Consider the following 55,979-nt stretch of genomic DNA (forward strand, 5'->3'; position numbering starts at 1 on the left):
CGGTGAGCCGGGTGCGCGGGATGGTGCGCCAGCCGGGTCGCAGTCGGCCCTGGGGTCCGGTTCCTCGGCCGCCGCCAGGCCGGGTCTGGCTTCGCCGCAGGCGGCTACGTCCGGCGGCGCGCCCGGGGCTCCGGCCTCGTACCCCGCCCCGGGGGCCGGCTCGCAGAGCGCTCCGGCTTCGCCGCAGGCGGTTGCGTCGGGTGGCCCGGCGACAGCCGTCGGCGGTTCCGACGGCTCGCCCTCCCGGGAGGGTGGGGTCGCGTCGCACTCGGCCGTAGTGGGCGCCACCCCTCAGGCTTCGCCCGCCGGTGGGGGTTCTGGCTCGGGCGGCGCGCCCGGTGCTTCGGCCTCGCCGCGGGCGGCCGCCTCAGGCGGCACAATGCCGCCCGTCGCCGGTTCCGGCGGGTCGGTCGGCGGTGAGCATGGCCTCGCGGGTCCGGTCGCGCCCACTGGCGTCGCTTCGCCGGTGACGGCGCCGGTCGGTAGCGGTTCGGGCGTGGCCGGTGCGCCGGGGACTCCGGCATCTGCTGCCGGTTCCGGCAGCTCCGCTTCGTCGGGGACGCGGGACGGTGTGCCCGCCGCGTCCGGCCCGGCCACGGGGGCCGTCACGCCCCCGGCTTCGCCTGTCGGCGGCGGCTCGTCGCAGGCGACGCTCGCCGAGCGTGGCCCGGTCCCGGCCGGCGCGCCCGCCTCGCCCACCGGTACGGCCACCCCGCAGGGCGCGCCCACCGGTGGCGGCTCGGGCCCGGCCGGAGGGCCCAGTGCTCCGGGCTCGTCGCACCCGAACCCGGCTGCCGCCACCCCGCAGGCGACGCTCGCCGAGCGTGGCCCGGTCCCGGCCGGCGCGCCCGCCTCGCCCACCGGTACGGCCGCCCCGCAGGGGGCCGCCTCCGCCGGCGCCGGGCCGTCCGGCGCCGGGCCGTCCGGCGAGTCGCAGGCCGGCACGGCCCTCCAGGGCAACGTCGTCGACTTCGGGTGGATCGCGGGGGTGCCGGTCAAGACCGTCGCCGTGCCCGTGGCCGTTTCCGCCGCGGTCGGCCCGCGGGCGAGCGGGGCGCGGCGGCGGACGGTGATCGGGAACGAGAGCACCGGGTCCATTCCGGTGCACCTGCTCTTCCGGGACGAACCGGACGGTGACGGCGGCCCCGCCACCGTGCCCGTGCCCAAGACCAAGCCCGTGCCCAAGACCAAGCCCGCGGCCAAGCCCACGGCCACGTCCAAGCCGGCCATCCCCGCGCCGACCCGCCCCGCCCCCGCGCCCACCCGCCCCGCCCCCACCGCCGATCCGAAGCTGGTGGAGCGGCCCGGGCCGGTGCTGTCGGGCTGGGTCGGGGTGGTCGGCGGGGCGCTCGCGCTGCTGGGGTGCGTGGCGATGGTGTGGTGGACGGGCGCCGTGCCCGACGAGGTGACCCGGATGCTGCGGCTGCCCTCGCGGCCGTACCACGGCATCCATCTCGGCCAGTGGGCCCTGCTCGCCCTCGGCGTGCTCCTCACCCTCTTCTTCCTGGGCGGTCTCGGCCGCGGCCGGGTCGGCTACGCCCTCGTCCTCACCCTCTTCGGCGACTACCGCGGCACCGTCCGCCGCACCGGCCTGCTCTGGGTCAGCCCGCTCCTGCTGCGCCGCCGCGTGGACGTACGGCTGCGGCACTGGCGCAGCGAGCCGCTGCCGGCCGTCGACGCGAAGGGCACGGCGCTGGACGTCGTGGTCCTCGTGGTCTGGCGGATCCGCGACACGGTCCGCGCCGCGCTGGGCGTCGACCGGCACGAGGAGTACCTGCGGGAGCAGGTGGAGGCGGCGATGGCCCGGGTGCTCTCGCAGCTGCCGGCGGACGCCTTCCACGAGGACGCCCCGACCCTGCGCGACTCCGAGGCCGTCGGCGAGGCGCTGACCCGGGTGCTGTCGGCGGAGTGCGCACCGGTCGGCATCGACGTGTTCTCGGCGCAGCCGACGCGGATCGAGTACGCCCCGGAGGTCGCCGCGGCGATGCGGCGCCGCCGGATCGCGGCGCTCGACGCGAAGCACCGGGACAGCGTGCTGACCTCGGTCGTGGACGCGGTGGACGACGTGGTCCACCGGCTGACCTCTCGTGGTCTGGTGGAGCTGGACGACTACGAGCGGAAGGCGCTGGTGAAGGATCTGACGGTGGCGTTCTACACCGGCCGTACGGCTTCGGGGGAGGGGGCGTGAGCTCCGCCGGAAGCCCCTCCCGTTGGTATGGACATGGCCAACTTCCGTCCCTACCTTGGAACTTGGTCTAGACCGGAATACGTACCACCGCACGCGTGCAGCACAGCCCACAGAACACCCCCACGTTCTCCTGGAGCGACAGCATGCGCAAAAAGACAGGGGTGGCCGCCGTGGCGCTCGGCGTCGCCGCGGCCTCCCTCTTCGCCACCACCAGCGCGAGCGGCCACGGCTACACCGACTCGCCGATCAGCCGTCAGAAGCTCTGCGCCAACCGCACCGTGACCAACTGCGGCGACATCCAGTGGGAGCCGCAGTCGGTCGAGGGGCTCAAGGGCTTCCCGGCCGCCGGACCGGCCGACGGGCGGATATGCGCCGGCGGGAACTCCCGCTTCGCGCAGCTCGACGACCCCCGCGGCGGAGCCTGGCCCACCACCAGGCTCTCGGCCGGGCAGAGCCACACCTTCCGCTGGCAGTTCACGGCCCGCCACGCGACCACGGACTTCCGCTACTACATCACCAAGAACGGCTGGACCGGGACCAAGGCGCTGACCCGCGCCGACCTCGACACCCAGCCCTTCCTGGTCGTCCCCTACAACAACCAGCAGCCGCCCTCGACCCTCTCGCACTCCGGGACCGTCCCGGCGGGCAAGACCGGCCGCCATCTGATCCTGGCGGTGTGGACGGTCGCGGACACCGGGAACGCCTTCTACGCGTGCTCGGACGTCCAGCTCTGACGCCCACGACGACCGTCGCGATTCACAGCTGACGGGGCGTCAGCTACCATCCCGCCGCATGGGGACCGTCGCGGAACTCGTACGACGCCAGTGGGGCGACCACCGGACCGGGCTGAGGGACGAGCACACCACCCTCACCCACCACCAGGTCGCCTCCGGCGCCGCCGCGCGCGCCGCCCTGCTCACGGAGCTGATGCCCGACCGGCCGGGGAGCGAGCCGCACCTCGGCCTGTTGCTCGACAACACACCGGAGTACCCGCTCTGGCTCGGCGCGGCGGCCCTCGCCGGGGCCGCCGTCGCCGGGATCAACCCCACCCGGCGCGGCGCCGAACTCGCCCGCGACATCCGGCACACCGACTGCCGCGTCCTGGTCACCCAGCGGGCCCACCTGCCCCTCCTCGACGGGCTCCCGCTGCCGGGCCTGCGCGTCCTGGTCACCGACACCGACGCCTACCGGGAGCTGCTCGCCCCCTTCGCGACCGCCGCGCCCGACGACATCGCCGCCCGCCCCGTACGCCCCGACACGCGCCTGCTGCTCTCCTTCACCTCCGGCTCCACCGGCGCCCCCAAGGCCGCCGTCTGCACCCAGGGCCGGCTCGCCGCCGCCGGCGCCTCCCTCGTCTCCCACTTCGGGACACGGCCGGACGACACCCACTACATCTGCATGCCCATGTTCCACGGCAACGCCGTGATCGCCGACTGGGCGCCCGCCCTCGCCGCCGGCGCCGGGATCGCGCTGCGCGCCCGGTTCTCGGCCTCCCGCTTCCTGCCGGACGTCCGGAGGTACGGCGCCACCTACTTCACCTACGTGGGCCGCGCCGTCCAGTACCTCCTCGCCACCCCCGAGGGCCCGGACGACCGCGACCACCGGCTCCGGCTCGGGTTCGGCACCGAGGCGGGCGCCGTGGACGCGGCCCGCTTCGAGGCGCGCTTCGGGGTCCGGCTGGTCGAGGGATACGGCTCGTCCGAGGGCGGCGCCGCCGTCCAGCGGACCCCCGGCACCCCGGCCGGGGCCATCGGACGGGCCGCACCCGGCGACGACCTGGCCGTGGTCGACCCGGACACCGGCCGTGAACGCCCGCCGGCCCGCTTCTCGCCCACCGGCGCCCTCCTCAACGCCGACGAGGCCGTCGGCGAACTGGTCAACCGGGGCCCGAATCCCTTCGAGGGCTACTGGCGCAACCCCGAGGCCGACGCCGCACGGCGGCGGGGCGGCTGGTACTGGACCGGCGACCTCTTCTACCGGGACGCCGACGGCTTCCTCTACTTCGCGGGCCGCACCGACGACCGCCTGCGGGTCGACAGCGAGAACCTGGCCGCGGCGATGATCGAGAACATCCTGGCCCGCTGGGAGCACGCGGCGGGCGTCGCCGTCTACGCGGTGCCCGACCCGGTCGCCGGTGACCAGGTGATGGCCGCCCTCGCCCTGCGCCCCGGCGTAGACCGCTTCGACCCGACCGCCTTCGGCGCCTTCCTTGCCGCGCAGGGCGACCTCGGCACGAAGATGCCCCCGACCTATGTACGGGTCGTCCCCGAGCTCCCTCTCACCGCCACCAACAAGATCCACCGCGCGGCGCTGCGCCGCACCGCCCTCGCCTGCGCGGACCCGGTGTGGTGGCGCCCGACGCCCACGTCCCCGTACGAACCGCTGGACGCCCCGGCCCGCGAGACGCTCCGCCGGCGGTACGCGGCCCGGCACCGCCCCTTCCCCGGCGACCCCGACGGTCAGCAGCAGCCGGAGCGGTAGCCCTACGGGGTAGGGCCAGGCCCACCTCCCGTACGCCCACCACACCCCTCGCCCCGCCCCCGCACGCCCGCATACCGTGACCGCCATGCAGCACCCCGGCGTCCCCAGCCCCCTCGACCCCCAGCGCCCGCGCGCGCCCGAACCCCGTACCGTCTGGCAGGCGCTGGCCGTCCGGCCGGGCCGCTTCGCGTGGACCGCCTGGCCCTGGCGGGCCGTCGGCTACCTCGCGTCCGGCGCGGTGACCGGCGCGGTCACGCTGCTCGTGCTGCTCGTCCTCGCCGGCTTCTCGCTGGTCCTGGTCGGGCTGCCGCTGCTCCTCCTCGCCGGGGTGGCCCTCGGCGGACTCGAACGGCGGCGGCTGCGTCTCGTCGACCGCGAACCGGCCGTCGACCCGCACCGCGTGCCCGAGGCCCCCGGCCTCGCCGCGTGGCTCCGGCTGCGGGTGCGGGAACAGGCCACCTGGCGGGAGCTCGCGTACGCCGTGCTGCACGCCACCGTCCTGTGGCCGCTCGACCTGGCCGTGCTCGCCGTCGGCCTCGGCCTGCCCGCCGCCCTGCTCGGCGTGCCGCTCCAGCTCGCGGCCGACGGCCACGAGGCGAAGGTGGTCAAGACGTTCCTGGTCACCACCTATCCGCAGGCCCTGGCCGCCGCCCTCCTCGGCCTGGTCCTGCTGCCCCTGCTGCTCTATCCGCTCACCGCCCTCGCCGGGGCCCGCGCCGCCCTCGGCCGGGCCCTGCTCGCCCCGCGCGAGACCGAGCTGCGCGGCAGGATCGGGGAGGTCACCGCCTCCCGGGCCCGGCTCGCCGCCGCCTTCGAGGCCGAGCGGCGCCGGATCGAGCGCGACCTCCACGACGGGGCCCAGCAGCGGCTCGTCGCCCTCACCATGACCCTCGGCCTCGCCCGTTACGACGCCCCGCCCGGGCCGCTCGCCGACCAGCTCGCCCAGGCCCACGAGGAGGCCGGCCGGGTCCTCGCCGAGCTGCGCGAGCTCATCCACGGCATCCATCCGCAGGTCCTCGCCGACTACGGTCTCGGCGCCGCCCTCGCCGACGCCGCCGACCGCTCGGCCGTCCCGGTCGAGACCTCCGGCATCGACGAGGCCCTGCCCCGGCTGCCCGCCGCCGTCGAGAGCGCCGCCTACTTCGCCGCCCGCGAGGCCCTCGCCAACATCGGAAGGCACAGCGGGGCCGCCCGCGTCCGGATCACCGCCCGCCACACCGACGGCGCCCTCCACCTCGAGATCGAGGACGACGGGCGCGGCGGCGCCGACCCCGCGCACGGCAGCGGACTGACCGGACTCGCCGACCGGCTCGCCGTCCTCGATGGGACACTGACGATCACCAGCCCGCCCGGCGGGCCGACCCTGCTACGAGCGGAGATCCCGTGCAGCGCCCTCTCCGGATCGTCCTCGCCGAGGACAGCGTCCTCCTCCGCGAGGGACTGATCGGTCTCCTGGCCCGCTTCGGCCACGAGGTGGTCGCCGCCGTCGGAGACGCCGACGCCCTGGTCGCCGCCGTCACCGCGCACGAGCCGGACGTCGTCGTCACCGACGTACGGATGCCGCCCGGCTTCCAGGACGAGGGGCTGCGCGCGGCGGTCGCCCTGCGCGCCGAGCGCCCGGCGCTGCCGATCCTGGTGCTCAGCCAGTACGTGCAGCGCTCGTACGCCGCCGATCTCCTGGACGCGGGCGACGGCACCGGCGTCGGCTATCTCCTCAAGGACCGGATCGGTCAGGTCGAGGAGTTCCTCGACGCCCTGGCGAGGGTGGCGGACGGCGGCACGGTCGTCGACCCCGAGGTCGTACGGCAGCTGCTGCGCCGCCACCGCGACCCGCTGCGGGCCCTGACCCCGCGCGAGCGGGAGGTGCTCGGCCTGGTCGCGGAAGGGCACTCCAACGCGGCGGTCGCCCGGCGGCTGGTCGTCACGGAGGCGGCGGTCGGCAAGCACATCGGCAACATCCTGGCGAAGCTGAACCTGCCGCCGGCCGAGGACACCCACCGCCGGGTCCTCGCGGTCCTCGCCTACCTCCAGGCGTGAACACTCCGCGCGTGACCACTCCGGGCATGAACAAAGGAGCCCCTCGCTCTCGCGAGGGGCTCCTTCTGTCTGTGCGCCGCCAGGGACTCGAACCCCGGACCCGCTGATTAAGAGTCAGCTGCTCTAACCAACTGAGCTAGCGGCGCCTGCTGACAGAGAAAATACTACCTGGTCCCGAGGGGTGCTCGTGACCACCCGGGACCTGCTCCTCTTCCCCGCCTCAGATCGCCAGCGAGAGCACCACCGGAGCGGCTCGCCGGTTGAGCGTGTCGGCCGCCGAGCGGAGCCGGTGCGCGTGCTCGATCGGCAGGGAGAGCGCCAGGCAGCCCACGGCCGCGCCGGCCGTCAGCGGCACCGCCGCGCAGACCGTGCCCACCGCGTACTCCTGCAGGTCGAGCACCGGGACGGTCGGCGGCTGGCTGTCCAGCTTGGAGAACAGCACCTTCTCGTTCGTGATCGTCCGGGAGGTCAGCCGGGCGATCTTGTGGCGCGAGAGGTGGTCACGGCGCCCGTTCTGGTCGAGCTGGGTGAGCAGACACTTGCCGACCGCGCTGGCGTGCGCGGCGGAGCGGAAGTCCACCCACTCGTTGACCTTCGGGGTGCGCGGGCCGTCGGTGAACTGGGTGATCTTCACCTCGCCGTCGATGTACCGGCTGATGTAGACGGCGGCGCCGACCGAGTCGCGCAGCTCGGTCAGGGTCTCCTGGAGCTTGCGCTCCAGGGCCTCGCGGCGGGTGGTGCCGGAGCCCAGGAGGACCAGGGAGTCGCCGATGACATAGGCGCCGTCGGAGACCTGCTCCACGTATCCCTCGCGCCGGAGCATCAGGAGCATGGACGACAGATGGGCCACGGGCAGGCCGGTCTCCCGTGCGATCTGCACGTCCGTCACACCACCGCCGTGCCGTGAGACCGTCTCAAGCACGCGCAGGGCGTATTGCACCGAGTGGAACGGCGCGGTGGGCTCGGGCTTCAGCGCCACGGTTTCCCCCTACCAGGTTGTGACCGCAAGCTTCCGTACCACGATAGCCGCCAAGGCCCCGCTGCGGGGCGGCTGTTGGCGAGAATGATGCGGTGCCCCAGCGCCGCACGCTGGGCCGCGCCACTCTGGCATATGCCATGGTCACAGCCGTTCGACAGAGGCTGAGGTCAGGGCCGTGCGCGGGGCCGCCCGGGCGGGCGTGCGGAGTCGTTCCGGACGTGAAGATTTTTTCGGGGAATAAGCGGAGACTCCCTCCTGTTAGCGCTTTTCGTACGTACTTCCGTACCCACCGACGTCACTGCGCAGGAAGGCCCCCAGGTGAGCGACGCGATTCGAGGAGAGGCGCACGGTACCGCGCCCGTACCCCTGTCCGTACTGGACCTGGTGACCGTCGGCAGCGGGAGCACCGCGAGTCAGGCGCTCGCCACCAGCGTCGGGATCAGCCGGCTCGCCGAGCGCCGCGGCTATCACCGCCACTGGGTGGCCGAGCACCACTCCATGCCGGGGGTCGCCTCCTCCTCGCCCGCGGTGATCCTCGCCCACCTCGCCGCCCACACCCGCCGCATCCGGCTCGGCTCGGGGGGTGTGATGCTGCCCAACCACGCCCCCCTGGTGATCGCGGAGCAGTTCGGCACGCTTGAGGCCCTGGCTCCCGGCCGGATCGACCTCGGCCTCGGCCGCGCGCCGGGCACCGACGGGGCGACGGCCGCCGCGCTGCGCCGCACGGACACCCTGAACGAGGGCGCCGACGACTTCCCGGAGCAGCTCGCCGAGCTGACCCGTTTCCTGGACGACGACTTCCCCGACGGCCACCGCTACGCCCGGATCCACGCGGTGCCCGGCCCGGTGCAGGGGGCGGCGGGGCGGCCGCCGGTCTGGCTGCTCGGTTCCTCCGGCTTCAGCGCGCGCCTGGCCGGTCTGCTCGGTCTCCCCTTCGCCTTCGCGCACCACTTCTCCGCGCGCAACACCGTCCCGGCGCTCGACCTCTACCGGGACTCCTTCCGGCCCTCGGCGGTGCTCGACGCGCCGTACGCGCTGATCGGCGTCGGCGCGCTCGCCGCCGACGAGGCCGCGGAGGCCCACCGCCAGGTGCTGACCGGCGCCCTGTCGATGCTGCGCCTGCGCACCGGCCGTCCCGGCCTGATCCCGACCCCGAAGGAGGCGGAGACGTACGGATTCTCCCCGGCGGAGCGGGAGTTCGTCGACGGCTGGCTGGCGAACGTCGTGTACGGCACGGCGGACCAGGTGCGCGAGGGGCTCGACGCGCTCCAGAAGCGCACCGGCGCCGACGAGCTGATGATCACGGCCAATGTGCACGGCGGGGAGGCCCGGCTGCGCAGTTACGAGCTGATCGCCGACGCCTACGGACTGCCGGAGCTCTGAGAAAGCAGAGAAACCCGGGGCTCTGGTTCCTCGCCGGGGCGGCCCTCCGCCGGTCCCCCGCCGGGCCATAAGTGAACCTTAAACCGCTCGTCACATGTGGTGGCGGGCGGTTCCGTTTTGTGCCGCGGCCTCTCCGGGCGGCCCTGACAAGGGCTTTCTTGCGCCAATTGGTCTAGTCCTCAATCTGGTTCAGACCATTGACGTGCTGTTCATACGGCGGATATCACTGCTCCAACTTCCGTACCGCCACCCCTCCCGGAGGCCGCACGTGCACCCCCGCAAACCACTGATCGCCGCACTCCTCAGCTCGGCCCTGGCCGCCGGAGCGCTCGCCGCCACCGTCGGCCTCGGCTCCGCGCAGGCCGCCGACACCGCCACCACCGCCACGACCGCCGCCGGCGGCGTGCGGATCGCGTACTACGACCAGTGGAGCGTGTACGGCAACGCCTTCTATCCCAAGCACCTCGACACCCGGGGCATCGCGAGCAACCTCGATGTCATCAACTACTCGTTCGGGAACATCCACCCGACGAACCTCACCTGCTTCATGGCCAACAAGGCCGCGGGTGACGACAACAACCCGAACGCGGGTGACGGTGCCGGCGACTCCTACGCCGACTACCAGAAGTCCTTCAGCGCGGCCGACAGTGTGGACGGCGTGGCCGACAAGTGGGACCAGCCGATCGTGGGCGTCTTCAACCAGTTCAAGGAGCTGAAGGCGAAGTACCCCCACCTGAAGATCAACATCTCGCTCGGCGGCTGGACCTACTCCAAGTACTTCCACGACGCGGCGAAGACCGACGCGAGCCGCAAGAAGCTCGTCTCCTCCTGCATCGACCAGTACCTCAAGGGCAACCTGCCGGTCGAGGGCGGCTACGGCGGCCCCGGCACCGCGGCCGGCATCTTCGACGGCATCGACATCGACTGGGAGTACCCCGGCTCGTCCGGCGGCCACCTCGGCAACCACTACGGCCCCGAGGACAAGCAGAACTTCACCCTGCTCCTCGCCGAGTTCCGCAAGCAGCTCGACGCGTACGGCGCGGCGAACGGCGGCAAGAAGTACATGCTGACCGCGGCGCTCCCGGCCGGCCAGGACAAGATCAAGTACATAGAGACCGACAAGATCGGTCAGTACCTGGACTACGCCAACATCATGACGTACGACATGCACGGCGCCTGGGACGGCGACGGGCCGACGTACCACCAGTCCCCGCTGTACCCCTCGCCGAACGACCCGACCGACCCGATCGCGCCGGGCACCGAGAAGTACAGCATCGACAACGCCATCGACTCCTGGATCGACGGCAACCCGGCCTACGGCATCGCGGGCGGCTTCCCGGCGAACAAGCTGACGCTCGGCTACGAGTTCTACTACCGCGGCTGGAAGGGCGTGCCGGCCGGCACCACCAACGGCCTCGCCCAGCCCGCGACCGGCGGCTCGGGCGCCCGCCCGCTCAGCCAGCAGGCCGGCATCGCCCACTACAAGGAGCTCGGCGGCATCGTCGACAACGCGGCGACCACCTTCTGGGACGACCGCTCGAAGTCCTCGTACTTCTACAAGGACGGCGAGTTCTTCACCGGCCTGGACCAGAAGTCGATCCAGGCGCGGGTGGACTACGGCAAGCAGCGCGGCCTGGGCGGCGCGATGATGTACTCGCTGCTCGGCCTGGACGACAACATCACGCTGCTCAAGCAGATCAACAGCGCCCTCGGCGGCTCCACGGTTCCCCCGACCACCCCGCCGACCACGCCCCCCACCACCACGCCTCCGACGACGACGCCGCCCACCACCCCGCCGCCCACCGGCACCTGCGCCGCCCCGGCGTACGTGGCCGGCCAGGTCTACACCGGCGGCTCGCTCGTCTCCCACAAGGGCCGCACCTGGAAGGCCCAGTGGTGGACCCAGAACGAGGAGCCGGGCACGACCGGCGAGTGGGGCGTCTGGAAGGACCAGGGCGCCTGCTGAGGCCCTGACCCGCCGCCGAACCCTCGTACCACCTCGTACCACCTCGCACGACCCCTCATGAGCACTGCCCCCGCCCGGAATGTCCCTCCGGCCGGGGGCGGTTCCACGTTCCGGGGCCCGGGCCGCCGGACGCATCCCGCCTCCGGGATCAGACGGCCAGCGGCTCCGCGCCGATCAGCTCGGCGATACGGTCGGGGGACACCGCCCGGGAGTACAGCCAGCCCTGCCCGGTGTCGCAGCCGATGCGGCGCAGCCGGGTGGCCTGGCCCGCGGTCTCCACGCACTCGGCGGTGACCGTGAGCCCCAGCCGGTGGGCGAGCTGGACGAGCGCCTCGACGATCAGCTCGTCCGCCGGGTTGGCGTGCGCCTCGTCCTGGAAGCCGCGTACGAACGATCCGTCCAGCTTCAGCACGGAGACCGGAAGCCGGCTCAGATAGGCGAGGTTGGAATAGCCGGTACCGAAGTCGTCGATCGCGATCCGCACGCCCATGTCGCTCAGCGCCTGGAGCGCCTGGAGCGGGCGGCCCGCCGAGCCCATCACCGCGGACTCGGTCAGCTCCAGCTGGAGCAGATGCGGCGCGAGACCGGTCTCGGCGAGGATGCCGGCCACGTCGGCCACCAGGTCGGAGTCCCAGACCTGACGCACCGCCACATTGACGCTGACGAAGATCGGCCGGTCGCCCGGGTGGTCCTTCTGCCACTGCCGGGCCTGCCGGCAGGCGGTCCGCAGCACCCAGCGCCCGAGCTCGACGATGGAGCCGTCCTCCTCGGCGATTCCGACGAACCGATTCGGCGCCAGGGTGCCGAACTGCGGATGGTTCCAGCGCACCAGCGCCTCGACCCCGCGCACGGCCCCGTCGGCGAGGTCCACCAGCGGCTGGTACTCGAGCGCGAACTCCCCGCGCTCCACGGCGGGCCGCAGGGTGGAGGAGAGCGCCTGCCGGGTCATCCGGTGGGCGTTGCGCTCGGGATCGAAGAGCGTCCAGCGGGCCTTGCCGTCGGCCTTGGCCCAGTACAGCGTGGTGTCGGCGGCCTGCATCAGGCAGGTCGCGGAGGAGCCGCGGGCCCGTCGCTCGACGACGCCGATGGAGGCGGAGACGGAGAGCCGCTGTCCGGACAGGTCGAAGGGCTCCTGGAGCGCGGTGAGGACGGACTGGGCGAGATCGGCGAGCTGTTCGGTGCCGGTGGAGTCCTCGACCAGGATCGCGAACTCGTCGCCGCCGAGCCGGGCCACGAGGTGCCCGCCGTTGCGCGTGTAGCCGTAGCCGTCGGCGCACTCGGTGAGCCGGCCGGCGACGGCGGCGAGCAGCCGGTCGCCGATCCGGTGGCCGAGCGTGTCGTTGACCGCCTTGAAGCCGTCGAGGTCGAGGTAGCAGATGCCGATCCGCCCTGTTCTGCCATGCCCGTACGACTGGTACGACTCGTACGACCGCTCCCGGGGGTCCTCGTCCGCGGGGCCCTCGGCGGCGGCGGTCTCCAGGGCGGCGGTGAGGCGCTCGAAGAACAGGGTGCGGTTGGGCAGTCGGGTGACCGGGTCGTGCATCTGGAGGTGGCGCAGCCGGGCCTGGAGCTCGCGCCGGTCGCTGATGTCGGCGACCGACAGCAGGACGCGCGGGCGGTCGGGCACGGGGGCGACGGTCACCTCGGCCCACAGGGAGCGGCCGTCGGGGTGCTTGAGCCGGCGGGTGCAGCGGAAGCGGGAGCGGCGGCCGCGCAGCACCTCGCGGTAGGCGTGCCAGGTGCGTCCGTCGGACCCGAGGTCGACCAGGTCGGCGGCGGCCTGCTCGCGCAGGGCGGCGGGTTCGGTGCCGAGGAGGGTGCCGAGGGCCTCGTTGGCGGCGACGACGACGCCGTCCCGGTCGACCACGGCCATCGCGAGCCGCGCGGCCCGGAAGGCGGCCCGGTAGTCGCGGAGTTCGGCATCGGGACCGGGTGCGGATGAGTGACGCTCTGTGAGCACCGGCTCCGCCGACGGGTGCACCGGTACTTCGGGGGTTCCGCTCACCGCTCGCTCCCGTAGTGCGTTCGGGCCGTACAGATGTGGTCGGAATGGTCGGCCAGGGAAAGTGTGCCGATCATAGAGGCTGGCCCGGGGGCCGTTCCAGCTCCGAGGCCCGCCGCGCGGCCCCGGCGGACTGTGAGGCTCCCCACCCGCACGCCCGCCCGATCGTTTCTGCGCGGGTCTGACACGGGTCGTTGAGGACCTGACCGAATGTGACTTTCCGTGAGCTGCTGCGCGTCCGTGTCGCGTCGACCCGGCGCGTCCCGCTCACCCGACCGGGGCAGCCGAAAGGTGCGAAACGTCATAAACCACCACAAGGTGGGTGGGGAGTCACGCTTTCCGGAGCCGGAGGTCCACGTGAGGGGTCAGCAGCCACCCGGGGGAGTGCAACGCTCGCGCCTGCGCGCCGGTGCGGCTGCCTTCACCTCGCTCGCGGCGCTCGCCGCGACCGGGCTCGTCGCCGGGCCCGCCGTCGCCGAGCCCTCCGCGGGGCCGTGCGCCCTGCCCCGTACCGCCGCCCATCACTCGCTCGGCCTCGACACCTGGAACGGGTCCTATCCGCGGCCCACCCGCACCCTCGACGCCGTCATGGTCTTCCTGTCCTTCCCGGACTCCCAGCCGCTGACCACCCCCGCCGAGCTGGCCGCCGACCACTTCCCCGGCACGGCCGACTTCTTCGAGCGGGCCTCCTACGGCCGGTTCACCCTGCGCGCCCATCCGCAGACCGACTGGACCCGGATGCCGCAGGACTCCGTCGCGTACGCGATACGGCGGGACTGGAGCGCCGAGCACCGGGCGGCGTATCTGCGCGACGCGATCCGGGCGGCCGACGACTCCGTCGACTTCTCCCGCTACGACGTCGTCTATCTGGTCGCCGACCCCGACGCGCCCGGCGTGGACTCCGACGCCACCAAGGTGGTCAACCTGGAGCGCCCGCTGGAGGTCGACGGCACCGAGATCAAGCGGGTGGTCACGGTCTTCGAGCGCCATCCGCCGGACCGCAACGTGCTCGCCCACGAGACCGGCCACGTCTTCGACCTGCCCGACCTCTACCACCGGCCGACCGACGGCAAGGGCGACTGGGACACCCATGTGGGCGACTGGGACGTCATGGGCAGCCAGTTCGGGCTCGCCCCGGACCTCTTCGCCTGGCACAAGTGGAAGCTGGGCTGGCTCGACCGCTCCCAGGTGACGTGCGTGCGCGACCCCGGTACGCAGGTGATCAGCCTGGAGCCGGTCGCCGCGGCGCCCGTGGCCGGCGGCACCGTCGGCACCCGCCTGGCGGTGGTCCGCACCGGCGAGGACAGCGTCCTGGCGATCGAGGCCCGCGCCGCGACCGGCAACGACCGGGACACCTGCACCGAGGGCGTGCTCCTCTACCGGGTCCGCAACGAGGCGGCCTCCGGCGAGGGCCCGGTGGAGGTCGTGGACACCCATCCGCGGACCGACTCGTGCTGGGAGCGCTCGGTCTACCCGCCGCTCGCGGACGCGCCGCTGGAGGAGGGCGAGTCCTTCACCGTGCCGGACGCCGGCGTCCGGGTGGAGGTCGCCGAGCGGAGCAAGGCGGGCGTGTGGACCGTCCGCGTGACGGGTCCCCGGGCGGCACCGGTGCGGTGAGGGTGCGCCGGCCCCCGGCCCCGGTCCGGTCCCAGGACACGAAGAAGCCCCCCGCTTCCGCGAGGGGCTTCTTCCGTCTGTGCGCCGCCAGGGACTCGAACCCCGGACCCGCTGATTAAGAGTCAGCTGCTCTAACCAACTGAGCTAGCGGCGCCTGCTGACGTCGTAGACATTAGCACCCGGATCCGCCGAAGCAAAAATCGATACCCGCACGTCGGCGCCCGAAACCATCCGGGCCGCCCGGACGCAGGCCCACAGCAGCACCTCCGGGCCGGGCAGCCAGGGTGTGCGGGTGTCCGGGGCGACCAGCCAGCGGGGCCCCGAGGCGTCGGACGGGGTGAGCGGGGGCACGGTCACGGCGTCCCCGGTGCCGTGGCAGAGCGGCCGGGGCACGGCGTCCCCCCACTCTTCCCAGTCCAGCAGGGAAGGTAACCGCTGGGCCGTGCCGGGGGCGGCGAAGAGCAGCATCCGGCCCCGGTGCACGGCGACGGGCCCGGAGCCCGGGCCCTCGGCCCAGAGCCGGTCCAGCATCCGGCGCCCGAACGTCGGCTCCACGTTCACCACGTCGAAGACACGGCCGCAGGGCAGCACGGCCGGGGAGGTGGGCCGCTCCTCCCAGCGGGTGAGCGTGGCGCCCGGGCGGGAGGCGGCGGAGGCGAGCCAGGCGGCACCGTCCTCGGTGACGCGCGCGGCCTGGTGCCGTCGCTCCTCGTCCGGGTCCCGCAGGAAGCGGAAGATGTCGTACGGGGTCGTCTCGTCGCTCAGCCACGTGGTCATGGGACAAGATCTACCGGGTGTGACCGATCCGTTTCAGCGGGTTGCCAGAAACCCGGACAGACCGGGGTCGGGAGGAGTATCTTGCGCCCCGGCATATGCCAGGGCGCTGGGCTGCCCGGGTAGTCCGGGGGCTCACTCCTCGGGGTCGCGGCCGCCCGTACGGATCAGGTCCTGTCCGAACTCGATCATCTTCCGCGCGTAGTCCTCGGTCCACTCGGCCCGCTCGGCCACGTCCGCGGCCGTCAGCCGGTCGAAGCGGCGCGGATCCGCGAGCTGGGCCGCCGCGATCGCCTGGAACTCGACCGCCCGGTCCGTCGCCGCCCGGAACGCCATCGTCAGCTCGGTCGCCCGGGTCAGCAGCTCCCGCGGGTCCTCGATCGACTCGAGGTCGAAGAAGTGCTCCGGGTCGGCGGTCGCCTCGGCGGGCTCGAAGACCAGCGGCGCCGGCCTGACCCGCCGCTGCCCACTCCGCTCAGCCGGTTCCGCCATGGTCCTTCTCCTCCTCGCACACACGCGGCCCGGACACCCGGGCCACCTTCCATTCTCCCGCGCCTGGCAAGACCGCCCCAGGGCCACGGCTCGCGCCCCCCGTCACGGCGTCCAGCCCACCCGGTGTTCCGCCAGATGGGACAGGACCGCGTGGTTGGCCTCCCACCCGTCCGGGAACTTCACCGTGACGCCCAGCTGGACCGGCTCCGTCGAGGGGTGTTCGTCGAGGAGGTCGGCGACGCCGGCGCGGCAGACGACGACGCAGGCGTGACGGTGGCGGGAGGCCAGGACGCAGAGGCGGCCGGTCTCCAGGTGGAAGGCGGTGGCGTCGGGGCGGCCGGAGAGCGGGTGGAGGACGACGGTCACGTCGTACTCGCGGCCCTGGAGGCGGTTCGCCGTGTCCACGGTCACGCCGGAGACACCCAGCTCGACCAGGGCCGCCCGGATCGACGCCGCCTGGTCGCGGTGGGCCGTGCCGACCGCGATCCGGTCGGCGGTGAGCGGCGCCGGGTCGGGGGAGCGCTCGCTCACCGTCACACCGCCGCGGTCCAGGAGACGGCGCACGACCAGGGCGACGGCGTGGACCGCCTCGGGATCGGTGCGCGGGGTGTGCCGGGCGGGCAGTTCGAGCAGGCCCCAGCCGGACTCCGCCGCCTCGTCCAGGACCCGGTCAGGACCCGAGCCGTCCGAGTCGACGCCGAAGGACAGCCGCCGGTCACCGTGACCGGTGCCGCTGCGGAACGGGGTGTACGGGTAGAAGGCGTCGGACACCAGGGGCGCGGCCGACGCCGGGAGCCGCCAGGACACCGGAAGGCGGTGCTGGGGCAGCTCCGGGTTGTGGGCGAGCAGGGTGCTGACGGCGGAGGCGGACGGGTCGTACGACAGGCCCGCCCACTGCTCCGCGCCCACCACCGAGAACGGGTCGAGCTGCCCCGGGTCGCCCACGAACAGCGCCCGCTCGAACAGGCCCGCCACGGCGAGCAGCGCGTCCGAGCGCATCTGGTACGCCTCGTCCACGATCGCGTGCGCCCACGGCTCCACGTTCTTCACGTGCGCCCACTTCGCGGCCGTCGACACGACCACGGGAAGCCCGGTCAGCTCCGCCGCCTTCGCGGACTTCCGCACCTGCTCCAGGTCGTCGAGCGCCTTGTCGTACGGGTCGGAGTCGTTGGAGTGGAGCCGGCCCACCGGGAGCCCGGGCCGCTTCTCGGCGATCCGCAGCACCAGATCGTCCACCTGCGCGTTCGTCTGCGCGACGACCATCAGCGGACGTCCGGCGTCCGCCAGTTCCAGCGCGGCCCGCACCACGAGCGTCGACTTGCCCGCGCCGGGCGGGGAGTCGACGACCACACCGCGGGCGTCTCCGTGCAGGGTGCTCTCCAGGATGGCGGCCGTCGCCCGCGCGGCCGCCGCGGACGGATCGAAGGCGGTCACCGCCGGGGTCACGGATTCGGGGCTCACAGCACGTCCTCGGGGGTCACGGCATCGGGCAGTTCGACGGCGTCCGGGCGCGGGGGGCCGCCGTGCGTCCACGGGGTCTCCTCCGGGTCCGGCAGCTTCGCGCCCATCCGCTGGTCGTGCTCGAACAGCGTCCACACGATCCGCTCGCCCTTCTCCGGCACGGAGCCCTCCGCCGGCTCCTTCGAACGGCCCATCTTGTCCGTCAGCCGCAGCACCAGCGACCCGTCCGGCTCGTCCGCCACGAACTCGGCCGTCTGCGGCCTGCCGTCCAGCGACCGGAACACCTTCACGCCGCCTCCCAGGTGCGGCCGGTCGTCCGTGCGGACCGTGAGCAGCGGGCGGGGCCGGCCCTTCTCCGTGTACGCCATGGTGACGTCGACGACCTCCGCGACGAACGCCTCGCCCGACAGCCGCCGCCCCGCCATCACCAGCGGGTCGTCCAGGGCCTCCTGTGCCTCCAACTGGCCCTGCGCCTGCTCGCGCGCCGCCAGCTTCTGCGCGGCGGTCACGGCGTCGTCCCGGCGCGGCTGCGGCGGCTCGCCCGCCGCGATCCGGTCCCGCTGGCCCGTGAACGACCAGCGGTCACGCGTCCAGCGGTCGGCGACCCGGGCACCCTCCGGCAGCTCCCGCAGCAGACCGAGCGCCCGCCACACCGCGTCCCAGGTCGGCTCCAGCTGGGAGCGGACCAGCTCGCGGATCTCCCGCTCGGCCCGGTGCAGCGCGGCGAGCCCGTCCTCGGCCGCCCCGCCGTCCTCGGCCGCGCCGAGCGCCTGCCGGGCCCGGTCATAAGCCTCGATCGCGGGCGCGAGGAGCTTGTTGTCGAAGGCCGGATCGGTCGCGGGACCGGCCGGCGGACACAGCAGCTGCCCCCGCGCGTCCCGCCCGAGCTCGGCGCGCAGCGCCGCCTCGGCACCGGACTCGCCCTCCGGCGGGTCGATCCAGGCGAGCAGCGCACCCAGGTGCTGGTCCTCCAGCGACGACTGGCCGGTGGCCCAGTGCCGGTTCAGCAGGTCCGTCGCCGCGACGAGTAGCGAGGAGCCCGGCACCCGGGCCCGCTCGCCGAGGTGGGTCAGCCAGCGGCCGAGCAGCGGCACCCGCGGCGGCGCGGGGAAGGGCGTGTCCGGGTCCTGCTCCGCCGTCCGCCGGAACCGCGTCGACCGTCCCAGCAGCCGTACGTACGCGAGGGCGGCCCGGCTCGGCACGACCACCTGCGGCGCGTCCGCGCACAGTTCGACCTCGACCTTGACCTTCTTCCCGGTCTCCGGGTCGGTCTCGGAGCGCTCCGCCGCCTCCACCGCCTCCGCGAAGGAGTCGACGTACGGCAGGATCTCGCCGGCCAGCTCGGCGAGGAACGCGAACCGCAGATCGCGGTCGCGCGGCTGCGGTACGACGAGCAGCCGCGGCCGCTCGGGGTCGGTGCCCACCAGGGCCCCGAGCGGCGCGCCGGCCTCGCCCGCGGTCGTGAGCGGCACGAGGACCAGGGGCCGCTCGGACAGGTGCCGGTGGCGCACGGTGGCCAGCGGCTGGGCCCGGCCCGCCTCGACGGCCTCCATCCGGGCCAGGGTGGAGATCAGCGACATGCCGCGACCTCCAGCGCCTCGGCCCGCAGTGCCCGGGCCCGGCGCAGCGCCCCGACCGCCGGGTCGTCGGGGTCGCCCGCCTCGCCCCGCGCCGCCGCCAGGACCGCGCCGATCGTCGTCAGGCCGCCCAGCTCGCCGCGCACCGACCGGCCGAGCGCCGCCACCACGTCCGCGGCCCGCGCCCGCTCCCGGCAGTGGAAGGCCAGCTCGCAGGCGGACAGGCACTCCGGCGCGTACGCGTGCGGCACGCACTCCACCGCCGCCGCCAGCTGCTCCGCCGAGCACTCCGCCACGTCGAAGGTCACGCCCTCGGGCAGCGCGTCGGCGATCTCCTCGATCCGGGTGAGCCGGGTGAGCTGGCGCCGGGTCACCGACAGCTGCTTGCGGACGTCCACCGCGGAACCCGTCGGCAGGTTGGAGAAGTCCTTGGGGCAGACCAGCAGCACCGTGTGCGCCACCCGCGCGCCCTCCGTGACGGCCGCGACCCGCTCCAGGGCCAGCACGTACACCGCCGCCTGGCGGGCCGCCGCCCCCACCTTCGACGCGTCGGCGGACCCGTCGATCATCGGGAAGGACTTGATCTCCACGACCGTCCACCGCCCGTCGGGGTGGACCACGACCGCGTCGGGCTCCAGATAGACGGGGGAGCCGGCGACCTCCAGGGCCAGCATCGGATGGTCGAGCAGAGCCCAGCGTCCGGCCGCCGTCGCCTCGCGCAGCGCGAGCGCCGTGCGGGCCGCGCGGCCCTCGGGCCCGGCCGCCGCGAGCTCCGGCAGGTCCACCGCCGACGGCTCCTCGATCCCGAGCAGCCGCAGCAGCTCGCGGCCCCCGTCCGCCTTCACCTTCGCCTCGAAGGCGTTGCCCCGGGCGATCGCGAACTGCGACTGGCCGAAGCCCGAGGGGGCGCCCAGCTTCGCGGCCAGCGCGGTCTTGTCGACCCCGGCGCCGTCCAGGATCGCCCGTCGCCGGCAGCCCGGGTTGGCGGCCAGCGCGGCCAGCGCCCGCGCGTCCAGCGGACGCGGCACGGCGGCCGGTCCGCGCAGCTCAGCGAGCCGGTGCCGGAGTGTCGTCTGCGGCGGCCGGTGCGGGCCGCCGCCCAGGGATGCGCTCACCCGCGGAAGTCTCCCATCCGCCACTGACAGGCGGGGCGCTTTGCCGGGATCCGCCCGCCATCGCCCGGTCCGCCGCCCGGTCCGCCGCCGGGCTCGTGACCCGGTCCGCGACCCGGTCCGCGAGGCGCATCGCGTACGGCGCGAGCAGCAGCCCCGCGCCCATCACGGCCGCCCCGGCGACGGCGTCCAGGAAGTAGTGGTTGGCCGTGCCCATCACCACGAGGACGGTGAGCAGCGGGTACGCGACGCCGAGCGCCTTGAACAGCGGCGTCCGCCCGTACCGCCACAGCATCACCCCGCACCACAGCGCCCAGCCGACGTGCAGGCTGGGCATCGCCGCGTACTGGTTGGTGAGCCCGCCGAGACCGCGCGGCGCGCTCGCCTCGCCGCCCCACCAGCCGTACGCGCTGAACTGCGCCATCGTGTCGACGAATCCGTGGGCCGGATCGAGCAGCCGGGGCGGGCAGGTGGGCAGCAGGGTGAAGCCGACGAGCCCGAGGAGGGTGGCGGCCATCAGCCAGGTGCGGGCGGCCCGGTAGTGCGCGGGACGGCGGCGGAACAGCCACACGAGGACGGCCGGGGTGACCAGATAGTGCAGGGAGGCGTACGCGAAGTCGGCGGGCACGCCGAGGGCCGGGGTGGTGGTGAAGAGGCGGTTGAGCGGATGCTCGGCGTCGATGCCGAGGGACTGCTCGAAGCGGAGGATGGCCAGGCCGTGGTCGACGGCGGCGGCCACGTCCCCGCGGGCGAGCAGCCGGCCGCCGGAGTAGGCGGCGTACACCACGGCGATCAGTATCAGCTCCGCCCACCAGCGTGGCCTGCGCATAGGTGCTTCCCCCGGCTTCCCCGGCGGGTCCTTCGCGACCCGTCCCCGACCGAGTGAGGACGCCCGTGGGCGGCCGCGGGTTGCCCGGCGGTCACCGCGAATTCAGGTGGGCGATGATGGAGGTGCACCTTGTTCCGTGGACCCCTGGAGAGCCTTCATGGCACCGCGCATCCTGCTCGCCCGGCACGGCCAGACCGAGTGGTCGCTGCTCGGCCGTCACACCGGCAGGACCGACATCCCTCTGCTCGACGAGGGCCGGCGCGGCGCGAAGCTGCTCGGCGAGCGCCTCGGGCGCGGGCCGTGGGCCGGACTCGACGGCGTCGAGGTGCGCACCAGCCCGCTGGTGCGGGCCCGGGAGACCTGCGAGCTGGCCGGTTTCGGCGAGCGCGCGCGGAACTGGGACGCGCTGATGGAGTGGGACTACGGCGCCTACGAGGGTCTGACCCCGGCGCAGATCCAGGAGCTCCGCCCGGGCTGGCTCATCTGGCGCGACGGCGTCCCGGAGGGAGAGTCCCGTGCGGAGGTCTCGGCCCGCGCCGACGAGGTGGTGGAGTGGGCTCGCTCGGCCGACCGTGACGTCCTCGTCTTCGCCCACGGTCACATCCTGCGCACCATAGGCGCCCGCTGGCTCGGCGAGGACATCTCCTTCGGCGCCCGCATCCGCCTCGACCCGACCAGCCTGTCGGTCCTGGGCTGGGCGTACGGCGCGCCGGCCGTCGAGCGCTGGAACGACACCGGGCACCTGGAGTAGCCGACCCGGGCCGCCTGCGGCGGTGAGCCCGGGGGTCAGTAGGCGGCGAGGACCCGGCGGGTCTCCGACAACATCCTGCGGATACGGGCGGATTCGACGCCGTCGAGGGAGTCCTCCACGCGCTGGACCTCCGCCGCGGCCTCCTCGGGCCGGCCCGCGTGGGCGAGGTCGCCGGCGAGCTGGGCCCGGTAGAGGGCGAGGTTGCGGGCGAAGTGCGGGTTCTGCAGGACCGTGGCGCGGTGGGCGTGGCGGGCCGCGCGGGACCAGTCGCCCAGCAGCGACCAGCACTGCGCCTCCAGGGCCTCCAGTTCCGGCTCGCCGAAGAAGGTCATCCACTCGGGGTCGCGGTCGTCGGGGCCCCGCTCGAAGAAGGCGTGGGCGCGGCCCAGGGCCTGGGCGCAGGCGGAGCGGTCGCCGAGACCGGCCCAGGCTCCGGCCTCCCGCAGGGTGAGCAGGGCGAGCAGCCGGGCCGAGGCGAGCGGCTGAGCGGCCCGCAGCCCGGCCTGGGCGGCCCGGACCGCCTCCCGGTAGCGCCCCGAGTCCCTGGCCAGGAACGACGTGTTGCAGAAGGCGTGCGCCTCGAGCGCCGCGTCCCCGGCCACCCGGGCGGTGGCCAGCGCCTCGGCGTAGTGGGAGCGGGCGTCGTCGAGGCGGCCCGAGTCATGGGCGAGCCAGCCGACGGAGATGGCCAGCTCGCCGGCGCCGTGATGCAGCCGGTCGGCGGTGGAGCGGCGGGCGGTGACGCCCGCGTCGAGCAGGGCGTAGGCCGTGCGGAGGGGCTGGGTGGCCCGGCGGTAGAGGCCGTCGGCACCGTGCCGGTCGTCGAGCAGCCGGATCTGCCGTACCGCGTCCTCCACGGCGCGGACCTCGGCGTCGCCGACACGGTGGGCGCCCCGGGGGGCGGGGACGGCGGCCGCGGGGCCGCCGAGTCCCAGCGAGGCGGCCGCCACGGTGACGGTGCCGCCGGTCATGAATGCGCGACGCAGCACGTCGCTCTCCTCATCGTTCCGGGTGGTGATGGCGAGGGGCGGTGGCGATCCGGCCGCCACGGCGGCCGGCCGCCGGCCGCGCACGGCCTCCCGCGCCGAGAACCCCAGGTCCGCAAGGCCGAGTCCGGGGAACATGTGCAGGAAGACCCGCTCGTACGCGTAGTTCGGGCAGCGGATCTCGCCCGCCTCCACGCGCCCGATGTAGCGGGCGTCGCATGCGACCTGCTCGCCGATCTCCCGTGCCGCCCGGCGGACGAGCGCGGCGAACTCCGCCGGGGAGCGCTGTCCGCGGAGTCGGCGGAAGGCGAGATTGGGAACTGCCCGTGACAACGCCATGGCCGAGCCCTCTCCTGGTGCTGCCGGTGTTCCGGCGGGGCAAGAACGTACCTGCTGTGACCGGTCGCGCACGCAGGGTTTGGCAACAAATCGGATATCTCGCCCGCGATCTGCCATGAACTGCCATCCTTTGCGGCGGCGTGCCGCCGTAGCCGTTGACGCGTAGGGGCGTTGAACCATGCGGAGAGACGGAACGTGTCTCCTCAGGAGCGAGGAGGGTCCCATGGTGGAGACCGAAGCGATCGGGGTGGCCGGATCGCAGTCGACCGAGCGGCACGCGCCCACGCAGGACGCCAGCGCGTCCCCCGCACCCCCCGTGAACCGCGCCTTCGTCGGCGAGCCCTGTGACCTGGTGACCGTCCCGGCCCGGCAGGGCCTGGAGGCCGTGGACATCCTGCGCCGCGGCGGCGCTCCCGCGGTCGGCCCCGTGCTGCACGACGGCGCCTGCGACACGCTCGGCTTCCTGGTGCCGCCCGGCACGGCGGCCGCCTGGGACATGCCGGGCAGCGCCTGTACGCGGACGGACGGCCGGGGACTGCGGCTGCCGGAACTGCCGGAGCTCCCCGGCCCGGACGGCGCCACCCCCCGCCCCGCCGACTGGCTGCTGCCGCCCGGCGACACCGGCCAGGTCACCGACCCCACCATGCTCCGCGAGGCCCTGGGCCAGGCCGCCCGACTGATCGAGGCGGCGGACGGCTGCCACTAGGGGGCGATCCCGAAGACAGGCCCTTGACCGGGCCGAGGCCGTGCTCCACGGACGTCGTCGGGCGGGTGATTTCCCGATGCGCCGATAATGGGCTCGTGGCAAGGAACAAGCAGCGGGAACGGGTGGCGGGAGCCGCCGCGGTCGTCGAGACCGTCGACGGGGGTCTCGCCGAACTCATACCCGACCGGGAGCGCCCCCGCGGGTGGACGCTGCTCATCGACGGCGCCCCGCAGTCGCACGTCGACCTCGACGACCCCGCCCATCTCTCCTTCGAGTACCAGCGGCGCCTCGGCCACATCGCCGACCTCGCCGCCCCGCCGAACAAGCCGATCCAGGTCGTGCACCTCGGCGGCGGCGCCTTCACCCTCGCCCGGTACGTCGCGGCCACCCGCCCGCGCTCCACCCAGCAGATCGTCGAACTCGACGCCCCCCTGGTGCAGCTGGTCCGCCGCGAGCTGCCGCTCGACGCCGCCGCCCGGATCCGGGTCCGCTCCACCGACGCCCGCGCCGGGCTCGGCAAGGTGCAGGACGGCTGGGCGGACCTGATCATCGCCGACGTCTTCAGCGGGGCCCGTACCCCCGCGCATCTCACCAGTACGGAGTTCCTGGCCGAGGTACGGCGGGTGCTGCGGCCCGGCGGCTTCTACGCGGCCAACCTCGCCGACGGTCCGCCGCTGGCCCATCTGCGCGGCCAGATCGCCACCGCCGCCACCGTCTTCCCCGAACTCGCGCTCGCCGCCGACCCGACCGTGCTGCGCGGGCGCCGCTTCGGCAACGCCGTCCTGCTCGCCTCGGACCGGGAGCTGCCGGTGGCCGAGCTGACCCGGCGGGTGGCGACCGACCCCCACCCGGGGCGGGTCGAGCACGGGCGGGCGCTGGCCGACTTCACGGGCGGCGCGACGCCGGTCACCGACGCGAGCGCCAAGCCCTCTCCCGTACCGCCGCCGGCCGTCTTCCGCTGAGCCACGGCCGGCGGTCGGTCAGCGCTCCTCGATCTGCACGCGGGGCGCCGTGTCGTGCCACACGCAGAAGACGGAGATCTCCCGGCCGTCCTTGGTGAAGGTCACCCGGATCCAGGTCGGCTGCTTCCACACCTGCATCTGCCAGCCCGACCCGGGCGTGGCGGAGACCAGCTCGGCGGAGGAGGGCCCGAGGTCGAACACGACCCGGCCGCCGTCCGTGCCGTAGCTCTTGACATCACCGGAGCCGCCCGAGCCGCTGCCGGGGCTGCTCGTCGCCGGTTTCGGGCTCGCGGTGCGGGGCGACGGGGTGGCGGACGGTGACGTGGAGGGGCGGGCGGTGCTCGGTGACGCCGACGGGGGCGTGGAGGAGGGCCGGGCGCTGTGCGTCGAGGAGGCCAGGGGGTCGGCGACGGTGCCGCCGGACCCGGGCGCGGCCGTGGTGCCGGACGGGATGGGCAGGGCGCGCGGCGGGTCGTAGACCGTGCCGGCCAGCACCGTGTGCACGCCCCACCAGGAGAGCGTGACCGCCGCGCCCGTGGCGAGCGACCACGCCAGCGCGTGAACCAGTCCTCTTCGCATCCGGCTCATCCTGCCATCCCCCGAATGGCGTACGGTGCCGCCCATGGCAAGTGTGCTCGTGGTCGAGGACGACCAGTTCGTGCGCTCCGCCCTCATCCGGCACCTGACCGAGGCCTCACACACCGTGAGGAGCGTCGGCACGGCCCTGGAGGCGCTGCGCGAGGTCGCCCATCTCCGTTTCGACGTGGTCATCCTGGACCTCGGACTGCCCGATCTGGACGGTGCCGAGGCGCTGAAGATGCTGCGCGGGATCACCGACGTGCCGGTGATCATCGCGACCGCCCGCGACGACGAGACCGAGATCGTCCGGCTGCTCAACGACGGGGCGGACGACTACCTGACCAAGCCGTTCTCGGTGGAGCACCTGTCCGCCCGGATGGCGGCCGTGCTGCGGCGGGCCCGGTCGGCGGCGGGGGAGGCGCCGCCCTCCCGGGAGATCCGGGTCGGGGGCCTCGCCATCGACCCGCTGCGGCGCCAGGCGGTGCTCGACGGGAACGCGCTGGACCTGACCCGCCGGGAGTTCGACCTGCTGGCCTTCCTCGCCGGCCGGCCGGGGGTGGTCGTCTCGCGCAAGGAGCTGCTCGCCGAGGTGTGGCAGCAGTCGTACGGCGACGACCAGACCATCGACGTCCATCTGTCGTGGCTGCGACGGAAGCTCGGCGAGACGGCCGCCCGGCCGCGCTATCTGCACACCCTGCGCGGGGTGGGCGTGAAACTGGAGCCGCCCGTGGAGCACCTGGAGCGCCGGCCGTGAGATGGGCGCTCGTCAAGGTGTCGCTCGCGGTGACCGCCATGGTGGTGATCGCGTTCGCGGTGCCCCTCGGTCTCGTGGTCAAGGAGATGGCCCGCGACCGGGCCTTCTCCAACGCCGAGCGGCGTGCCGCCGGCCTCGCGCCGGTCCTCGCCATCACCACCGACCGCGAACAGCTGGAGCGGGCCGTCGCCACCACCGACGACGGGGCCGAGGGCCGGCTCGCCGTGCACCTCCCGGCGCCCGGCGAACCGGGCGGCAGGGGTGCGGAGATCGGCACCCGCCGGGTCAGCGACGAGGACCTGGCCACGACCCGGGCCCTTGGCCGGGCGACCATCGCCGAGGTGCCGGGCGGCTCCGCGCTGCTCCAGCCCACCGCGGTCAGCTCCGGGCAGGTCGCCGTGGTCGAACTCTTCGTGCCCGAGGGCGAGGTCAGCAACGGCGTCGCCACCGCCTGGCTGGTCCTGGCCGCGGTCGGCGTGGCCCTGATCGTCGGCTCCGTGGCCGTCGCCGACCGGCTCGGTCTGCGGATGGTCCAGCCCGCCCAGCGGCTCGCCCGCGCCGCCCACGAGCTGGGCGAGGGCAGACTGGGCGCCCGGGTCCGCGAGGAGGGGCCGCCGGAGCTCAAGTCGGCCGCCGTCGCCTTCAACTCGATGGCCGACCAGGTCGTCCAGCTCCTCGCCAACGAGCGGGAGCTGGCCGCCGACCTCTCCCACCGGCTGCGCACCCCGCTGACCGTGCTGCGGCTCAACGCGGCCTCGCTGGGCTCGGGTCCCGCGGCGGACCAGACCCGGGCCGCGGTGGAGCAGCTGGAGCGCGAGGTCGACACCATCATCCGTACCGCCCGGGAGGCGAAGCCCCAGACCCAGCCCACCGTCGCCGTCGCCGGCTGCGACGCCTCCGAGGTGGTGCGCGAGCGGATGGCCTTCTGGTCGGCCCTCGCCGAGGACGAGGACCGCAAGGTACGGGTCGCGGGGCTGGAACGCCCGGTGCGCATCCCGGTCGCGCGGCCCGAACTCGTGGCGGCCCTCGACGCCCTGCTCGGCAACGTCTTCCGGCACACCCCGGAGGGCACCGCCTTCTCGGTGGACCTCCACAACGGCGACGACGCGGTGATCATCCTGGTCTCGGACGCGGGTCCCGGCATCGCCGACCCCGCCGCCGCGCTGGCCCGCGGGGCGGGCAGCGGCCGGGACGGCTCCACCGGGCTCGGCCTCGACATCGTGCGGCGGATGGCGGAGTCCACCGGCGGCGACGTGCGGATCGGGCACTCGGTGCTCGGCGGCACCGAGGTCCGCATCTGGATCGGCCTGGACGGCCGCCGCGCGGGCGGCGACGGGAGCCGCCGCGGCCGCCGGGCGGAGTCCGGCCCGGCCCGCCGCGCCCGCCGCCAGAAGGTCTGACCGCCCCGGACGGCGGGCCAACCTTTAATCGTTCCGATGGCTTCCTTAAGCGGAGCCTAAGGATCCTCAACAGGGGCCTCCGCATAGGCATTTGTCCGTTTCCCTGTCGCTAGCGTGCTGCCGCACCCCCTCCCCACCCCCACCCCGGCACACAGAGGCAGGCACGCGATGGGCAGCAACGCGCAGCGCACTTCACACCGGCGCAAGGCCGGCGGCAGGACCAAGGTCGTCGGTGCGGTGGTCGCCGCCGCGGTGATCGGCGGCGCGGCCTTCGCGTTCTCGGGCACCGCCCAGGCCTCGGACGTCGGCGCCGCCTACACCAGGACCAGCTCCTGGGTCGGCGGCTACACCGGCCAGTACGTGATCACCAACGAGACCTCCAGCGTCCAGTCGGGGGGCTGGACGCTGGAGTTCGACCTGCCCGAGGGCACCACGATCGGCTCCCTCTGGAACGGCGAGCACACCGTCTCCGGCCGCCACGTCACCGTGAAGCCCGCGAGCTGGAACAAGGAGCTCGCCCCCGGCCAGTCCGTCACCGTCGGCTTCGTGACCTCCGCCTCCGGCGCGGCCGGCGACCCGGTCGACTGCCTCATCAACAAGGCCGCCTGCTCCGCCGGTGGAGCCACCCCCACGCCCGGCGGCCGCCCCACCGGGCAACCCACCCGGACCCCCGCGCCCACGCCCACCGCCACCGGCACGGCGACCGCGAGCCCCACCCCCACCAGGACCGCCGCGCCCACCCCGACCGCGACGGCCACCACGCCCCCCGCGCCCGGCACGGCCGCCCGCTACGCCCCGTACGTCGACACCTCCCTCTACCCCTCCTACGACCTGCTCTCCACCGCCGACCGGACCGGCGTGAAGGAGTTCAACCTCGCCTTCATCACCTCCGGCGGCGGCTGCGCCCCGCTGTGGGGCGGCGTCACCGACCTCGCCTCCGACAAGGTGGCCGCCCAGATCGGCGCCCTGCGGGCCAGGGGCGGTGACGTCCGGGTCTCCTTCGGCGGCGCCGCCGGCCACGAACTGGCCCTGAACTGCTCCTCGTCCACGGCCCTCGCCGCCGCCTACGGCAAGGTCATCGACCACTACGAGCTCACCAAGGTCGACTTCGACGTCGAGGGCGCCGCCCTGCCGGACACCGCCGCCAACACCCGCCGCGCCCAGGCCATCGCCCAGCTCCAGAAGTCCCACCCGGGCCTGAACGTCTCCTTCACCCTGCCGGTCATGCCCGAGGGCCTGACCCAGCCCGGTGTCGACCTGCTCGCCGACGCCAGGAGGAACGGGGTCCGGGTGGACGCCGTGAACATCATGGCGATGGACTACGGACCGGCCTACAGCGGCGACATGGGCCAGTACGCGATCTCGGCGGCGACCGCGACCCACGCCCAGATCAAGGGCGTCCTCGGCCTGTCCGACGCGGCCGCGTGGAAGGCCGTCGCCGTCACCCCCATGATCGGGGTCAACGACGTCACCTCCGAGGTCTTCAGGGTCGACGACGCCACCCAGCTCGTCGACTTCGCGAAGTCCAAGGGCATCGGCTGGCTGTCGATGTGGTCCTCGACCCGTGACAAGCAGTGCGCGGCCGGAGCGGTGAATTACGCGGACGCCACCTGCTCCTCGATCCTCCAGCAGCCGCTCGCCTTCACCAAGGCCTTCGCCGCCTACCAGTAGCCCGGCGACCCCCAGGCCCCCCACACCGCGCGCTCCGGCCGGAGCCGACCCCACCGCCGGCCGGGGCGCGCTCCTCCTCCCGCGCTAGCGCGACGCCCGCCACTCCTCCGCGTAGTCGTTGAAGATCGCCCGCAGATGGTGGCCGATCTTCAGGTAGTCCAGGTCGTCCAGGTTCGCCAGCGACACCCGCACCGACCACTGAGGCCCGTCGAAGCCGCCGCCGTTGAGCAGCACCACGCGGGTCTGCTCGGCCAGCCGGAACAGCGGGTCCACCGGCTCGTAGTTCTTCTCCAGGAAGTCCGCGAAATCCTTGCCGTGCACCCGCTCGGCCTCCGCGAGCAGGTCCAGCTCGATGTAGTAGCCCGCCCGCTTGTCGTCCTCGGCGATCTTCATCTGGGCGCCTTCGAGGAGCAGGTCGAGCCTCCGGCGCACGATCCCGCGGATGCGCTCCTTGTACGCCCGGCCCTCCTCCAGCATGTCGAAGAGCGAGAAGAGGGTCATCATGACCTGCTGCGGCAGCGACAGCCCGGCCGTGTGGTTCAGCGCCACCTGCCGTGAGTCCGCGACCAGCCGGTCGATGAAACGGATCTTCGACGGTTCCAGCGACAGCGTGCCGTACCGCTTGTCCAGCCGCTCCTTCTCCGCCGCCGGCAGCTCCGCGATCATCCGGTCGATCACGTTGTCGTCGTTGAGCCCGATCACCCCGAGCCGCCAGCCCGTGGCCCCGTAGTGCTTGGAGTACGAGTAGACGAGCAGCGTGTTGTGCGGCAGCTCGGCGGCCAGCGAGCGGAAACCGGGCACGAAGGTGCCGTAGACGTCGTCCGTCACGATCACCAGGTCGCGGTTGGCGGTCGCGACGATCTCCTTGATCTGCCGCGCGACCCGCTCGCTGAGGGCGAGCGACGGCGGGTTGGACGGGTTGACCAGGCAGAGCAGTCTGATCGAGGGATCCGCCAGCTTGGCGACCTCCTCGGGCGGATAGCGCCACTCGCGCACGCCCGTCTCCGCGAAGAGCGACGCCTCGATCTGGACGACCTCGAACTCGTACGTGTCGAGCTCGGGGATCTCGATGTACGGCGTGAACACCGGCACCATCAGGGCGATCCTGTCGCCCTTCCTCAGGATCCCGTTCTTCACCAGCGAGTCGAAGACGTAGCACATGGCGGCGGTGCCGCCCTCGGTCGCGAAGTACGACATCGTGCCGGCCGGCGGCCGCCCGTCGAACAGCTCGTCCTCCACATAGCCGCGCACGATCCGCTCGGTGTGGGCGAGGATCCGGTCCGGCACCGGGTAGTTGTCGCCGATCGAGCTGTCGGTGAGCTCGTGCACGAAGGCGTCCTTGTCGAAGCCGAAGCGCTCCACCGCGTACGCGACGCACCTCTGGAGGAGTTCGATCCCCGGCAGGTCCGGGTGCCGCCGTACGAAGGTGTCGAAGCGCGCGCCCGCGCTGGCCTGCTCGGGCATGCCGCCCAGGTCGTCGGCGGTCCAGACGCGGCGCGACTCGGAGAGCGAGAAGTAGCCGAGCGCGTAGAACGCCTCGCGGGGGCCGGTCGCCGTCCAGTTCGGGTTGCCCCGGCCCGCGTTGAGCATCTGGACCTGGGCCCTGCCCTTCTGGCCGGGCTCGTCGGCCTGCGCCGAGGTGGCGATCTTGATGAACTTGTCCTTCAGCTCGAAGGGCGAGAGCTGCGCGAAGGACTTGATCTCGTCACGGGTGAAGCGGGTCTTGGGCACGGGCGGAACTCCCTCGGGAGAAGCGGAGGATCTACAGGACCGGATCGGCGGTGGCCTAGGCCCCGAGGACGCCGACGAGGAGCGGGCCGGTCAGCGGGAGCAGGAAGTTGGACAGGGCGTAGGTGATCGTGTAACCGAGCATCGGCACCGAGCTCTGCGCGACCTGGGTGACCGAGGTGATCGCCGGCGTCGAGCACTGCTGGCCCGCGATGGCGCCGATGAGCAGCGGCGGCTCGATCCGCAGCAGCCTGCGCCCGATGACCAGGGAGAGGGTCGCGGGCACGAGGACCATCGCGACGCCCGCGACCGGGAGCAGCGCGCCGTACTCCTTGAGCAGCGGCCAGGCCTGCGGGCCGGAGACGAGACCGGTGCAGGCGATGAAGACCGCGAGGCCCATGTCCTTCAGCGTGGTCGCGGCCTGCGGCGGGAAGGCTCCGAAGGTCTGGCTGCGGGAGCGGAACCAGCCGAAGAGCAGGCCGGAGATCAGACAGCCGCCGCCGGTGCCGAGCGACAGCGGCACGTCGCCGAGCTTCACCACGATCTGGCCGATCAGCGAGCCGACCGCGATGCCGGCGCCGAGGTAGATGAAGTCGGTGGCGTCGTTCTTCACCACCGAGCCGATCTTCGCCACCAGCCGGCCGAGACCGGAGCGGGCGCCGACCAGGGTGAGCACGTCGCCGCGCTGGACGATCGTGTCGGGGTTGGCGGGCAGCATCTGGTCGCCGCGGAGCACCTCGGTGACGTAGACGCCGCTGGTGGCGAACTCCGGGTGCTCCTTCTGCAGCCCGTCGAGGGACTTGCCGGAGACGGAGGTGTCGGTGAGGGAGACCTGGGTGGTGGCGAGCGGGGTGTCCAGGCCGGGGACCGCGGGGGTCTCGGGGCCGATGATCCGCCCGGCCTCGATGATGTTGGCCCGTCGGCCGACGGTCAGGATCAGGTCGGACAGGGTGAGTTCGAAGTCCGGCGGCGGGGGAGTGAGCACCTGGCTGCCGCGCTTGACCGCCTCGATCGTGATCCGGTCGCCGAGCGAGGACTCCAGGTCGCGGACCGTGCGGCCGTCGGCCTGGGTGACGAGGAAGGTGCGGCCGACCATGCCCGGCAGTGCCTCGCGCTCGTCGGACTCCAGGCCGCCGCTGCCGCCGCGCATCCGCTCCCACAGTTCGCGCGAGGCGTCGCGGAGGTTGATCCGCAGGATCATCGGCATGAGCTGGCTGGTGTAGATCACGATGGTGACCAGGCCGAAGAGGTAGCAGACGGTGTACGCGGTGGCCACATGGCCCTGATAGGTGCTGATCTGCTCGGCCGTCAGGCCGTCCAGCTTGCCGATGGCCTCGGTGGCGGTGCCGACCACGGCGGACTCGGTGGCGGCGCCGGCGAGGATGCCGGAGGCGGTGCCGACGTCGAGGTCGAAGGCCTTGGCGAGTCCGTAGGCGATGCCGACCACGCACACGAGCTCGATGCCGCAGAGCGCGAAGAAGCGCAGGCTCTTGCGGTTGAGGTTGGCGAAGAACTGCGGACCGGCCATGTAGCCGAGGGCGAAGATGAAGATCGCGAAGAAGACGGTCTTGACGTCACCGTCGACCTGGACCTTGGTCCAGGCGCCGAGGAGGAGCGAGACGATGAGGGTCCCGCAGATGCCGCCGAGGGTGATGGGGCCGACCCGCAGCTTGCCGACGAGATAACCGGCGCCGAGGCAGAGGAACACGGCCAGTTCGGGATGGTCCTTGATCACTCCCACGCGGCCTCACCGCGTCCGAAGGGGAAGAATGTGAATATATGTGACATAAGTGGACGCTAACAGGGGCGTACGGGACGGGCTGCCCGCCTCGGCCGAACGAGTGACCGGCCTTCAGGTGTACGAGGCGCGTCAGGCGCCTCAGCCCTTCACCGCGCCCCGCATGACCCCGCCCACGATCTGCCGCCCGAGGACCGCGAACACCACCAGCAGCGGCACCGTCCCGAGCAGCGCCCCCGCCATCACCACCGACTGGTCCGGGATGTAGCCCCGGCCGAGCCCGGTCAGCGCCACCTGCACCGTCGGACTGCCCGTCTGCGTCAGCACGAGCACCGGCCAGAAGAAGTCGTTCCAGGCCGCCACGAACGACAGCGTGCCGAGCACCGCCATCGCCGGCCGCGCCGCCGGGAACACCACGTGCCACACCACCCGCAGCGCCCCCGCCCCGTCCACCCGGGCCGCCTCCACCAGCTCGGCCGGCAGCGCCCGCAGCAGGTGCTGGCGCATGAAGAACACCCCGAACGCCGACACCAGGCCCGGCAGGATCACCGCCTGCAGCTCGTCCGTCCAGCGCAGCCGCGCGACCAGCAGATACAGCGGCACCACTCCCAGCTGCGGCGGGATCAGCATCGTCCCCACCACCAGCGCGAGCAGCGCGCCCCGGAAGCGGAACCGCAGCCGGGCGAGGGCGAACCCGGCCAGCGTCGACACCAGGACCGTGCCCACCGCGACCGAGCCCGCCACCACCAGCGTGTTCGCGAGCGCCGCGCCCAGGTGGGCGTCGGTCCAGGCGATCTCCAGGTTGCGGGGCAGGTTCCGGCCGAAGCGCAGCGGGGGCGGGGTGTGCGCGAGCCGGGTCGTCGTCCGGGAGGCCGCGACCGCCGCCCACAGCAGCGGGAAGAGGGAGGCCGCGGCGAAGACGGCCAGGAGGGCGTACGTGCCCCAGCCGGCCCGTACCGTACGCATCAGGAATCCCTCCCGCGCCGTGCGAGCCGCACCGCCCCGAACAGGACGAGCAGGATCAGCAGCATCACCCAGGCGATCGCCGAGGCCCGCCCCAGGTGCAGATTCACCCACCCCTGCTCGTACAGATAGAGCCCGAGCGTCTGGAACTGGTGGTCCGCCCCGCCCGAGGCGCCCGCCCCGGCACCGAACAGCAGCGGCTCCCCGAACAGCTGGGTCGCCCCGATCGTGGACACGACCACGGTGAACACGATCGTGGGCCGCAGCCCCGGCAGGGTCACATGGACGAACTGCCGCCACCGCGAGGCACCGTCGAGCGCCGCCGCCTCGTAGAGCTCGCGCGGGACGGTCTGCATGGCGGCCAGATAGATCAGCGCGTTGTAGCCGGTCCACCGCCACACCACGATCGCCGAGACGGCGGCCTTGGAGGCCCACGGACCGTTCTGCCAGTCGACGGGCGCGAGCCCCACGGTCGTCAGCGACCAGTTGACCAGGCCGTGGTCCCGCCCGAAGAGCAGCGCGAAGACCAGCGTCGCCGCGGCCACCGAGGTGGCGTACGGCGCGAGCGCGACCACCCGGAAGAACGCCCGCCCCCGCAGCCGTACGTCGAGCAGATGCGCCACCGCGAGCGCGAGCAGCAGCTGCGGCACCGTCGACAGGACCCCGATCGCGAAGGTGTTGCCGAGCGCGTTCCAGAAGAACGGGTCGTCGAGCAGCCGTGTGTAGTTCCGCAGGCCCACCCACTCGGGGTGTTCCAGGTCGGTCAGTTCCACCCGGTGGAGGGAGGCCCAGCCGGTGTAGAGCAGCGGGAAGAGACCGAAGGCCCCGAAGAGCACGAAGAAGGGCGCGACATGCGCGTACGGAACCCAGGCCCGCCACGCCACCGCCCGGCGCCCCCTCGGCGCGGCGGGCGCGGGCACGGTTGCGGGAGCGGTTGCGGGCAGGGATACGGCCGCTGCGGTCGGATCGCCGGAAGCGCCCGTATCGGTGTCGGTGTCGGTCAGGTCGGCCACCGCCCTCACCGGTCCAGCGCGTTGTCGATCGACTCCAGGGCCGCCGCCCACGCCTCGGCCGGGTCGCGTCCCGCCTGGTCGACCTGGAGCATGCCGACGTCGGACAGGTGCTGGGCGACGAGGCCCTCCTTCGGGCCCACCGGCGCCGTCGGCACGCCCCGCGCCGCCGCCGTGAAGATCGCCCCCACCGGCGCGTCACCGAAGTACGGGTGGCGGGCGGCCGCCACGGCCGGCAGGGCGTGGGCGGCGGAGGCGCTCGGGAAGCTGCCGCGGAGCGCGAAGACCCGGGCCTGCTGGGCGGGGGCGGTCAGCCAGGCGGCCAGGCGGGCGGCCTCGGCCCGGTGCCGGCCGGTCCTGGGGACGACCAGGAAGGACCCGCCCCAGTTGCCCGGCCGGGGCGCCGCGGCCACGTCCCAGCGGCCCCTGCCCGCCGGGCCGGCCTTGTCCTGGATGTAGCCCAGCATCCAGGCCGGGCACGCCACGGTCGCGAAGGCGCCGTTCGCGAAGCCCTGGTCCCAGCCGGGCGTGAACTGCTGGAGCCGGGCGGTCAGTCCGTCACGGGCCATGGCGGCGGCGATGTCCCAGGCCTCCCGCACGGCCGGGTTGCCGCCGACGACGAGGGCGCCCCGCTCGTCGTAGAAGCGCAGGGGCCCGCTGCTGACGACCGCGGCCAGCACGCCGGACGCCGAGTCGGTGAACGCGGCACCGTCCGGGGTCCGATCGGCGTACCGCCGGCCCACGGCCAGGAACCGCCGCCAGTCCCCGGCCCACAGCCGTCCCACCGCCTCCCGCCCGGTCGGCAGCCCGGCCCGCTCGAACAGGTCCTTGCGGTAGCAGACGGCCTGCGGCCCGATGTCCGTGCCCAGCGCGACCGTACGGCCGTCGCGGCCCGTGCCCTGCGCCCACTTCCACGGCAGGAACGCCCGCCGGTCGACGCCCGGCACCCTGCCGAGGTCCATGAGCCGGTGCCCCTGGGTGGCGACCACCTCGGCGATGTTGCCGACCTCCACGGCCTGGACGTCGGCGAGGCCGGAGTCCGTGACGAGATGGGTCAGGAGCTGCGGGTAGTAGTTCTCGTTGCGCTCGATGGAGGTCTGGCGGACGGCGATGTCCGGGTGCAGCCGCATGTACGCGTCGTAGAGCCCGGCCTCCTTGAGGCCGAAGGAGCCGAAGACCCCGACGGTGAGCGTGACCGGCCGGTCGCCCGCGTCCGCCTCCCGCGCGTAGGACGCCCCGGGCGGATCGGTGGCGCAGCCCGCGGCGAGGAGCGCGCCCAGGAGCAGGGCGAGTGCGAGGGTGGGTGTGCGCCGCCACATGGGCCCCGACCGTAGCGCCGCTCACCGGCGCCTGCCGCGGGGGCGCGGGCGTCACCGGGCCGCGCCACCCGCACGGGTGAGCCGGGTGAGCCGGGGTGAGCCGGGCCGGGCGATCGGCCGGCCCGGCGGCGGGTGCCCGATCCCTCTCGGCGGGCACCGCTGGTACGTGCTGCGTCACAGTGCGTCGGGGTGCTTCGCGAACGGTCACCTCTGGTGATCACGGAAAAGGCCCCGTTCGGCGCATGCGCCGAACGGGGCCTTCTCTGAAGGGTGAGTAACGGGACTCGAACCCGCGACATCCTGGACCACAACCAGGTGCTCTACCAGCTGAGCTATACCCACCACGACCGGCGGTTTTCCCGAAGGTTTCCCCGACCGGCCGAGAAGAAGTCTACAGGGTCCGGGAGGGTGCTCGCGCACGCGTTTCCCCGAAGGGGTCCGACGCGCGCGAGCGGGTCCCTACGCGGGGTGCGTCAGCCCGGGGATGACGTGCCGGGCCGCGATCTGCTTCGCGGTGTCCGAGTCGGGGCCGGGCTGCGGGACGAAGATCGCCTCGCGGTAGTAGCGGAGCTCGGCGATGGACTCGCGGATGTCGGCGAGTGCCCGGTGGTTGCCGTTCTTCTCCGGACTGTTGAAGTACGCCCTCGGGTACCAGCGGCGGGCCAGCTCCTTGACCGAGGAGACATCGACGATCCGGTAATGGAGGTGGCTCTCCAGGGCCGGCATGTCACGGGCGAGGAAGCCGCGGTCGGTGGAGACCGAGTTCCCGCACAGCGGAGCCTTCCCGGGCTCCTTGACGTGTTCGCGGATATACGCGAGCACCTGGGCCTCGGCGTCGGCGAGGGTGGTGCCCTCGGCGAGCGCGTCGAGCAGACCGGAGGCCGTGTGCATCTGGCGCACGATCTCCGGCATGGTCTCCAGGGCCGCGTCCGGCGGGCGGATCACGATGTCCACCCCTTCGCCGAGCACGTTCAGGTCCGAGTCGGTGACCAGCGCGGCCACCTCGATGAGTGCGTCGTCCGTCAGCGAGAGCCCGGTCATCTCGCAGTCGATCCACACCATGCGATCGTTCATGCGTCCTACCTTATGGCCGACGGACCCTTATGGCCGACGGACGGCCGAAGGCCCCTCCGGGGAGGTGTCCCGGAGGGGCCTTCGGTTTCCGACATGCGCGGCTTGTGGCTCGCGCGGTCCGGTGCGCCTACGGCGCGCTGCGCTGACCCGGCAGGGCCGGGCGGCCGGGGGCGAAGACGTCCGAGGCCGGTTTGCCGTGGTCCAGCGGGTGGCCGGGGCGGCGGGCGCCCGCCGGGACCTGGGCCTGCGCCGGCACCATCGCGTCGAGGACCGCCGTGCCGCCCTCGCCCTGCGGACGCCTGGCCCGGTACGCGGCCCGGTAGGCGGCCGGCGAGGAGCCGAGCTGGCGCCGGAAGTGCCCGCGCAGCGCCACCGGGGACCGGAAGCCGCAACGGCCGGCGACCTCGTCGACGGAGTAGTCGGAGGTCTCCAGGAGCCGCTGTGCCTGGAGCACCCGCTGGGTGATCAGCCACTGCAGCGGCGCCGAGCCCGTCAGCGAGCGGAAGCGGCGGTCGAAGGTCCGCCGTGACATGTACGCACGGGCCGCCAGGGTCTCCACGTCGAACTGCTCGTGGAGGTGCTCCAGGGCCCAGGCGACGACCTCGGCCAGCGGGTCGGCGCCGATCTCCTCGGGTAAAGACCTGTCGAGGTAGCGCTCCTGACCGCCGCTGCGCCGCGGCGGGACGACCAGCCGGCGCGCCAGGGCGCCCGCGGCCTCCGTGCCGTGGTCGGTCCGCACGATGTGCAGGCACAGGTCGATCCCGGCCGCGGTGCCCGCCGAGGTCAGCACGTCGCCGTCGTCGACGAAGAGCTCCCGCGGGTCCACGTGGACCGAGGGGTAGCGCTTGGCGAGCGTCGGCGCGTACATCCAGTGCGTGGTCGCCGGGCGGCCGTCGAGCAGCCCGGCCGCGGCGAGGACGAACGCGCCGGTGCACAGACCGACGATGCGCGCGCCCTCCTCGTGCGCCCGGCGGAGCGCTTCGAGCGCCTCCGGGGGCGGCGGCGAGGTGATCGAGCGCCAGGCGGGCACGACGACGGTGCCGGCCCGGCTGATGGCCTCGAGGCCGTACGGTGCGGTGAGTTCGAGCCCGCCTGTGGTCCGCAGGGGGCCGTCCTCGCCGGCGCATACGAGCAGCCGGTAGCGGGGCACGCCCGCGTCCTGCCGGTCGATGCCGAAAACGGAGAGCGGGATGGAGCTCTCGAAGATGGGGCCACCGCTGAACAGCAGTACCGCGACGACTTCGCGACGGCGGCGCCCGGACAGCTTCCGTGCCGCCTCCGGTGCGGCGGAGTGGTCCTGGCTCATGACGCTAAGCCCCCCTCGGTGTTGGCGTCTCCCTGGTCGTGTCGCTGTGCCACGTTTCCCCTCGGTTTTGCACGAGACCCCAGTCTTCGGTACCCATGATCGAATCTACTGCGTCCCGTGGCGCCGGCGTGACAAGTTCTCCTTCCGGCACATTGTCGACAAGGCCACTTGGCGCGAAGCTTTCGATCGCCGCGCACGGCCCAGGACGGCGATGCCTGGCCGTACGCGGGTCAAGCGGGCTCCGGCCAAGGACGCGCCGAGCGATGGAACTTGGCCGAAAACATACGGGATCGGCTGTGCGACCCTGTCAACTCCGCGAGTGGTTCCCGGCCGCGCGGGGGCGACCGCGCCCGCCGTACGACCCGGTCCGGACCCCGGCGTGCGCCTCGGCGCGCAGCCCGCGCTCGGCCCGGCGCAGCAGCACCCGGCAGACGGCCGTCACGGCGACGAGCCCGAGGGCCGCGCCGGCCGCGCCGCCCACGGACGTCCCGTAGACGAGGAGGACGACCGGGACGAGGACGCAGGCGAAGGCCGCCCAGCGCACCACCTCGCTCGCCGTGTCCGGCCCCGCCGGCCCGCCCGGGCCACCCGGACCGCCCGGCGCCCCCTGCTCGCCCGGCCCCGCCGTTCCCGCGGGCTCCGGCGCCCGGCGGCGTCCGCGCGGCCCGGGGGCCCGGCCCGCCGGGGCGGTGCCGGGCGCCACGAAGACGGCGGTGACGGTCTGGGCGGAGGCGAGCTCCGCGGCGCGGCTCGCGGTGGCGCGGTTCGAGGCGCGGCCGGTGGCGGAGCCGGAGGAGGGGAGGGTGTCGGGGTGCGTGGCGGGGTGCGTGTCGGTGTCGGTGTCGATGGGCGACGGTGCGGGCACGGGCGAACTCCCTGCGACGGTGGCGTGACCTGTGGGAACGAGGAGCGGAACGTTCCGGTCACTGCGCGGGGCGTCCGTTTGGCCCCCGTACGGACATCTGTAGGGCACATCCGGCATTGCGCTACGGCGCGGGGCTCGTGCATGCTCCCTGGAACGCCGTACGGACCCTGCTGCGGCGTCGCTGAGGGGCAGCTACCGAGGCCCTGGGCACGAGAGGAGTGTCGCCGTACCCTTGGGGGTATGGGCTTGGGAAGATGATTCCCGGACACAGCTCCGACGCCACCCGTTGTTCCGCTCCCCGTCCTTTCCGTCCCTCCCAAGAGGACCCTCTTCGCCGAGACACCGATGGCCGGTCACGAAATCCCCGAACCCGCGGACCGCAAGCGCGTCGCCGACTCCACGGTCGACCCCCTCGCGGTGGAACAGCCCCGTCACGCCTGCGACCCGGCCTTCCGGCACGGAGTGGTCGTCGGATTCGACGGCTCCACGTCCAGTGAGCGCGCCCTCGCGTACGCCATCGGCATGGCCCGCCGCTCCGGCTCCGGCCTGATCATCGTGCACGTCGCCAACCGGCTGCCCACCACCGTGTGGGCCGGTTGCGAGCCGCCCGTCTTCGTCGACGTGCCGGACCACCGCACCGAGGTCCTCGGCCTGGAGCTCGCCTGCGCCGAACACCTCTCCGAGGTCCCCTGGATCCTCGTCGAGCGCGGCGGCGACATCTGCCACGAGCTGGAGGAGGTCGGCCGGGAGTACGCGGCCGACGCGATCGTGGTCGGCTCCACGCACGGCATCGTCGGGCGGATCTTCGGCTCGGTGGCCGGGCGCCTCGCGCGGCGCGCCCAGCGCCCCGTCGTCGTCATCCCGTAACCACCGCCGTCACGACCGTCCACCGCCCCAGGGGCGTCACACGCCTCCGCTCTCCCTCCCAACTCCCTTGATACGGCCATAATTTCGGCCTTCCTCAGGTGAATTGTGCGCTTGTGAAGGGTACATAAAGTCCACCGGAACACAGCAGCCCAAGCAGCACGACGCACACCTGAAGGGAGCCCGCCGTGGACAACGAAGTCGCCGCGGGAAACACCACCGCCACGCTCGGACGCCTCGCACTCGGACTGACCCTGCTCGCCTTCGGCCTCGGCTCCACCGGCGTGATCGACCACGTCGGCGCGGCGGACGCGGCCGGCCTCGCGACCTGGGTCGGCGGTGTGGCCCTGTTCCTCGTCGGCCTGCTCGCCCTGCGCGCGGGCAACACCGCCGAGGGCACGGCCTCGACGGCGCTCGGCGCCTTCTGGTTCACCTGGGGCACCGGCGTCGGCGACGGCGGCTCGGCCGAGGCCGCCGGTCTGTTCCTGCTGCTGTGGGCGCTGCTCGCGCTCACCCTGACCGCGGCCGCGAAGGGCGGCGGTCTCCTCGGCCAGGGCGTCCCCGGGCTGCTGTTCGTCGCCCTGCTGCTCATGGGCATAGGCGCCCTCGCCGACAACGCGGGCCTGGGCAAGGCCGGCGGCTGGGTCGCCGCGGTGGCGGGCCTCGCGGCCTGGTACGGCGCGACGGCGGCGGTGGCCGGCTGGCCGACCTCCCTGGCCCGCCGCTCCCGCGGCCCGGCGACGGCCGCCTGAGCCGGAGAGCCGTAACGGCGTGAAAAAGCGGTCCCCTCGCTCCTGGGAAGCGTGGGGACCGCTTTCGTGTCCGGTCGACGCCGGGGGACAGGCCCGGCGTGCGGCGTCCGGGGGACAGGCCCGGACCCTCCGCTACTCGACCGTGACGGACTTGGCCAGGTTGCGCGGCTTGTCGATGTCGCGGCCCATGGCGAGCGCCGTGTGGTAGGCGAGGAGCTGGAGCGGGATGCCCATCAGGATGGGGTCGAGCTCGTCCTCGTTCTTCGGCACGACGATGGTGTGGTCGGCCTTCTCCTGCGGCTGGTGGGCGACCGCGAGGATGCGGCCGCTGCGGGCCTTGATCTCCTCCAGGGCGGCGCGGTTCTTCTCCAGCAGGTCGTCGTCGGGGACGATGGCGACCGTCGGCAGGGCCGGCTCGATGAGGGCGAGCGGGCCGTGCTTCAGCTCGGAGGCCGGGTAGGCCTCGGCGTGGATGTAGGAGATCTCCTTCAGCTTGAGGGAGGCCTCCAGGGCGACCGGGTAGCCCCGGACACGGCCGATGAACATCATCGACTGGGCGCCGGCGTACTCCTGGGCCAGCTTCTTGATCTCGTCCTCGGTCTTGAGGATCTCCTCGATCTGGCCGGGCAGCTTGCGCAGGCCCTCGATGATCCGCTTGCCGTCGGTGACGGACAGGTCGCGGATGCGGCCGAGGTGCAGGGCGAGCAGCGCGAAGGCGACCACCGTGTTGGTGAAGCACTTGGTGGAGACGACGCAGACCTCGGGGCCGGCGTGGACGTAGACGCCGCCGTCGGCCTCGCGGGCGATGGCCGAGCCGACCACGTTGACGACGCCGAGGACGCGGGCGCCCTTGCGCTTGAGCTCCTGGACGGCGGCCAGCACGTCGTAGGTCTCGCCGGACTGGGAGACGGCGATGTAGAGGGTGTCGGGGTCCACGACCGGGTTGCGGTAGCGGAACTCGGAGGCCGGCTCGGCGTCGGCCGGGATGCGGGCCATGCCCTCGATGAGGGACGCGCCGATGAGACCGGCGTGGTACGAGGTGCCGCAGCCGAGGATCTTGATGCGGCGGATGGAGCGGGCCTCGCGGGCGTCCAGGTTGAGGCCGCCGAGGTGCACGGTGGAGAAGCGGTCGTCGATCCGGCCGCGCAGCACGCGGTCGACCGCGTCGGGCTGCTCGGAGATCTCCTTGTGCATGTACGTGTCGTGGCCGCCCATGTCGTAGGAGGCGGCCTCCCACTCGACGGTCTCCGGGGTGGCGGTGGTGGACGCGCCCGTCGTCGTGTACGTGCGGAAGTCGTCGGCCTTGAGGGTGGCCATCTCGCCGTCGTCGAGGGTGACGACCTGGCGGGTGTGGGTGACGAGGGCGGCGACGTCGGAGGCGACGAACATCTCCTTCTCGCCGATGCCGAGGACGACCGGGGAGCCGTTGCGGGCCACCACGATGCGGTCGTTGAAGTCGGCGTGCATGACGGCGATGCCGTAGGTGCCCTCGATGTGCTTGAGCGCCTCGCGGACCTTCTCCTCCAGGGAGTCGGCCTGGGAGCGGGCGATGAGGTGGGTGATGACCTCGGTGTCGGTCTCGGAGGCGAAGACGACGCCGTCGGCCTCCAGCTTGGCGCGCAGCTCGGCCGCGTTGTCGACGATGCCGTTGTGGACGACGGCGACCTTGTTCTCGGGGTCGAGGTGCGGGTGGGCGTTGACGTCGCTCGGGGCGCCGTGGGTGGCCCAGCGGGTGTGCGCGATGCCGGTGGTGCCGGCGAAGCGCTTGGGGACCCGGGCCTCCAGGTCGCGGACGCGGCCCTTGGCCTTCACCATCTTCAGGCCGGCGGCCTTGGGGCTGGTGACGACGATGCCGGCGGAGTCGTAACCCCGGTACTCCAGCCGCTGCAGTCCTTCGAGGAGCAGGGGAGCCACGTCGCGCTTGCCGATGTAACCGACGATTCCGCACATAAAGGTGTCAGTCCTCCAGAGTCAGTGGGTGTGCCCGTCCGTCCGCTCGTGCGGAGGATCAGCCGTAGACGATGCGGCGCAGCTGCCGGAGGGAGAGCTCCGGTGGCGCCACGGCGCGGTGCGGCAGTTCGGCCGCGATCCGTTCGAAGATCTCGGCGTTCACCGAGCCGCCGGACTGGAGCTCGCGGTGGCGGCGCCGCACGAACTCCTCGGTCGACTCGTCGAAGTACGCCAGCACGTCGAGCACCACCCGGGCGGCCTCACCGCGCTGGAGCGCGGTGCTGCGGACCAGATGGTCGATGAGGTCGTCGTGCGACGGTCGGCGTTCGAGCACCCGTGAATATTGCGGGGTATCGGGAGGGCATTGCAAGAATCCTGCCCGATTTCGGGCAGTCGAGGTCTTGATCACACCCTCGAACGGTCCAATTGGTCTACACCTTGACCGGTGATGGGGCACGCGGTACGCATGGTGACCGTTCGGACACGCACCTGCCCGCCACCGCGCTCCCATCGAAGGGACATGCCCGTGAGACAGCGCAGAACGTTTCCGCGCCTTCTCGGTTCACTCCTCCTGATCGCCGCCGGCCTGGCGTCCCTCGGCGTGACGACCGCCCCGAAAGCCGGCGGCACCGTCGCACGGCCCCTCGGCGCCGTCGTCCCCGCGCCCGCCTCCGTCACCCCCGGCGGAGCGCCGTACACCCTCAGCCGCACCACCGCCGTCCGCGTCGGCTCCGACGACCCGCGGGTCCGGGAGATCGGCCGCTACCTCGCCGGTCTGCTCCGCCCCTCCACCGGCTATCCGCTGCCCCTCGTCGACGCCCGCGAGGCCCGCGGCGGCATCCTGCTCCGGCTCGACCCCCGCGCAGGCGCCCTCGGCGACGAGGGTTACGAACTGCGCTCCGGCCGCGGCGGCGTCACCCTCACCGCCCGCGCGCCCGCCGGGCTCTTCCGCGGGGTGCAGACCCTGCGCCAGCAGCTGCCCGCCGCCGTGGAGAGGCGGTCCCCGCAGCCCGGACCCTGGCGGATCGCCGGCGGCACCGTCACCGACACCCCGCGCTACGCCTACCGGGGCGCGATGCTCGACGTCTCCCGCCACTTCTTCACGGTCGACCAGGTCAAGCGGTACATCGACCAGCTCGCCCTCTACAAGATCAACAAGCTGCATCTGCACCTGAGCGACGACCAGGGCTGGCGCATCGCCGTCGACTCCTGGCCGCGCCTCGCCACCCACGGCGGCTCCACCCAGGTCGGCGGCGGCCCCGGCGGCTTCTACACCAAGGACGACTACCGGGAGATCGTCCGCTACGCCGCCTCCCGCTACCAGGAGGTCGTCCCCGAGATCGACATGCCGGGCCACACCAACGCGGCCCTCGCCTCCTACGCCGAGCTCAACTGCGACGGCGTCGCCCGTCCCCTCTATACGGGCACGGAGGTCGGCTTCAGCTCGCTGTGCGTGCCGAAGGAGATCACCTACGACTTCGTGGACGACGTGATCCGCGAACTGGCCGCACTCACCCCCGGCCGCTACCTCCACATCGGCGGCGACGAGGCGCACTCCACCAGCCACGCCGACTACGTCGCCTTCATGGACCGCGTGCAGCCGGTCGTCGCGAAGTACGGCAAGACCGTCATCGGCTGGCACCAGCTCACCGGCGCCCGGCCCGCGCCGGGCGCGCTCGCCCAGTACTGGGGCCTGGACCGCACCTCGGCCGCCGAGAAGGAACGGGTCGCGGCGGCGGCGCGGGCCGGGACCGGCCTGATCCTGTCGCCGGCCGACCGGGTCTACCTCGACATGAAGTACGACAAGGACACCCCGCTCGGCCTGTCCTGGGCCGGATACGTGGACGTGCGCCGCTCCTACGACTGGAACCCCGGCGCGTACCTGGCCGGAGTCCCGGAGACGGCGATCGCGGGTGTCGAGGCGCCGCTGTGGACCGAGACCATCTCCACGAACGCCCACATCGACACGATGGCCTTCCCCCGCCTGCCGGGCGTGGCCGAACTGGGCTGGTCACCGGCGGCCACGCACGACTGGGAGGCGTACCGGCTGCGGCTCGCGGCGCAGGGGCCGCGGTTCGAGGCGCTGGGGATCGCGTACCACCGCTCGGCCCAGGTGCCCTGGGAGTAGACCGGGCGTCAGCCGCCCGGCCGCGCTCTGCGTGCGGGGCCGGGCGGCTGACCGGAGACTGACGGCATGTCCGAGCCGCGAGAGGAGCCGTCCCGGCCGGCGCCTGAGCGCGCGCCCGCCCCCGGCCGCGCGTCGCCGCCGCCCCCGATGGGGACGTTCTTCGACAAGGCGGCGTACGTGGTGGCGCCGGGGACCGCTGTCATCGGCCTGCTCTACTACTTCGGCAGCCTGTACACCGACTCCTACTACGCCGCCTTCGGAGTGCCGCCGGCCGACCTTCAGCTCTCCATCCAGACGTATCTGGCCAAGAGCCCCGAGGCGGTCTTCGGCCCGGTGTGGTTTCTGCTCGTCTGCGGACTGATCGTGCTGCTCGCCCTCGGCCGGGTCGGCCATGTGCTGGCCCGTCCCGGCAAGGAACGCCAGCGGCGCCTGGTGAGCCGGTGGCTCCTCGCCGCCGGTATCCTCCTGGTGCTGCTGGGGTCCCCGTCCTTTTTCGGAGGATGGAGCCCCCTGCGCCTGCCCGAGATCTGGTGGTGGGCCCAGTTCGTGCCGCCCCTCATGGTGGCGCTGGGTGCCACGCTGGCGTTCTTCGCCGTCCAGCAGCATCTCCAGCGGAGCGCCGAGAACCCGCGCCGGCACGAGGGGACCACCGACCGGATGTGGTCCGCCGGCGGCGCCCTGCTCATCGGGTTGCTGGCCATGAGTCTGTTCTTCGGCACGACCCGGTACGTGGGGGAGGCGGGGAGGAGCGCCGCCTGGGAGGTCATGGACGGCGGACACCAGAAGAGCCTGCGAGTCGTGGTCTACTCGAGGATCCCGTTCAAGCACCACGCCAAGGACATCACCTACGAGGACCAGGGCGCCGCCAAAGGCCCGTACCGGCACCAGTACAACGGCTTCCGACTGCTCGTGAAGTCCCCGACCCGCTTCTATCTGGTCTCCCACGCCTCACGGTGGGACGACCATTTGACGGTCGTACTGCCGGACGACAACTCCGTACGGGTGGAGATGACCTCGTCCGTCAGGTGATGCCGGGGTCGGGGCTCTCGGTCGGGTCGATGGTCGGGGTCGGGTCGGTGGGCTCGGGGGTCTCGGGCGCCGGCGACGTGGTCGCCGTGGGATCGTCACCGACCGCCTGACCGGAGAAGGGCACGGTGAGGGTTTCGCCCGCGGAGGTCTCGACGGTCAGCACGCCGGAGTACGGCCCCGGCTCGTACGCCGTGACCTGCATGGTGATCTCACACGTCTCGCCGCGAGACATGGCGCCGGAGCAGCTGCCGAGATCGGCCGTCGCGTCCGCGTTGCCGCTATCGACGCTCGTGTCGACGCCCTCCAGGGTCGTCTCGCCGTCCATGCTGACAGGTACGTTGACGTACGCGGGTTCGTCCACCTGGGTCGTCGGCACCCGGACCGGGGCCGCCCGTCCGCCGCCCTTGCCCGGGAAGAGCGTGGTCCTCGGATCAGGGCTCTCCGTCGGTGTGTCCGTGGTATCCGTGGGCCCGGCCTGTCTCTCATCGGATTCGCCCCCGCAAGCGGCCGTGCCGGCAAGGCCCACCATCAGTGCCGTGCAAGCGAGTCCACGGGCGATTCGAGTCATCACGCAGCCAAGCTGCCACAGCCACCCTCCGTAGTCGACCCACCGCCCCCGTGACACAGGGTGATCGCCCGAACGGAGGGGAGCGGTCACGCGCAAGAGCGGGCGCACTTCCGAGGGACCGTCCTCGGGAGTGCGCCCGCCCTGGATGCTGCCGGCCGGCGAGGGCCTGGTGACGCCGGCCGGCGGTCTCAGTGGCGCGCGAAGGGCGCGATGGGGTTGACCAGGTCGCCGACGAGCTGGAGCGCGGCGGACGGGTCCGCCAGGTCCACCATCTGCTTGTTGTTGCGCAGCTGGAGACGGTTGAGCGCGGACAGCGCGAAGGTCTCCGCGAAGATGTCGTACTGCGCGAACCGGTCCGCCAGCTCCGGCTTGGAGTCCTGGTAGCCCTTGACGCACTCGGCGACCGCCCGCCAGAACTCGTCCTCGCCGACCACGCCCTCCGCGGCCAGCGTGGCGCCGAGGAAGCGGAAGAAGCAGTCGAAGACGTCCGTGAAGACGGACAGCAGCTTCATGTCCTCGGGGACCTCGGCACGGATCCGCTCCACCGCGGGCGGCAGCACCGCGTCCGGGTCCATGACGCAGATCTCCTCGGCGATGTCCTTGAAGATCGCCCGGGAGACCGCGCCCCGCTCGTCGAGGACGAGGATCACGTTCTCGCCGTGCGGCATGTAGACCAGGTCGTACGCGTAGAAGCAGTGCAGGATCGGGAGGAGGTAGGCGTCCAGGTACGCCCGCAGCCACTCGGCCGGGGCGAGGCCCGACTCCTTGATCAGGGCGCCCGCGAAGGACGCGCCCGCGTGGTCGACGTGCAGCAGCGAGGCCATGGTCGCGAGCCGCTCGCCCTCGGCGAGGGACGGCACCGGGGACTCGCGCCACAGCGCGGCCAGCATCTTGCGGTAGGGCGAGTAGCGGTCGGTGGCGGCCTCGTACTCCAGGTGCCGGTAGCCGATGGCCGCGCGCTCGCGGATGATCGAGAAGCGGGCCGCCTTCAGGACGGAGTCGGACTCGATCAGACCGGCCAGCCAGTCGTTGATGGCCGGGGTGGCCTCCATGTAGGCGGCCGACAGGCCCCGCATGAAACCCATGTTGAGGACGGACATCGCCGTCTTCACGTAGTGCTTGGCGGGGTCGGAGGTGTTGAAGAAGGTACGGATGGACTGCTGCGCCAGGTAGGCGTCGTCGCCCTCGCCCAGGTACACCAGCCGCTGCTGGGCGACCTCGGCGGCGAAGGTGACGGACAGCTTGTTCCACCACTGCCACGGGTGCGCCGGCATCAGCAGGTAGTCGGCGAGGTCCAGGCCCCGCTCGGCCAGGACGGCGGCGAAGCCGTCGACCGCCTCGTCGCCGAGCTCGGCACGGATGAAGGAGTCGTACTCCAGGTCCGCGCCGGCCGTGAAGGTGGCGCGGTCGCGGTGCGCGGCCAGCCACACCAGGTGGATCGGGGCGGCGGCCTCGGGGGCGTAGGCGTGGTACTCGTCGACGCCGAAGCCGAGCCGCCCGTTGTTGGCGACGAAGCAGGGGTGACCCTCGGTCATCCCGGTCTCGATCGCCTGGAAGCCGGCCCGGGCCAGCTCGGTGGCGGTGACGCGCGGCTTGGTGGCCTTGTACGCCGTACCGGACAGGGTGGAGGAGATCTCCTCCAGGTAGACCGGGAGGATCTCGTCGCTCAGGCCGAGCGAGCCGCGCAGCTCGGTGATGAACTGCAGGGCGTCGAGCGGGAGCTGCTCGCTGCCGCGGTGGCGGCTGATGGAGTCCGGGTAGACCTGCCAGTGGTCCAGGGCGAACCGGTCGGCGGTGAAGCGGTACTCGGTGCTGCCGTCGTCGCTGAGGACCCGGTAGCGGCTGTCGCCGAGCTCCTGCGGGTCGAGCAGGCGCTCGTGGGTGAACTCGGCGAGGCCCTTGCGGATCAGGGCGCGGTTGGCGTCGGCCCAGCGCTCGGGGGTGAGGTGGGCGACGGCGGCCGCGGTCTTGGCGGCCTTGGCGGTCGGGGCGGCCTTGGCGGTCATACGGCGGCTCCCGTGGCGGCCTCGAACTGGGCCCGCGTGCAGAAGCTCAGCAGGGCCTTCTTCTCCGGCTTCTGGATCTCGCGCTCGGGCACGAAGCCGACGGCCTCGTTGAGGGCGTGGACGGCGGCGTTGCGGACGTCCGGCTCGACGACCACGCGGGCGGTCGCCGGGTCGGCGAACAGTTCGGTCATCACGGCGGTGATCACCCGGCGGGTGAAGCCGTGCACCGGGGTGTCGGTGGGGGCGACGAGGAAGTGCATGCCGACGTCACCGGGGAGCGGCTCGTAGAGCCCGACCAGCTCGACCTTCGCCGGGTCGTAGCGCTCCATGAGGAAGGCGGGCTCGCCGTCCACGCTGCCTATGAAGGCGTCGTGGTGCGGGTTCGCGGCGATCGCCATGTACTCGCGCTCGACGTCCTGCAGTTTGAAGCCCTGCATCATCCAGAAGGCGGCCTTGGGGTCGGTGACCCAGGGATGGATCAGTTCCGCGTCCTTGAGGGGGTCGAGGGGGCGGATGCTGATGTCGTGCGCGGTCATACGGCGAACTCCTGGAACGCGATGGTCTTCTCGACGGGGTAGTACTCGCGACCCAGCATCTCTCCGATGATGTAGGCGTTCCGGTACGGGCCCATGCCCAGGTCGGGCGAGGTGATCGAGTGGGTGTGGACGCCGGCGTTCTGCAGGAAGACCCCGCGGCCGGTGGCGTCCACCGAGTAGTTGCGGGCCACGTCGAAGCGGCCCTGGGAGTCCCAGCGGAGGCGGTCCCTGACCGGCTCCAGGAAGGCGGGGACGGCGTACTTGTAGCCGGTGGCGAGGATCAGGCCCTCGGTCTCCAGCTCGAAGTCCTTCTCCTGCTCCTCCTGGCGGAAGCCGAGCGTGTACGTGCCGCCGGCCTCGTCGTACGCGGCGGTGTGCAGCGCGGAGTTGGTGAGCAGCCGGGTGGGGACGGGGCCGGCCAGGTTCTTCTGGTAGAGCAGGTCGAAGATGGCGTCGATGAGTTCGCCGTCGATGCCCTTGAACAGGCCCTTCTGCTCCGTCTCCAGGCGGTAGCGGGTCCGCTCGGGGAGCGCGTGGAAGTAGTCCACGTACTCGGGGGAGGTCATCTCCAGGGTGAGCTTGGTGTACTCCAGCGGGAAGAAGCGCGGGGAGCGGGTCACCCAGTTGAGCCGGTACCGGTGGACGTCGATCTCGCTGAGCAGGTCGTAGTAGATCTCGGCGGCGCTCTGGCCGCTGCCGACCAGGGTGATCGACTTCTTCTTCTGCAGCGCCTCCTTGCTCGGGAGGTAGCGCGAGTTGTGGATGAGGTCGCCGCCGAGGTCCCGGCAGGACTCGGGGACGTACGGCGGGGTGCCGGTGCCGAGGACGAGCTTGCGGCAGCGGAACGTTTCGCCGGAGGTGGTGGCGACCACGTACTCCTGCGCCGGCTCGTCGAACGTGACGGCCGAGACGGTGGTGGAGAAGCGGACGGAGGAGAGCTTCCCGGCGGCCCAGCGGCAGTAGTCGTTGTACTCGGTCCGCAGCGGATAGAAGTTCTCGCGGATGTAGAAGGAGTACAGCCGGCCCTTCTCCTTCAGGTACTGCAGGAAGGAGTAGGGGGAGGTCGGGTCGGCGAGGGTGACGAGGTCCGACATGAAGGGCGTCTGGAGGTGCGCGCCCTCCAGGAACATGCCGGAGTGCCACTCGAAGTCCGGCTTGGACTCGATGAAGAGGCCGTTCAGCTCGTCGATGGGCTCGGTGAGGCAGGCGAGGCCGAGGTTGAAGGGACCGAGCCCGATGCCGATGAAGTCGTACGTGTCGGTCGTCGTATCAGGCGTGGACAAGGTTCTCTCCCAGGTACTGCTCGGCGTGGCCGGCGATCAGATCGAGGACGGCGGCGATGTCCGCCACGGTCGTCTCGGGGTTGAGCAAGGTGAACTTGAGGTACTGCTTGCCGTCGACCTTGGTGCCGGCCACGGCTGCCTCGCCGGAGGCGAACAGGGCCTTGCGGGCGTAGAGGTTGGCGCGGTCGATGTCGGCGGGCGAGGTGACGGCCTCGGGGATGTAGCGGTAGACGAGGGTGGACAGCTGCGGCTCGACGACCACGTCGTAGCGCGGGTCGGCGGCGAGCAGCTCGAATCCGGCCCGGGCCAGGTCGCAGACCTCGTCGAAGAGCTCGCCGACGCCGTCGGCGCCCATGACGCGCAGGGTCATCCACAGCTTGAGGGCGTCGAAGCGGCGGGTGGTCTGGAGGGACTTGTCGACCTGGTTGGGGATCTGCTCGGCCAGCGTGCGGCGCGGGTTGAGGTAGTCCGCGTGGTACGTGGCGTGGCGCAGGGTCGCGCCGTCGCGGACCAGCACGGCCGAGGAGCTCACCGGCTGGAAGAAGGACTTGTGGTAGTCGACGGTGACCGAGTCGGCCCGCTCGATGCCGTCCAGGAGGTGGCGGCGGGTGGGGGAGGCGAGCAGTCCGCAGCCGTAGGCCGCGTCCACGTGCATCCAGGCGCCGTACTCGGCGGCCAGGGCGGCGATCTCGGGCAGCGGGTCGATGGAGCCGAAGTCGGTGGTGCCGGCGGTGGCGACGATCGCCATCGGGATCAGGCCCTCGGCGCGGCAGGCCTCCAGCTCGGCGGCGAGGACGACGGACTGCATGCGGCGGTGGCGGTCGACCGGGATGGAGATGACGGCGTCGGCGCCGAGGCCGAGCAGGGTGGCCGACTTCTGGACGCTGAAGTGGCTGCACTCGGAGGAGAAGATCCGCAGTTTCGAGAGGTCCTTCGTCCCGGTCTCCTCGCGGGCCAGCAGCAGCGCCTGGAGGTTGGACTGGGTGCCGCCGCTGGTGAACACGCCGTCGGCGAGCGGGCCGAGGCCGATCCGGCCGGTGGTCCAGTCGATGAGCTTGCGCTCGATGAGGGTGCCGCCGGCGCTCTGGTCCCAGGTGTCCAGGGAGGAGTTGACGGCGGAGAGCACGGCCTCGCCCAGGACGGCGGGGATCACCACCGGGCAGTTGAGGTGCGCCAGGTAGCGCGGGTGGTGGAAGTAGACCGCGTCGCGGAGGTAGACGTCCTCCAGCTCGTCGAGGGCGGCGGCGGCGTCGCCGAGCGGCCGGTCGAGGTCGACGGCGTCGACGACGGGGGCGAGCTCGGCGGGCGTGACCCCGGTGAACGGGCCGCGCGTGGTGGCGAGTTTCCTCGCCACCCGCTCCACACCTTCGGTGACGGTGCGTCGGTATGCCTCCGCCGTCGTGTCGTTGAGCAGGTGGGAGCGCATGTGGGGCCCTTCCGGGGATGAGGGGTACGCAGCGGGGGACCGAACCCCGCGAGGTCGAAAGTAAGGTTAGCCTAACCTAAGTTCAACGCACAACGGCCCCCCGGTCCTTGGAGGACCGAGGGGCCGTGCGCCCTGTGGGGGTAAAGGAGTCACGCCTCCGTCGAGGCGTCGGTCGGGGTGACCGCCGGGGCGTCCGTCGAGGCGTCCGTGCGGTCGTCTTCCTGGGTCTCGTCCGGGACCTCGCGCAGGGCGTCCTCGGACAGCCCCTTGCGCCAGTAGCCCACGAACGTCACCCGGCGCCGGTCCAGGCCGCGCTCGCGCACGAAGTGGCGGCGCAGCGCCTTCACGACACCGGACTCGCCCGCGATCCAGACGTACGGATCCGCGCCGGGCAGCTCGGCGGCCGTGATCGCCTCCACGGCGGACGGCGCGCCCTCCTCCCGCACCAGCCAGGTGATCGTCGCGTCGGCCTCGGTCGCCAGCTCCATGCGGTCGCCGGAGTAGGGGACTTCGAGGTAGACGTGGGCGCGGGTCTCGGCCGGCAGCCACTCCAGGATCGCGGAGGCGGCCGGCAGGGCCGTCTCGTCGCCCCAGATGAGGACCGAGTCCGCGTCCTCGGGCAGCCGGAAGCGCACACCCGTGTTGTCGGCCACCGCCGGCCCGAGCACGACCACCTTGTCGCCGGGCTTGGCGTGCTGCGCCCAGCGGCAGGCGGGTCCGCCGTCCTCGTGGACCGCGAAGTCGATGTCCACCTCGGCGACCGGCTCGGTGCGCTGCTCGCGGACCGTGTACGAGCGCATCACCGCCCGCTCGTCGTGCGGCATCGCCCGGTAGGCGCCCAGGATCGCGTACATGTCCGGGTCGTCCAGCGGCGGCAGCGCCGGGGCGTCCTGCCCCGGGTGCGGCAGGAAGAGGGACAGCGACTGGTCGCGGCCGCCGGCGGCGAAGCGCTTCAGGTCCTCACCGGTGAACGTGACGCGGACCAGCGACGGGCCGAGCCGCCGCGTCCGGTCGACCTGGAGCGAGAAGAACTGGAACGGGGCGGTCTCGGCGTTCGTCATGGGTCAGGACACCTTCTTGGCGTTCTCGAGGGCCTTCGCCAGGTCCTCCAGGAGCGGGGCGCACTTGGCGTACGAGTAGATCGGCTCGGTCACGCGCGGGATCACCTGGCCGGCCTTGACGGCGGGCAGCGCGGCCCAGGTCGGCTTGGCCTTCAGGGCCTCCGGCTGCAGGGCCGAGGTGCGGTTGTCCAGCATGATGATGTCGGCCTGGTACTTGTCGACGTTCTCCCAGCTCAGGCCCTCGAACCAGCCGCCCTGGTCGAGCTTGGTGGGCGTGACGATGTTGACGCCCAGCTCCTTGAAGTAGAGCGTGTCGGTCGGGCGGACCGGCGTGGAGACGTAGAAGAGGTCCGGGGAGCCGGAGCCGATGAGGACCTTGATGTCCTTCTTGCCCTGGGCGGCCTTGCGCAGGCGCTCGGCGGCGGCCTCGAAGCGGGCCTTGTCCGCCTTGATCTGCGCGGTCTGCACGTCGGCGCCGAGCGAGGCGGCCAGGTCGGCGTGGCGCTGGAGCACGGACGGCATGGACTTGTCGGCGGCCCACAGGGCGACGCTCGGAGCGATCTTGAGGATCTTCTCCTTCTGCTCCGCCGGGACGTACCAGAGGTCGTTCTTCTCCCACATGTCCGTGATGAGGAGCTCGGGCTGGAGCTTGAGGTACTCCTCGATCTTGAACTCGCCCCAGACGTTGCCGATGACCGTGACCTTGGCGATGTCGAGGTCGCCGGCCTGGACGTCCGGCTTCTTCGCCTTGGTCTTCGGGTCCTCGACGTAGGTCGGGCCGAACACGCCCTTGACCTCGACGCCGAAGTCCTTCAGGGCGGCGGCGGTGCCGGTGAAGGCGACGATGTTCTTCGGGGTGGTCTTGGCCGTCGCCTTCTGGCCACGGTCGTCGGTGAACTCCCACGGACCGGCCTTCTCACCGGTCTTGGCGGAGCCGCCGTCCTTGGCGCCACCCTTGTCGCCGCAGGCGGCGAGCGCGGCGCCGAGCCCGAGGGCGCCGCCCGCGGCAAGCAGGCCGCGGCGGGTGAGGGAAGTGGCTCGGGCGTTGCTGGGCATGGCGATGTCGCTTTCGGTACGAGCCGGGGTCGGCCTGGGCAAGTCGAGGGTAGGTTAGCCTAACCTCATCCCGATCAACAGGGCGGGGATGGCCGAAAACGAGTGAGGCCCGCCACCCGGGACCCGGCACGACGGAGGCACCGGGACCCGTCCCGACGGCGCCCGCCCCCGGTGCGCCTGCCCTGCAACGGACCGTCACCCCGACGGTCCGGCATGGGTCTGACGGAGTGACGCCCCCGCCCCGCACGGTAAGTCGCCTGGCCGTCGGACACCGGCCGCCAGCAGCGTGGACCGGATGAGCCCCCGCACCGTTCCCCTGCCGAGACCGTCGGCCCCCGACACCGATCGACCCCGACCCACCGGTTTTCGGCCGCCGCGCACCGCACTCGGACCGGCCGCCGTCGCCGCGCTGTTCACCCTGGCCCAACTCGCCCTCGTCATCCCCGGATCCGGCCTCGGCTGGGACGAGGCGGTCTACGTCAGCCAGGTCGGCGGCAACGCCCCGCCCGCCTTCTTCAGCGCCCCCCGCGCCCGGGGCATCACCTACCTCGTCGCCCCGGTCGCCGCCGTCACCGCCTCCACCACCGCGATCCGCGTCTACCTGGCCCTGCTGTCCGGAGCCGCCCTGTTCGGCGCGCTGTGGATCTGGCGCCGCCTCCTGCCGCCCGCCGTGCTCACCGCCGCCGGCGCCCTCTTCGCCAGTCTGTGGATCACCCTCTTCTACGGCCCGCGCGTGATGCCCAACCTCTGGTGCGCGTTCGGCGCCCTCGCCGCCGTCGGCTGCTTCCTGCGCGCCACCACGACCACCAGGCCGAGGAACCCGCTCCTCGGCCTCGGCGCCGCCCTCTGCGCCGTCACCCTGCTACGACCCGCCGAAGGACTGTGGCTCACCCTGCCGCTCCTCGCGGCCGCACTGCTCGTGCCCGCCTGGCGCCGCCGGCCGGCGGTGTTCCCCGCGCTCCTGGCCGGCCCGCTGCTCGGCGCGCTGCCGTGGATCACCGAGGCGTACGCGCGGTACGGCGGCCTCGCCGCGAGGCTGCGGCGCGCCGACGAGATCCAGGGCTCGCTGGGCTGGTACATGTCCGTCGACGACCATGTGCGGGCCCTGGCCGGCCGCACCCTGTGCCGGCCCTGCGACGTGCCCTGGGAACACCCGGTCACCGCCCTGTGGTGGTTCGTGCTGCCGATCGCCGTCGCCGCCGGCATCGCCGCCGCCTTCCGCGCCGGGCGGGGCGCCCCCGCCGTCCTCGCCACCGCGACCGCGCTCTCGCTGGCCGCCCCGTACCTCTTCACGGTCGGCTACGCGGCCCCCCGCTTCCTCCTGCCCGCCTACGCCCTGCTGGCCCTGCCCGCCGGCGAGGCGCTGATCGCCCTGGTCCGGAAGGTCGGCGGGGCCCGGCGGCCGGCGGCCCTGGGACTGCTCACCGGCCTCCTCCTCGGCCACCTCGCCGTCCAGTACGCCGTGCTCACCGGCGCCTCGGCCAACAGCCGCTCCGCCCACACGCACTTCACCTCCATCGCCGCCGCCCTGCACGGGCACGGCATCCGGCCGCCCTGCCTGGTCAGCGGCGAGGAGTACGTGCCGGTCGCCTACCACACCGGCTGCGCCTCCCGCGCGATCGGCGGCCACGACGCCGCCATCACGCCGCAGGGCATCACCGACGCCGCCCGCCGCATGCCGGTCGCCGTCCTGGTCCCGGCCGGCGCCGCCCCGCCCGCCCACGCGCGCGGCTGGCGTTCGGTACGGCTGCCGTCGGGGCCGGGGTGGGACCGCTTCGACGCGTACGTGTCGACGGGGCCGGGGCGGTGAAACGGGGCGTGCCCGCCGCACAGGGAGGGGTGCGGCGGGCACGTTCAGTGGGAGTGGGGCGCCTCAGGCGAGGTCGCTCGCTATCCAGTTCCAGCTGCCGACGCTGGTGCTGTCCCAGGACATCACCGGGTTGGCGAAGTCGGTGCCGGTGCTGGTGAACTTCCACAGGCCGGTGCGGTTGATGCCGTTGTCCTGGTTGCCGTAGTTGTAGAGGACGCCGACGTCGGTCTTGCCGTCGCCGTTGAAGTCGCCCGAGGTCACCTTACTGGCCTGGCCGTTCCAGCTGCCGGTGCCGGAGTCCCACTTCTTCGACGGGTTGGTGAAGTCGGTCCCGGTGCTGGCGAGGGTCCACAGGGCGGCCTGGTTGCGGCCGTCGGTGGCCTGGCCGTTGTCGTACAGGATGCCGATGTCGGACTTGCCGTCCCCCGTGTAGTCCCCTGCCACGACCTTGGACCGGTCCC

The 55,979-nt window shown here is 72.9% G+C and carries 47 protein-coding genes and 3 tRNA genes; 19 read left to right on the forward strand and 31 right to left on the reverse strand.

All coding sequences use genetic code 11. The annotated features are described in order from the left end of the window. Positions 1-571: 571 nt before the first annotated feature. From ACFY7C_RS09660 to ACFY7C_RS09680, 5 genes are all read left to right on the forward strand, one after another. Positions 572-2,188, forward strand: coding sequence for an SPFH domain-containing protein (locus ACFY7C_RS09660; RefSeq protein ID WP_389646493.1), 1,617 nt, complete (start codon positions 572-574; stop codon positions 2,186-2,188). A gap of 143 nt (positions 2,189-2,331) precedes the next feature. Continuing rightward, positions 2,332-2,922 carry a lytic polysaccharide monooxygenase gene (locus tag ACFY7C_RS09665; protein WP_389646495.1) on the forward strand — a complete coding sequence of 197 codons (591 nt, stop codon included), beginning with the start codon at positions 2,332-2,334 and terminating at the stop codon, positions 2,920-2,922. 58 nt (positions 2,923-2,980) lie between these two features. Continuing rightward, the gene (locus ACFY7C_RS09670) at positions 2,981-4,669 is read left to right on the forward strand and encodes an AMP-binding protein (RefSeq protein ID WP_389646498.1); all 1,689 of its coding nucleotides are present in this window, start codon (positions 2,981-2,983) and stop codon (positions 4,667-4,669) included. 85 nt (positions 4,670-4,754) lie between these two features. Continuing rightward, positions 4,755-6,113 (forward strand): sensor domain-containing protein, encoded by a 1,359-nt coding sequence (locus tag ACFY7C_RS09675; protein ID WP_389646500.1) that lies wholly within the window; start codon positions 4,755-4,757, stop codon positions 6,111-6,113. Then, positions 6,053-6,706, forward strand: a complete 654-nt coding sequence (locus ACFY7C_RS09680) for a response regulator (protein ID WP_389646502.1) — start codon at positions 6,053-6,055, stop codon at positions 6,704-6,706. The genes ACFY7C_RS09675 and ACFY7C_RS09680 overlap by 61 nt, the downstream gene beginning before the upstream one ends. Before the next feature lie 72 nt (positions 6,707-6,778). Here the strand turns inward: ACFY7C_RS09680 and ACFY7C_RS09685 are convergent. Both ACFY7C_RS09685 and ACFY7C_RS09690 read right to left on the reverse strand, forming a co-directional pair. Beyond that, a tRNA-Lys gene (locus ACFY7C_RS09685) sits at positions 6,779-6,852 on the reverse strand. Positions 6,853-6,926: 74 nt separating this feature from the next. Further along, positions 6,927-7,685: an IclR family transcriptional regulator gene (locus ACFY7C_RS09690; RefSeq protein ID WP_389646504.1), complete on the reverse strand. Its 759-nt coding sequence runs from the start codon at positions 7,683-7,685 to the stop codon at positions 6,927-6,929. A gap of 318 nt (positions 7,686-8,003) precedes the next feature. Here ACFY7C_RS09690 and ACFY7C_RS09695 point away from each other — a divergent pair, with 318 nt between their 5' ends. Together ACFY7C_RS09695 and ACFY7C_RS09700 are read left to right on the forward strand one after the other, a co-directional pair. Next, on the forward strand, positions 8,004-9,068 hold the full coding sequence (locus ACFY7C_RS09695) for an LLM class flavin-dependent oxidoreductase (protein ID WP_389646506.1): 1,065 nt from the start codon (positions 8,004-8,006) through the stop codon (positions 9,066-9,068). 268 nt (positions 9,069-9,336) lie between these two features. Continuing rightward, the gene (locus ACFY7C_RS09700) at positions 9,337-11,034 is read left to right on the forward strand and encodes a glycosyl hydrolase family 18 protein (RefSeq protein ID WP_389646509.1); all 1,698 of its coding nucleotides are present in this window, start codon (positions 9,337-9,339) and stop codon (positions 11,032-11,034) included. Positions 11,035-11,182: 148 nt separating this feature from the next. Here ACFY7C_RS09700 and ACFY7C_RS09705 read toward each other — a convergent pair whose 3' ends face one another. Further along, positions 11,183-13,039, reverse strand: a complete 1,857-nt coding sequence (locus tag ACFY7C_RS09705) for a putative bifunctional diguanylate cyclase/phosphodiesterase (protein WP_389646512.1) — start codon at positions 13,037-13,039, stop codon at positions 11,183-11,185. Positions 13,040-13,420: 381 nt separating this feature from the next. Between ACFY7C_RS09705 and ACFY7C_RS09710 the strand changes: the two genes are divergently transcribed. Continuing rightward, positions 13,421-14,653 carry a M6 family metalloprotease domain-containing protein gene (locus ACFY7C_RS09710; RefSeq protein ID WP_389646514.1) on the forward strand — a complete coding sequence of 411 codons (1,233 nt, stop codon included), beginning with the start codon at positions 13,421-13,423 and terminating at the stop codon, positions 14,651-14,653. 80 nt (positions 14,654-14,733) lie between these two features. On the opposite strand, the gene ACFY7C_RS09715 is transcribed toward ACFY7C_RS09710, so the two are convergent. From ACFY7C_RS09715 to ACFY7C_RS09745, 7 genes are all read right to left on the reverse strand, one after another. Beyond that, a tRNA-Lys gene (locus ACFY7C_RS09715) sits at positions 14,734-14,807 on the reverse strand. Then, complete coding sequence (locus ACFY7C_RS09720) at positions 14,798-15,430, reverse strand: hypothetical protein (RefSeq protein ID WP_389646517.1); 633 nt, start codon at positions 15,428-15,430, stop codon at positions 14,798-14,800. The genes ACFY7C_RS09715 and ACFY7C_RS09720 overlap by 10 nt, the downstream gene beginning before the upstream one ends. A gap of 132 nt (positions 15,431-15,562) precedes the next feature. Continuing rightward, the gene (locus tag ACFY7C_RS09725) at positions 15,563-15,919 is read right to left on the reverse strand and encodes a hypothetical protein (protein WP_389646520.1); all 357 of its coding nucleotides are present in this window, start codon (positions 15,917-15,919) and stop codon (positions 15,563-15,565) included. Positions 15,920-16,021: 102 nt separating this feature from the next. After that, positions 16,022-17,353, reverse strand: a complete 1,332-nt coding sequence (locus ACFY7C_RS09730) for an AAA family ATPase (protein WP_389649421.1) — start codon at positions 17,351-17,353, stop codon at positions 16,022-16,024. 23 nt (positions 17,354-17,376) lie between these two features. Further along, positions 17,377-18,960, reverse strand: coding sequence for a hypothetical protein (locus tag ACFY7C_RS09735; RefSeq protein ID WP_389646523.1), 1,584 nt, complete (start codon positions 18,958-18,960; stop codon positions 17,377-17,379). After that, positions 18,951-20,072, reverse strand: a complete 1,122-nt coding sequence (locus ACFY7C_RS09740) for a hypothetical protein (protein ID WP_389646526.1) — start codon at positions 20,070-20,072, stop codon at positions 18,951-18,953. Before ACFY7C_RS09740 ends, ACFY7C_RS09735 begins: the two co-directional genes overlap by 10 nt. Then, a complete protein-coding gene (locus tag ACFY7C_RS09745) occupies positions 20,005-20,898 on the reverse strand; it encodes a phosphatase PAP2 family protein (RefSeq protein WP_389646528.1) in 894 nt (297 codons plus the stop codon). Before ACFY7C_RS09745 ends, ACFY7C_RS09740 begins: the two co-directional genes overlap by 68 nt. A 157-nt stretch (positions 20,899-21,055) precedes the next feature. Between ACFY7C_RS09745 and ACFY7C_RS09750 the strand changes: the two genes are divergently transcribed. Then, positions 21,056-21,649, forward strand: coding sequence for a histidine phosphatase family protein (locus ACFY7C_RS09750; protein WP_389646531.1), 594 nt, complete (start codon positions 21,056-21,058; stop codon positions 21,647-21,649). A gap of 35 nt (positions 21,650-21,684) precedes the next feature. On the opposite strand, the gene ACFY7C_RS09755 is transcribed toward ACFY7C_RS09750, so the two are convergent. Further along, positions 21,685-22,974: a tetratricopeptide repeat protein gene (locus ACFY7C_RS09755; RefSeq protein ID WP_389646534.1), complete on the reverse strand. Its 1,290-nt coding sequence runs from the start codon at positions 22,972-22,974 to the stop codon at positions 21,685-21,687. 223 nt (positions 22,975-23,197) lie between these two features. Here ACFY7C_RS09755 and ACFY7C_RS09760 point away from each other — a divergent pair, with 223 nt between their 5' ends. Both ACFY7C_RS09760 and ACFY7C_RS09765 read left to right on the forward strand, forming a co-directional pair. Further along, positions 23,198-23,680 (forward strand): hypothetical protein, encoded by a 483-nt coding sequence (locus ACFY7C_RS09760; protein ID WP_389646537.1) that lies wholly within the window; start codon positions 23,198-23,200, stop codon positions 23,678-23,680. A 95-nt stretch (positions 23,681-23,775) separates the two neighbouring features. Next, positions 23,776-24,642, forward strand: a complete 867-nt coding sequence (locus ACFY7C_RS09765) for a spermidine synthase (protein ID WP_389646540.1) — start codon at positions 23,776-23,778, stop codon at positions 24,640-24,642. 18 nt (positions 24,643-24,660) lie between these two features. Here ACFY7C_RS09765 and ACFY7C_RS09770 read toward each other — a convergent pair whose 3' ends face one another. Next, positions 24,661-25,230, reverse strand: coding sequence for a hypothetical protein (locus tag ACFY7C_RS09770; RefSeq protein ID WP_389646542.1), 570 nt, complete (start codon positions 25,228-25,230; stop codon positions 24,661-24,663). A gap of 34 nt (positions 25,231-25,264) precedes the next feature. Here ACFY7C_RS09770 and ACFY7C_RS09775 point away from each other — a divergent pair, with 34 nt between their 5' ends. From ACFY7C_RS09775 to ACFY7C_RS09785, 3 genes are all read left to right on the forward strand, one after another. Beyond that, positions 25,265-25,975 (forward strand): response regulator transcription factor, encoded by a 711-nt coding sequence (locus tag ACFY7C_RS09775; RefSeq protein WP_389646544.1) that lies wholly within the window; start codon positions 25,265-25,267, stop codon positions 25,973-25,975. Next, on the forward strand, positions 25,972-27,375 hold the full coding sequence (locus ACFY7C_RS09780) for an ATP-binding protein (RefSeq protein ID WP_389646546.1): 1,404 nt from the start codon (positions 25,972-25,974) through the stop codon (positions 27,373-27,375). The genes ACFY7C_RS09775 and ACFY7C_RS09780 overlap by 4 nt, the downstream gene beginning before the upstream one ends. Before the next feature lie 168 nt (positions 27,376-27,543). Further along, complete coding sequence (locus ACFY7C_RS09785) at positions 27,544-29,046, forward strand: cellulose binding domain-containing protein (RefSeq protein WP_389646548.1); 1,503 nt, start codon at positions 27,544-27,546, stop codon at positions 29,044-29,046. An 84-nt stretch (positions 29,047-29,130) separates the two neighbouring features. Here the strand turns inward: ACFY7C_RS09785 and ACFY7C_RS09790 are convergent, their stop codons facing one another. The 9 genes from ACFY7C_RS09790 to ACFY7C_RS09830 form a co-directional block, all read right to left on the reverse strand. Further along, the gene (locus ACFY7C_RS09790) at positions 29,131-30,777 is read right to left on the reverse strand and encodes a bifunctional aspartate transaminase/aspartate 4-decarboxylase (RefSeq protein ID WP_389646550.1); all 1,647 of its coding nucleotides are present in this window, start codon (positions 30,775-30,777) and stop codon (positions 29,131-29,133) included. Positions 30,778-30,832: 55 nt separating this feature from the next. Next, a complete protein-coding gene (gene aspT / locus ACFY7C_RS09795) occupies positions 30,833-32,515 on the reverse strand; it encodes an aspartate-alanine antiporter (protein WP_389646553.1) in 1,683 nt (560 codons plus the stop codon). Positions 32,516-32,653: 138 nt separating this feature from the next. Beyond that, positions 32,654-33,478, reverse strand: a complete 825-nt coding sequence (locus tag ACFY7C_RS09800) for a carbohydrate ABC transporter permease (protein ID WP_389646556.1) — start codon at positions 33,476-33,478, stop codon at positions 32,654-32,656. After that, positions 33,478-34,479 carry a carbohydrate ABC transporter permease gene (locus tag ACFY7C_RS09805; protein ID WP_389649424.1) on the reverse strand — a complete coding sequence of 334 codons (1,002 nt, stop codon included), beginning with the start codon at positions 34,477-34,479 and terminating at the stop codon, positions 33,478-33,480. The genes ACFY7C_RS09800 and ACFY7C_RS09805 overlap by 1 nt, the downstream gene beginning before the upstream one ends. A 14-nt stretch (positions 34,480-34,493) precedes the next feature. After that, on the reverse strand, positions 34,494-35,804 hold the full coding sequence (locus ACFY7C_RS09810) for an ABC transporter substrate-binding protein (protein WP_389646558.1): 1,311 nt from the start codon (positions 35,802-35,804) through the stop codon (positions 34,494-34,496). Positions 35,805-36,073: 269 nt separating this feature from the next. Beyond that, positions 36,074-36,146, reverse strand: a tRNA-His gene (locus tag ACFY7C_RS09815). 117 nt (positions 36,147-36,263) lie between these two features. Then, a complete protein-coding gene (gene orn / locus ACFY7C_RS09820; protein ID WP_389646561.1) occupies positions 36,264-36,878 on the reverse strand; it encodes an oligoribonuclease in 615 nt (204 codons plus the stop codon). Positions 36,879-37,005: 127 nt separating this feature from the next. Continuing rightward, complete coding sequence (locus tag ACFY7C_RS09825) at positions 37,006-38,184, reverse strand: helix-turn-helix domain-containing protein (RefSeq protein WP_389646565.1); 1,179 nt, start codon at positions 38,182-38,184, stop codon at positions 37,006-37,008. Between the two features lie 307 nt (positions 38,185-38,491). Continuing rightward, complete coding sequence (locus tag ACFY7C_RS09830; protein ID WP_389646568.1) at positions 38,492-39,049, reverse strand: hypothetical protein; 558 nt, start codon at positions 39,047-39,049, stop codon at positions 38,492-38,494. A 345-nt stretch (positions 39,050-39,394) separates the two neighbouring features. Here ACFY7C_RS09830 and ACFY7C_RS09835 point away from each other — a divergent pair, with 345 nt between their 5' ends. Then, a complete protein-coding gene (locus tag ACFY7C_RS09835; RefSeq protein WP_389646571.1) occupies positions 39,395-39,916 on the forward strand; it encodes a universal stress protein in 522 nt (173 codons plus the stop codon). Positions 39,917-40,101: 185 nt separating this feature from the next. Continuing rightward, positions 40,102-40,665: a GPR1/FUN34/YaaH family transporter gene (locus tag ACFY7C_RS09840; protein ID WP_389646574.1), complete on the forward strand. Its 564-nt coding sequence runs from the start codon at positions 40,102-40,104 to the stop codon at positions 40,663-40,665. A gap of 132 nt (positions 40,666-40,797) precedes the next feature. Here ACFY7C_RS09840 and glmS read toward each other — a convergent pair whose 3' ends face one another. After that, positions 40,798-42,615, reverse strand: a complete 1,818-nt coding sequence (gene glmS, locus ACFY7C_RS09845) for a glutamine--fructose-6-phosphate transaminase (isomerizing) (RefSeq protein ID WP_389646577.1) — start codon at positions 42,613-42,615, stop codon at positions 40,798-40,800. Positions 42,616-42,673: 58 nt separating this feature from the next. Further along, entirely contained in the window at positions 42,674-42,949 is a 276-nt protein-coding gene (locus tag ACFY7C_RS09850) for a hypothetical protein (protein ID WP_345488104.1), read from the reverse strand. A gap of 186 nt (positions 42,950-43,135) precedes the next feature. On the opposite strand from ACFY7C_RS09850, the gene ACFY7C_RS09855 reads away from it, so the two are divergent. Next, the gene (locus ACFY7C_RS09855) at positions 43,136-44,743 is read left to right on the forward strand and encodes a beta-N-acetylhexosaminidase (RefSeq protein ID WP_389646580.1); all 1,608 of its coding nucleotides are present in this window, start codon (positions 43,136-43,138) and stop codon (positions 44,741-44,743) included. A gap of 66 nt (positions 44,744-44,809) precedes the next feature. Continuing rightward, positions 44,810-45,772, forward strand: a complete 963-nt coding sequence (locus ACFY7C_RS09860) for a hypothetical protein (RefSeq protein ID WP_389646583.1) — start codon at positions 44,810-44,812, stop codon at positions 45,770-45,772. Here the strand turns inward: ACFY7C_RS09860 and ACFY7C_RS09865 are convergent. The 7 genes from ACFY7C_RS09865 to ACFY7C_RS09895 all read right to left on the reverse strand — a co-directional run bounded on the left by ACFY7C_RS09865 (position 45,765) and on the right by ACFY7C_RS09895 (position 53,708). Next, complete coding sequence (locus tag ACFY7C_RS09865; protein ID WP_389646586.1) at positions 45,765-46,097, reverse strand: hypothetical protein; 333 nt, start codon at positions 46,095-46,097, stop codon at positions 45,765-45,767. The two genes, ACFY7C_RS09860 and ACFY7C_RS09865, sit on opposite strands and share 8 nt — an antisense overlap. Positions 46,098-46,528: 431 nt before the next feature. Next, entirely contained in the window at positions 46,529-48,346 is a 1,818-nt protein-coding gene (locus ACFY7C_RS09870; protein ID WP_389646589.1) for an IucA/IucC family protein, read from the reverse strand. Beyond that, complete coding sequence (locus tag ACFY7C_RS09875; protein WP_389646591.1) at positions 48,343-48,882, reverse strand: GNAT family N-acetyltransferase; 540 nt, start codon at positions 48,880-48,882, stop codon at positions 48,343-48,345. The genes ACFY7C_RS09870 and ACFY7C_RS09875 overlap by 4 nt, the downstream gene beginning before the upstream one ends. Then, the gene (locus tag ACFY7C_RS09880; RefSeq protein WP_389646594.1) at positions 48,879-50,165 is read right to left on the reverse strand and encodes a lysine N(6)-hydroxylase/L-ornithine N(5)-oxygenase family protein; all 1,287 of its coding nucleotides are present in this window, start codon (positions 50,163-50,165) and stop codon (positions 48,879-48,881) included. The genes ACFY7C_RS09875 and ACFY7C_RS09880 overlap by 4 nt, the downstream gene beginning before the upstream one ends. Then, a complete protein-coding gene (locus ACFY7C_RS09885) occupies positions 50,152-51,591 on the reverse strand; it encodes a pyridoxal phosphate-dependent decarboxylase family protein (RefSeq protein ID WP_389646597.1) in 1,440 nt (479 codons plus the stop codon). Before ACFY7C_RS09885 ends, ACFY7C_RS09880 begins: the two co-directional genes overlap by 14 nt. A gap of 149 nt (positions 51,592-51,740) precedes the next feature. Further along, a complete protein-coding gene (locus ACFY7C_RS09890; protein WP_389646600.1) occupies positions 51,741-52,652 on the reverse strand; it encodes a siderophore-interacting protein in 912 nt (303 codons plus the stop codon). 3 nt (positions 52,653-52,655) lie between these two features. Then, positions 52,656-53,708, reverse strand: coding sequence for an ABC transporter substrate-binding protein (locus ACFY7C_RS09895; RefSeq protein WP_389646603.1), 1,053 nt, complete (start codon positions 53,706-53,708; stop codon positions 52,656-52,658). 295 nt (positions 53,709-54,003) lie between these two features. Here ACFY7C_RS09895 and ACFY7C_RS09900 point away from each other — a divergent pair, with 295 nt between their 5' ends. Continuing rightward, entirely contained in the window at positions 54,004-55,518 is a 1,515-nt protein-coding gene (locus ACFY7C_RS09900; RefSeq protein WP_389646606.1) for a hypothetical protein, read from the forward strand. A gap of 63 nt (positions 55,519-55,581) precedes the next feature. On the opposite strand, the gene ACFY7C_RS09905 is transcribed toward ACFY7C_RS09900, so the two are convergent. Continuing rightward, a partial coding sequence (locus ACFY7C_RS09905) for an FG-GAP-like repeat-containing protein (protein ID WP_389646609.1) occupies positions 55,582-55,979 on the reverse strand: 398 nt, incomplete at its 5' end.

This window comes from Streptomyces sp. NPDC012769, assembly GCF_042901205.1.
Taxonomy (GTDB): domain Bacteria; phylum Actinomycetota; class Actinomycetes; order Streptomycetales; family Streptomycetaceae; genus Streptomyces.

Coding starts and splice junctions, on each gene's coding strand:
- ACFY7C_RS09665 (WP_389646495.1), top strand. CDS start 2,332: ATGCGCAAAAAGACAGGGGTGGCCGCCGTGGCGCTCGGCGTCGCCGCG.
- ACFY7C_RS09670 (WP_389646498.1), top strand. CDS start 2,981: ATGGGGACCGTCGCGGAACTCGTACGACGCCAGTGGGGCGACCACCGG.
- ACFY7C_RS09675 (WP_389646500.1), top strand. CDS start 4,755: ATGCAGCACCCCGGCGTCCCCAGCCCCCTCGACCCCCAGCGCCCGCGC.
- ACFY7C_RS09720 (WP_389646517.1), bottom strand. CDS start 15,430: ATGACCACGTGGCTGAGCGACGAGACGACCCCGTACGACATCTTCCGC.
- ACFY7C_RS09725 (WP_389646520.1), bottom strand. CDS start 15,919: ATGGCGGAACCGGCTGAGCGGAGTGGGCAGCGGCGGGTCAGGCCGGCG.
- ACFY7C_RS09735 (WP_389646523.1), bottom strand. CDS start 18,960: ATGTCGCTGATCTCCACCCTGGCCCGGATGGAGGCCGTCGAGGCGGGC.
- ACFY7C_RS09745 (WP_389646528.1), bottom strand. CDS start 20,898: ATGCGCAGGCCACGCTGGTGGGCGGAGCTGATACTGATCGCCGTGGTG.
- ACFY7C_RS09750 (WP_389646531.1), top strand. CDS start 21,056: ATGGCACCGCGCATCCTGCTCGCCCGGCACGGCCAGACCGAGTGGTCG.
- ACFY7C_RS09755 (WP_389646534.1), bottom strand. CDS start 22,974: ATGGCGTTGTCACGGGCAGTTCCCAATCTCGCCTTCCGCCGACTCCGC.
- ACFY7C_RS09760 (WP_389646537.1), top strand. CDS start 23,198: ATGGTGGAGACCGAAGCGATCGGGGTGGCCGGATCGCAGTCGACCGAG.
- ACFY7C_RS09770 (WP_389646542.1), bottom strand. CDS start 25,230: ATGAGCCGGATGCGAAGAGGACTGGTTCACGCGCTGGCGTGGTCGCTC.
- ACFY7C_RS09775 (WP_389646544.1), top strand. CDS start 25,265: ATGGCAAGTGTGCTCGTGGTCGAGGACGACCAGTTCGTGCGCTCCGCC.
- ACFY7C_RS09785 (WP_389646548.1), top strand. CDS start 27,544: ATGGGCAGCAACGCGCAGCGCACTTCACACCGGCGCAAGGCCGGCGGC.
- ACFY7C_RS09800 (WP_389646556.1), bottom strand. CDS start 33,478: ATGCGTACGGTACGGGCCGGCTGGGGCACGTACGCCCTCCTGGCCGTC.
- ACFY7C_RS09810 (WP_389646558.1), bottom strand. CDS start 35,804: ATGTGGCGGCGCACACCCACCCTCGCACTCGCCCTGCTCCTGGGCGCG.
- orn (WP_389646561.1), bottom strand. CDS start 36,878: ATGAACGATCGCATGGTGTGGATCGACTGCGAGATGACCGGGCTCTCG.
- ACFY7C_RS09825 (WP_389646565.1), bottom strand. CDS start 38,184: ATGAGCCAGGACCACTCCGCCGCACCGGAGGCGGCACGGAAGCTGTCC.
- ACFY7C_RS09835 (WP_389646571.1), top strand. CDS start 39,395: ATGGCCGGTCACGAAATCCCCGAACCCGCGGACCGCAAGCGCGTCGCC.
- glmS (WP_389646577.1), bottom strand. CDS start 42,615: ATGTGCGGAATCGTCGGTTACATCGGCAAGCGCGACGTGGCTCCCCTG.
- ACFY7C_RS09855 (WP_389646580.1), top strand. CDS start 43,136: ATGCCCGTGAGACAGCGCAGAACGTTTCCGCGCCTTCTCGGTTCACTC.
- ACFY7C_RS09860 (WP_389646583.1), top strand. CDS start 44,810: ATGTCCGAGCCGCGAGAGGAGCCGTCCCGGCCGGCGCCTGAGCGCGCG.
- ACFY7C_RS09865 (WP_389646586.1), bottom strand. CDS start 46,097: ATGGACGGCGAGACGACCCTGGAGGGCGTCGACACGAGCGTCGATAGC.
- ACFY7C_RS09870 (WP_389646589.1), bottom strand. CDS start 48,346: ATGACCGCCAAGGCCGCCCCGACCGCCAAGGCCGCCAAGACCGCGGCC.
- ACFY7C_RS09875 (WP_389646591.1), bottom strand. CDS start 48,882: ATGACCGCGCACGACATCAGCATCCGCCCCCTCGACCCCCTCAAGGAC.
- ACFY7C_RS09885 (WP_389646597.1), bottom strand. CDS start 51,591: ATGCGCTCCCACCTGCTCAACGACACGACGGCGGAGGCATACCGACGC.
- ACFY7C_RS09890 (WP_389646600.1), bottom strand. CDS start 52,652: ATGACGAACGCCGAGACCGCCCCGTTCCAGTTCTTCTCGCTCCAGGTC.
- ACFY7C_RS09895 (WP_389646603.1), bottom strand. CDS start 53,708: ATGCCCAGCAACGCCCGAGCCACTTCCCTCACCCGCCGCGGCCTGCTT.
- ACFY7C_RS09900 (WP_389646606.1), top strand. CDS start 54,004: ATGAGCCCCCGCACCGTTCCCCTGCCGAGACCGTCGGCCCCCGACACC.